At 64.7% G+C, this 54,742-nt stretch carries 62 protein-coding genes and 1 pseudogene (1 of these 63 cut by a window edge); 25 read left to right on the top strand and 38 right to left on the bottom strand.

From position 1 onward, the window contains the following. The 17 genes from hypE to PVW49_RS19590 form a co-directional block, all read right to left on the bottom strand. A protein-coding gene (gene hypE, locus PVW49_RS19670; protein WP_074837645.1) for a hydrogenase expression/formation protein HypE crosses the window boundary here: on the bottom strand, positions 1-454 show its 5' portion. 593 nt of this gene lie to the left of the window's left edge; 454 of the gene's 1,047 nt are visible here — the first part of the coding sequence; it begins with the start codon at positions 452-454; its stop codon lies beyond the left edge, outside the window. After that, positions 447-1,580, bottom strand: a complete 1,134-nt coding sequence (hypD, locus tag PVW49_RS19665) for a hydrogenase formation protein HypD (RefSeq protein WP_074837621.1) — start codon at positions 1,578-1,580, stop codon at positions 447-449. The genes hypE and hypD overlap by 8 nt, the downstream gene beginning before the upstream one ends. Then, the gene (locus tag PVW49_RS19660; RefSeq protein ID WP_074837620.1) at positions 1,577-1,855 is read right to left on the bottom strand and encodes a HypC/HybG/HupF family hydrogenase formation chaperone; all 279 of its coding nucleotides are present in this window, start codon (positions 1,853-1,855) and stop codon (positions 1,577-1,579) included. Before PVW49_RS19660 ends, hypD begins: the two co-directional genes overlap by 4 nt. Positions 1,856-1,858: 3 nt before the next feature. Next, a complete protein-coding gene (hypF, locus tag PVW49_RS19655) occupies positions 1,859-4,198 on the bottom strand; it encodes a carbamoyltransferase HypF (RefSeq protein WP_274591357.1) in 2,340 nt (779 codons plus the stop codon). Further along, a complete protein-coding gene (locus tag PVW49_RS19650) occupies positions 4,195-4,698 on the bottom strand; it encodes a hydrogenase maturation protease (protein ID WP_274563859.1) in 504 nt (167 codons plus the stop codon). The genes hypF and PVW49_RS19650 overlap by 4 nt, the downstream gene beginning before the upstream one ends. Then, positions 4,699-5,412 carry a Rieske (2Fe-2S) protein gene (locus PVW49_RS19645; RefSeq protein ID WP_274591356.1) on the bottom strand — a complete coding sequence of 238 codons (714 nt, stop codon included), beginning with the start codon at positions 5,410-5,412 and terminating at the stop codon, positions 4,699-4,701. It lies immediately after the preceding gene. 3 nt (positions 5,413-5,415) lie between these two features. Next, positions 5,416-5,790 carry a hypothetical protein gene (locus PVW49_RS19640; RefSeq protein WP_274563861.1) on the bottom strand — a complete coding sequence of 125 codons (375 nt, stop codon included), beginning with the start codon at positions 5,788-5,790 and terminating at the stop codon, positions 5,416-5,418. After that, positions 5,787-6,455: a hypothetical protein gene (locus PVW49_RS19635; protein WP_274563863.1), complete on the bottom strand. Its 669-nt coding sequence runs from the start codon at positions 6,453-6,455 to the stop codon at positions 5,787-5,789. The genes PVW49_RS19640 and PVW49_RS19635 overlap by 4 nt, the downstream gene beginning before the upstream one ends. After that, on the bottom strand, positions 6,436-8,316 hold the full coding sequence (locus tag PVW49_RS19630) for a nickel-dependent hydrogenase large subunit (RefSeq protein ID WP_274591355.1): 1,881 nt from the start codon (positions 8,314-8,316) through the stop codon (positions 6,436-6,438). Before PVW49_RS19630 ends, PVW49_RS19635 begins: the two co-directional genes overlap by 20 nt. Before the next feature lie 6 nt (positions 8,317-8,322). Then, positions 8,323-8,613, bottom strand: a complete 291-nt coding sequence (locus PVW49_RS19625; protein ID WP_074837614.1) for a hypothetical protein — start codon at positions 8,611-8,613, stop codon at positions 8,323-8,325. Further along, positions 8,610-8,912, bottom strand: a complete 303-nt coding sequence (locus PVW49_RS19620) for a hypothetical protein (protein WP_274563869.1) — start codon at positions 8,910-8,912, stop codon at positions 8,610-8,612. Before PVW49_RS19620 ends, PVW49_RS19625 begins: the two co-directional genes overlap by 4 nt. Next, positions 8,912-9,205 carry a hypothetical protein gene (locus PVW49_RS19615; RefSeq protein WP_274563871.1) on the bottom strand — a complete coding sequence of 98 codons (294 nt, stop codon included), beginning with the start codon at positions 9,203-9,205 and terminating at the stop codon, positions 8,912-8,914. The genes PVW49_RS19620 and PVW49_RS19615 overlap by 1 nt, the downstream gene beginning before the upstream one ends. After that, entirely contained in the window at positions 9,202-9,519 is a 318-nt protein-coding gene (locus PVW49_RS19610; protein ID WP_074837611.1) for a hypothetical protein, read from the bottom strand. The genes PVW49_RS19615 and PVW49_RS19610 overlap by 4 nt, the downstream gene beginning before the upstream one ends. A gap of 10 nt (positions 9,520-9,529) precedes the next feature. Continuing rightward, positions 9,530-9,817: a hypothetical protein gene (locus tag PVW49_RS19605; protein WP_074837610.1), complete on the bottom strand. Its 288-nt coding sequence runs from the start codon at positions 9,815-9,817 to the stop codon at positions 9,530-9,532. A 4-nt stretch (positions 9,818-9,821) separates the two neighbouring features. Beyond that, a complete protein-coding gene (locus PVW49_RS19600) occupies positions 9,822-11,075 on the bottom strand; it encodes a hydrogenase expression protein HypE (protein ID WP_074837609.1) in 1,254 nt (417 codons plus the stop codon). Between the two features lie 73 nt (positions 11,076-11,148). Continuing rightward, positions 11,149-11,568 carry a MerR family DNA-binding transcriptional regulator gene (locus PVW49_RS19595; protein WP_274591354.1) on the bottom strand — a complete coding sequence of 140 codons (420 nt, stop codon included), beginning with the start codon at positions 11,566-11,568 and terminating at the stop codon, positions 11,149-11,151. Between the two features lie 7 nt (positions 11,569-11,575). Next, positions 11,576-12,403, bottom strand: coding sequence for an ATP-binding protein (locus PVW49_RS19590; RefSeq protein WP_274591353.1), 828 nt, complete (start codon positions 12,401-12,403; stop codon positions 11,576-11,578). A 176-nt stretch (positions 12,404-12,579) separates the two neighbouring features. Here PVW49_RS19590 and PVW49_RS19585 point away from each other — a divergent pair, with 176 nt between their 5' ends. From PVW49_RS19585 to PVW49_RS19575, 3 genes are all read left to right on the top strand, one after another. Continuing rightward, on the top strand, positions 12,580-12,795 hold the full coding sequence (locus PVW49_RS19585; protein ID WP_274591352.1) for a substrate-binding domain-containing protein: 216 nt from the start codon (positions 12,580-12,582) through the stop codon (positions 12,793-12,795). A 99-nt stretch (positions 12,796-12,894) separates the two neighbouring features. Then, positions 12,895-14,190 carry a sulfite oxidase gene (locus PVW49_RS19580; RefSeq protein WP_274591351.1) on the top strand — a complete coding sequence of 432 codons (1,296 nt, stop codon included), beginning with the start codon at positions 12,895-12,897 and terminating at the stop codon, positions 14,188-14,190. 56 nt (positions 14,191-14,246) lie between these two features. Beyond that, positions 14,247-14,963 carry a c-type cytochrome gene (locus PVW49_RS19575; RefSeq protein WP_274563885.1) on the top strand — a complete coding sequence of 239 codons (717 nt, stop codon included), beginning with the start codon at positions 14,247-14,249 and terminating at the stop codon, positions 14,961-14,963. A 442-nt stretch (positions 14,964-15,405) separates the two neighbouring features. Here PVW49_RS19575 and PVW49_RS19570 read toward each other — a convergent pair whose 3' ends face one another. Together PVW49_RS19570 and PVW49_RS23810 are read right to left on the bottom strand one after the other, a co-directional pair. Beyond that, the gene (locus PVW49_RS19570; protein WP_274591350.1) at positions 15,406-16,146 is read right to left on the bottom strand and encodes a hypothetical protein; all 741 of its coding nucleotides are present in this window, start codon (positions 16,144-16,146) and stop codon (positions 15,406-15,408) included. After that, positions 16,143-17,090 carry an RNA polymerase sigma factor gene (locus PVW49_RS23810; protein ID WP_433962412.1) on the bottom strand — a complete coding sequence of 316 codons (948 nt, stop codon included), beginning with the start codon at positions 17,088-17,090 and terminating at the stop codon, positions 16,143-16,145. Before PVW49_RS23810 ends, PVW49_RS19570 begins: the two co-directional genes overlap by 4 nt. Positions 17,091-17,135: 45 nt before the next feature. Between PVW49_RS23810 and PVW49_RS19555 the strand changes: the two genes are divergently transcribed. Genes PVW49_RS19555 through PVW49_RS19545 form a run of 3 tightly spaced genes read left to right on the top strand, consistent with a single transcriptional unit; the run spans position 17,136 to position 19,448 of the window. Continuing rightward, positions 17,136-17,489, top strand: a complete 354-nt coding sequence (locus tag PVW49_RS19555) for a hypothetical protein (protein WP_274591349.1) — start codon at positions 17,136-17,138, stop codon at positions 17,487-17,489. Positions 17,490-17,501: 12 nt separating this feature from the next. Beyond that, entirely contained in the window at positions 17,502-17,888 is a 387-nt protein-coding gene (locus tag PVW49_RS19550) for a rhodanese-like domain-containing protein (protein ID WP_074839366.1), read from the top strand. Positions 17,889-17,945: 57 nt separating this feature from the next. Then, positions 17,946-19,448 (top strand): multicopper oxidase family protein, encoded by a 1,503-nt coding sequence (locus tag PVW49_RS19545; protein WP_274591348.1) that lies wholly within the window; start codon positions 17,946-17,948, stop codon positions 19,446-19,448. Here the strand turns inward: PVW49_RS19545 and PVW49_RS19540 are convergent. After that, the gene (locus tag PVW49_RS19540; protein ID WP_274591347.1) at positions 19,435-19,770 is read right to left on the bottom strand and encodes a MobA/MobL family protein; all 336 of its coding nucleotides are present in this window, start codon (positions 19,768-19,770) and stop codon (positions 19,435-19,437) included. The genes PVW49_RS19545 and PVW49_RS19540 overlap by 14 nt on opposite strands. Between PVW49_RS19540 and PVW49_RS19535 the strand changes: the two genes are divergently transcribed. After that, entirely contained in the window at positions 19,705-20,262 is a 558-nt protein-coding gene (locus PVW49_RS19535; protein WP_274591346.1) for a helix-turn-helix domain-containing protein, read from the top strand. The two genes, PVW49_RS19540 and PVW49_RS19535, sit on opposite strands and share 66 nt — an antisense overlap. A 73-nt stretch (positions 20,263-20,335) precedes the next feature. Next, a complete protein-coding gene (locus PVW49_RS19530) occupies positions 20,336-22,057 on the top strand; it encodes a SulP family inorganic anion transporter (protein WP_274591345.1) in 1,722 nt (573 codons plus the stop codon). Here the strand turns inward: PVW49_RS19530 and PVW49_RS23805 are convergent. From PVW49_RS23805 to PVW49_RS19500, 8 genes are read right to left on the bottom strand one after another with little or no spacing between them, the layout of a single operon-like run. After that, entirely contained in the window at positions 22,020-22,316 is a 297-nt protein-coding gene (locus tag PVW49_RS23805) for a DUF6880 family protein (RefSeq protein WP_350153837.1), read from the bottom strand. The genes PVW49_RS19530 and PVW49_RS23805 overlap by 38 nt on opposite strands. A gap of 57 nt (positions 22,317-22,373) precedes the next feature. Then, positions 22,374-22,562 carry a fibronectin type III-like domain-contianing protein gene (locus PVW49_RS23800; RefSeq protein WP_350153848.1) on the bottom strand — a complete coding sequence of 63 codons (189 nt, stop codon included), beginning with the start codon at positions 22,560-22,562 and terminating at the stop codon, positions 22,374-22,376. A gap of 46 nt (positions 22,563-22,608) precedes the next feature. After that, on the bottom strand, positions 22,609-24,018 hold the full coding sequence (hydA, locus tag PVW49_RS19525; RefSeq protein ID WP_274591344.1) for a dihydropyrimidinase: 1,410 nt from the start codon (positions 24,016-24,018) through the stop codon (positions 22,609-22,611). Further along, positions 24,015-24,731: a GntR family transcriptional regulator gene (locus tag PVW49_RS19520; protein ID WP_274591343.1), complete on the bottom strand. Its 717-nt coding sequence runs from the start codon at positions 24,729-24,731 to the stop codon at positions 24,015-24,017. The genes hydA and PVW49_RS19520 overlap by 4 nt, the downstream gene beginning before the upstream one ends. Positions 24,732-24,748: 17 nt before the next feature. Then, positions 24,749-25,501: an aspartate/glutamate racemase family protein gene (locus PVW49_RS19515; RefSeq protein ID WP_074839371.1), complete on the bottom strand. Its 753-nt coding sequence runs from the start codon at positions 25,499-25,501 to the stop codon at positions 24,749-24,751. Between the two features lie 20 nt (positions 25,502-25,521). Further along, entirely contained in the window at positions 25,522-26,802 is a 1,281-nt protein-coding gene (locus PVW49_RS19510; protein ID WP_274591342.1) for a TRAP transporter large permease, read from the bottom strand. Next, positions 26,799-27,338 carry a TRAP transporter small permease gene (locus tag PVW49_RS19505; RefSeq protein WP_048534574.1) on the bottom strand — a complete coding sequence of 180 codons (540 nt, stop codon included), beginning with the start codon at positions 27,336-27,338 and terminating at the stop codon, positions 26,799-26,801. The genes PVW49_RS19510 and PVW49_RS19505 overlap by 4 nt, the downstream gene beginning before the upstream one ends. Next, complete coding sequence (locus PVW49_RS19500) at positions 27,335-28,321, bottom strand: TRAP transporter substrate-binding protein (RefSeq protein ID WP_048534573.1); 987 nt, start codon at positions 28,319-28,321, stop codon at positions 27,335-27,337. The genes PVW49_RS19505 and PVW49_RS19500 overlap by 4 nt, the downstream gene beginning before the upstream one ends. A gap of 489 nt (positions 28,322-28,810) precedes the next feature. On the opposite strand from PVW49_RS19500, the gene PVW49_RS19495 reads away from it, so the two are divergent. The 5 genes from PVW49_RS19495 to PVW49_RS19475 all read left to right on the top strand — a co-directional run bounded on the left by PVW49_RS19495 (position 28,811) and on the right by PVW49_RS19475 (position 34,059). Next, positions 28,811-29,572, top strand: coding sequence for a maleate cis-trans isomerase family protein (locus PVW49_RS19495; protein ID WP_274591341.1), 762 nt, complete (start codon positions 28,811-28,813; stop codon positions 29,570-29,572). Positions 29,573-29,610: 38 nt separating this feature from the next. After that, positions 29,611-30,645: a TRAP transporter substrate-binding protein gene (locus PVW49_RS19490; RefSeq protein WP_048534571.1), complete on the top strand. Its 1,035-nt coding sequence runs from the start codon at positions 29,611-29,613 to the stop codon at positions 30,643-30,645. Between the two features lie 74 nt (positions 30,646-30,719). After that, on the top strand, positions 30,720-31,274 hold the full coding sequence (locus PVW49_RS19485; protein WP_074839379.1) for a TRAP transporter small permease subunit: 555 nt from the start codon (positions 30,720-30,722) through the stop codon (positions 31,272-31,274). 60 nt (positions 31,275-31,334) lie between these two features. After that, positions 31,335-32,642: a TRAP transporter large permease gene (locus tag PVW49_RS19480; protein WP_274591340.1), complete on the top strand. Its 1,308-nt coding sequence runs from the start codon at positions 31,335-31,337 to the stop codon at positions 32,640-32,642. Positions 32,643-32,646: 4 nt separating this feature from the next. Then, positions 32,647-34,059, top strand: a complete 1,413-nt coding sequence (locus PVW49_RS19475) for an amidase (protein WP_274591339.1) — start codon at positions 32,647-32,649, stop codon at positions 34,057-34,059. Here the strand turns inward: PVW49_RS19475 and PVW49_RS19470 are convergent. Further along, positions 34,033-34,800: a 2-keto-4-pentenoate hydratase gene (locus tag PVW49_RS19470; RefSeq protein ID WP_274591338.1), complete on the bottom strand. Its 768-nt coding sequence runs from the start codon at positions 34,798-34,800 to the stop codon at positions 34,033-34,035. The genes PVW49_RS19475 and PVW49_RS19470 overlap by 27 nt on opposite strands. 131 nt (positions 34,801-34,931) lie before the next feature. Here PVW49_RS19470 and PVW49_RS19465 point away from each other — a divergent pair, with 131 nt between their 5' ends. Beyond that, positions 34,932-35,666, top strand: a complete 735-nt coding sequence (locus PVW49_RS19465) for a GntR family transcriptional regulator (RefSeq protein WP_074839387.1) — start codon at positions 34,932-34,934, stop codon at positions 35,664-35,666. A gap of 91 nt (positions 35,667-35,757) precedes the next feature. On the opposite strand, the gene PVW49_RS19460 is transcribed toward PVW49_RS19465, so the two are convergent. From PVW49_RS19460 to PVW49_RS19445, 4 genes are all read right to left on the bottom strand, one after another. Further along, positions 35,758-36,903 (bottom strand): pyridoxal-phosphate-dependent aminotransferase family protein, encoded by a 1,146-nt coding sequence (locus PVW49_RS19460; protein WP_338020400.1) that lies wholly within the window; start codon positions 36,901-36,903, stop codon positions 35,758-35,760. Between the two features lie 154 nt (positions 36,904-37,057). After that, a complete protein-coding gene (locus tag PVW49_RS19455; protein WP_338020402.1) occupies positions 37,058-37,228 on the bottom strand; it encodes a lyase family protein in 171 nt (56 codons plus the stop codon). A 152-nt stretch (positions 37,229-37,380) separates the two neighbouring features. Beyond that, positions 37,381-37,530 (bottom strand): hypothetical protein, encoded by a 150-nt coding sequence (locus PVW49_RS19450; protein ID WP_274591336.1) that lies wholly within the window; start codon positions 37,528-37,530, stop codon positions 37,381-37,383. Between the two features lie 246 nt (positions 37,531-37,776). After that, positions 37,777-38,778 carry a LacI family DNA-binding transcriptional regulator gene (locus PVW49_RS19445; protein ID WP_274591335.1) on the bottom strand — a complete coding sequence of 334 codons (1,002 nt, stop codon included), beginning with the start codon at positions 38,776-38,778 and terminating at the stop codon, positions 37,777-37,779. Positions 38,779-38,957: 179 nt separating this feature from the next. Here PVW49_RS19445 and PVW49_RS19440 point away from each other — a divergent pair, with 179 nt between their 5' ends. The 5 genes and pseudogenes from PVW49_RS19440 to PVW49_RS23795 all read left to right on the top strand — a co-directional run. Next, positions 38,958-39,899, top strand: a complete 942-nt coding sequence (locus PVW49_RS19440; protein ID WP_048534808.1) for a dihydrodipicolinate synthase family protein — start codon at positions 38,958-38,960, stop codon at positions 39,897-39,899. A 60-nt stretch (positions 39,900-39,959) separates the two neighbouring features. Further along, positions 39,960-40,961, top strand: coding sequence for a TAXI family TRAP transporter solute-binding subunit (locus PVW49_RS19435; RefSeq protein ID WP_274591334.1), 1,002 nt, complete (start codon positions 39,960-39,962; stop codon positions 40,959-40,961). A gap of 66 nt (positions 40,962-41,027) precedes the next feature. Beyond that, positions 41,028-42,926, top strand: a complete 1,899-nt coding sequence (locus PVW49_RS19430; RefSeq protein WP_274591333.1) for a TRAP transporter permease — start codon at positions 41,028-41,030, stop codon at positions 42,924-42,926. Between the two features lie 3 nt (positions 42,927-42,929). Continuing rightward, positions 42,930-44,003 carry a TolB family protein gene (locus tag PVW49_RS19425; RefSeq protein ID WP_274591332.1) on the top strand — a complete coding sequence of 358 codons (1,074 nt, stop codon included), beginning with the start codon at positions 42,930-42,932 and terminating at the stop codon, positions 44,001-44,003. Positions 44,004-44,080: 77 nt separating this feature from the next. After that, positions 44,081-44,185, top strand: a pseudogene (locus PVW49_RS23795) (IS6 family transposase); the annotation flags it as partial. 62 nt (positions 44,186-44,247) lie between these two features. On the opposite strand, the gene nagA reads toward PVW49_RS23795, so the two are convergent. From nagA to PVW49_RS19405, 4 genes are read right to left on the bottom strand one after another with little or no spacing between them, the layout of a single operon-like run. Next, on the bottom strand, positions 44,248-45,387 hold the full coding sequence (nagA, locus tag PVW49_RS19420) for an N-acetylglucosamine-6-phosphate deacetylase (protein ID WP_274591331.1): 1,140 nt from the start codon (positions 45,385-45,387) through the stop codon (positions 44,248-44,250). Continuing rightward, positions 45,384-46,412: an SIS domain-containing protein gene (locus PVW49_RS19415; protein WP_274591330.1), complete on the bottom strand. Its 1,029-nt coding sequence runs from the start codon at positions 46,410-46,412 to the stop codon at positions 45,384-45,386. Before PVW49_RS19415 ends, nagA begins: the two co-directional genes overlap by 4 nt. A gap of 2 nt (positions 46,413-46,414) precedes the next feature. Beyond that, complete coding sequence (locus PVW49_RS19410; protein ID WP_074839410.1) at positions 46,415-47,173, bottom strand: GntR family transcriptional regulator; 759 nt, start codon at positions 47,171-47,173, stop codon at positions 46,415-46,417. Continuing rightward, positions 47,170-48,051 carry a BadF/BadG/BcrA/BcrD ATPase family protein gene (locus PVW49_RS19405; RefSeq protein ID WP_074839412.1) on the bottom strand — a complete coding sequence of 294 codons (882 nt, stop codon included), beginning with the start codon at positions 48,049-48,051 and terminating at the stop codon, positions 47,170-47,172. The genes PVW49_RS19410 and PVW49_RS19405 overlap by 4 nt, the downstream gene beginning before the upstream one ends. Positions 48,052-48,211: 160 nt before the next feature. On the opposite strand from PVW49_RS19405, the gene PVW49_RS19400 reads away from it, so the two are divergent. The 6 genes from PVW49_RS19400 to PVW49_RS19375 all read left to right on the top strand — a co-directional run bounded on the left by PVW49_RS19400 (position 48,212) and on the right by PVW49_RS19375 (position 54,487). Then, positions 48,212-49,084 carry an N-acetylmuramic acid 6-phosphate etherase gene (locus PVW49_RS19400; protein ID WP_274591329.1) on the top strand — a complete coding sequence of 291 codons (873 nt, stop codon included), beginning with the start codon at positions 48,212-48,214 and terminating at the stop codon, positions 49,082-49,084. A 22-nt stretch (positions 49,085-49,106) separates the two neighbouring features. Continuing rightward, positions 49,107-50,360: an ABC transporter substrate-binding protein gene (locus PVW49_RS19395; protein WP_274591328.1), complete on the top strand. Its 1,254-nt coding sequence runs from the start codon at positions 49,107-49,109 to the stop codon at positions 50,358-50,360. A gap of 82 nt (positions 50,361-50,442) precedes the next feature. After that, positions 50,443-51,369: a carbohydrate ABC transporter permease gene (locus PVW49_RS19390; protein WP_274591327.1), complete on the top strand. Its 927-nt coding sequence runs from the start codon at positions 50,443-50,445 to the stop codon at positions 51,367-51,369. Between the two features lie 13 nt (positions 51,370-51,382). Then, positions 51,383-52,222 (top strand): carbohydrate ABC transporter permease, encoded by an 840-nt coding sequence (locus PVW49_RS19385; RefSeq protein WP_274591326.1) that lies wholly within the window; start codon positions 51,383-51,385, stop codon positions 52,220-52,222. 223 nt (positions 52,223-52,445) lie between these two features. Then, positions 52,446-53,480: a Gfo/Idh/MocA family protein gene (locus PVW49_RS19380; protein ID WP_274591325.1), complete on the top strand. Its 1,035-nt coding sequence runs from the start codon at positions 52,446-52,448 to the stop codon at positions 53,478-53,480. Beyond that, positions 53,477-54,487, top strand: coding sequence for an ABC transporter ATP-binding protein (locus PVW49_RS19375; protein WP_274591324.1), 1,011 nt, complete (start codon positions 53,477-53,479; stop codon positions 54,485-54,487). The genes PVW49_RS19380 and PVW49_RS19375 overlap by 4 nt, the downstream gene beginning before the upstream one ends. Here PVW49_RS19375 and PVW49_RS19370 read toward each other — a convergent pair. After that, the gene (locus PVW49_RS19370; protein WP_371398946.1) at positions 54,411-54,707 is read right to left on the bottom strand and encodes a transposase; all 297 of its coding nucleotides are present in this window, start codon (positions 54,705-54,707) and stop codon (positions 54,411-54,413) included. The genes PVW49_RS19375 and PVW49_RS19370 overlap by 77 nt on opposite strands. Positions 54,708-54,742: the final 35 nt, after the last annotated feature.

Here is a 54,742-nt window from a genome sequence, read left to right as displayed (position 1 = left end):
TCCGATCCGCCGCGCCACGCGGGACGACCTTGGTGTCGCCGGTCACGATCCGGCACCCGGCCTCGGCGGCGGCGGTGGCCATGCTCTCGGCGATCCGGTGCAGATCGGCAAAGGCCAGCCCCTCTTCGATAATGACCGAGCAAGTCAGCGCAACCGGTTTGGCTCCGCCGACCACCAGATCGTTGACCGTGCCGCAGACCGCCAGCTTGCCGATGTCGCCGCCGGGAAAGAAGATCGGATCGATCACGAAACTGTCGGTGGTGAAGGCCAGCGTCCCGCCGCCGAAGGCGTCCAGCGCCAGCCGCGCCTGATCTTCCAGCCCGCTCACCCGTGTCTCGCCGAAGGCTTTCAGGAAAATCTCGTCGATCAGGTCGCGCATGGCGCGCCCGCCGGCACCATGGGCCAGCGTCACCGCGTCGCCGCGCAACCGTCGGGCGCCGCCACCGTCATCCATCGCGCGTGCCGACCAGATCCGTGGCGCCATATTGGTGATAGGCCGCGCAGGCGCCTTCGGAACTGACCATCAGCGCCCCGAGCGGCGTGGCCGGAGTGCATTCCTTGCCGAAGGCGCGGCACATATGCGGTTTCAACTGGCCGCGCACCACCTCGCCGCATTGGCAGATCGCCGGATCGGCGACATCCGCCGGGACCAGCCCGAATTTTCGCTCGGCGTCGAAATCGGCATATGCCGCACGGATGCGGACCCCCGAGCGGTCGATCGCGCCAAGCCCGCGCCAGTCGCAGCTTTCGCGGTCCTCGTAGACTTCGGCCATTGCGCGCAGGGCGGCCGTGTTGCCATCTTCGGGCACGACGCGGGCGTACTGGTTCTCGACCGAGGCGCGGCCTTCGGCCATTTGCTCCAGCACCATCCACAGCGATTGCAGCAGGTCGAGCGGCTCGAAACCGGCAACGACAAATGGTTTGCCATAGTCGTCGGGAATGAACCCATAGCCCCGGTTGCCGATCACCATGCTGACATGACCCGGCCCGATGAACCCGTCGATCAGGCACTGCGGGTCGGACAGAAGCGCCTTCAGCGTCGGAATGATGGTGATGTGCTGGCAGATCATCGAGAAATTTTCCACGCCTTCTTCCGCCGCCTGCAACAGGGTCAGCGCCGTGGACGGCATCGTCGTCTCGAACCCCAGCGCAAAGAACACCACCTCTCGCTCGGGATGGCGCCGGGCAAGCTCGAGCGCGTCCAGCGGCGAATAGACCATGCGCACATCGGCGCCGCGCGCCTTGGCCTCGATCAGCGACCCTTTGGAGCCCGGCACTCGCATCGCATCGCCGAAGGTGGTGAAGATGACCTGTGGTTGCTCGGCCAGCGTCACGCAATCATCAACCCGGCCCATCGGCAAGACACAGACCGGACAGCCGGGGCCGTGCACGAATTCGATGCTGTCGGGCACCAGCTTTTGCAGCCCGTAGCGGAAGATCGAATGGGTGTGGCCGCCGCAGACCTCCATGATGTGCAGCGGACGCCCTTCGGGCATCGGGATGCGACCCAGGGTTCGTTCGATGCGGTTCAGCACCTTTCGGGCCAGAACGGGGTCGCGGAATTCGTCGGCGTATTTCATGGCTGTGCACTTTCCCGCATCGCGGTCAGTTCATCCTGCACCTCGCCCAGTTCATCGAGCACCTCCAGCGTGCGCGCGGCTTCGGCCTCGTCGATGACGCTCATGGCAAAACCGACGTGAAGCAGCACCCATGCGCCAATCAGTTCATCCAGCGCATCTGTCTCGGCGATACAGGCGACATTCACCTTGCGGCGGACGCCGGAGACATCGACCACGGCAAGATACTTTTCGGCATCGGTGATTTCGATGATCCGTCCGGGAATGCCAAGGCACATGATCTATCCTCCCATGTTCTCGGTTTGGTATCTGGCCAGCGCCACGGCGATCTGCCCGAGCGCGAGGCCTCCGTCATTGGCCGGGACTTCCGCATGCTGGCGGACGGTCAGCCCGGCGCCGTCGAGCCGCTCCGCCAGCATAGCGCTCAACAGCCGGTTCTGGAACACGCCGCCGGAAAGAAAGATTGTGTCGCAGCCGGTGTCTGTCGAAAGGCGTGTGACGACTTCCGCCCATATCCGCGCCCAACCAGCATGAAACCGCGCGGCCATCGCGCCGGGAGCCTCCTCCTGCGCGAGATCGGCCGCAATCCGAGGCCAGATCGGCGCGGGGTCGACCTCGATCATGTCGGGTCTGTCCACGATTTCGAAGTGGTAGGGATCGGCGACATTCCTCGTAAGCCAGCCTTCCGCCGCCGCTTGCAAGCGCATCGCCGCTTCGCCTTCGTATGTCTGCCGCGCGACGCAGAGCCCCGCCGCCGCCGCCACAGCGTCGAACAGACGTCCCGCAGAGGAGCTTGCCGGCGTGTTCAGCCCGCTGGCCATCGCCGCAATCAGAGGTTCGGTGGGCTGGCCGCGCAGCCGTTCGCACAGTGACGCCGGCCAGCTATCGCGCGTGCCGGCCTGGCTCAGCCGCGCCAGCAGGTTCCGCCAAGGCTGTCGGGCCGCCTGGTCACCGCCGGGCAGCGGCGCCGTACGAAGCGTGGCCAGCCGCTTGGCACCGCGATAATCGCAGTGCAGCACTTCGCAACCCCAAAGCGCCCCCGCCTCGCCGATACCGATACCGTCCTGTACCACGGCAAGCACGGGGGCGGTGTCGAGCGGCACGCCATGTTCGACCATGCAGGCCGCCGCGTGGGCGTGGTGATGGCCGACCTCGACCAGCGGAAGCCCGCGTGCGCTGGCCAAGTCCCGCGCGAGGCTGCGCGACCGGTAGCCGGGATGCGGATCGGCGGCGATGACGGCAGGTGACAGGCCGTAGAGGGTTTCGAACAGCTCCAGCGTGCGCAGGAAATCCGCTTCGGTCGCCAGCCCGGAGAGATCGCCTATGTGCTGCGACAGCACCGCCACGCCGCCCTTGGCAAGTCCGAAGGTGTTCTTGATGTCGCCGCCGAAGGCGATCACCTGTGGGTGTGACGCTCCGAACCCCTCGGGCAACGGCAGCGGTCGCGGCGCCAGGCCCCGGCCCCGCCGCAGCGGCCGGGCGCGGCCGGCGGTGACCTGAACAAGGCTGTCATCCACCCGGTTTGCTATGTCGCGATCATGCATCAGGAACAGGTCGGCGAAATCCGCCAGCCGGTCGCGGGCCTCGGCATTTGTCGTCACCTGCGGATCGCCACCGGGATTGCCGGAGGTCATCACCAGCGGAACATCGACGGCCTCCATCAGCATCGCGTGCAGCGGCGAATATGGCAGCATGATTCCCAGCCGGTTCAGACCGGGCGCCAGCCCTTCGGGCAGCGGGCCGCCCGGCAGCATGTCGAGCAGGACGATCGGCGCGGCGGGCGATGCCAATGCCGCCGCTTCGGCGTCGTTGACACGGACGAAGGCCTGCGTTGCCGCGAGGTCGCGAACCATCAGCGCGAAGGGTTTGTCCGGCCGGCGCTTGCGGGTGCGCAGCAAGTGGATTGCCGACCGGTCGGTGGCGTCGCAGGCCAGATGGAAGCCGCCGATGCCCTTCAACGCAACGATCCCGCCGCGCGAAAGGCACTCGGCCGCACGGGCAATGGCCCCGGCGCCGATCTCCCGCTGCGTGGCGTCGCCCGCGTGTTCCGCCCAGAGCATGGGTCCGCATTCCGGGCAGGCCGTGGGCTGGGCGTGAAACCGGCGATCGGCGACGTCGCGATATTCGGCGCGACAGGCGGGACACATGGGGAACCGCGCCATCGTGGTGTTGGCGCGGTCATAAGGCAGCGCCCGCAGGATGGAAAACCGTGGCCCGCAATGTGTGCAATTCAAGAACACATAGCCATGACGGCGGTCGCCCGGATCGAGCAGTTCGGCGCGACAGGCATCGCACAGCGCGGCGTCGGGCGTGGCAGCGGCATGGACCGCGCCGCCGGTGCTGAGTTCGATGGAAAAGTCGCGCGGCGCCGGTGCGCCAAGCGGCGCCGCGTCGATGGCGTCGATCCGGGCAAGCGGAGGCGCGTCCCCGGTCAGCCTGTTGCGGAAGTCGGTCAAGGCGGCGCCGGTCCCGAAAGCGTCGATCTCGACGCCGGCACCGGTGTTGCGCACGGAACCGGTGATGCCGGCTTTGCCGGCGATGAGATAGACGAAGGGGCGAAACCCCACGCCCTGTACCAGGCCGCGCACCGTGATCCGTTCTGCACCGGGAGCGTCCCTCATTCGGCGGCCTCCCTCCGTTCGAGCGCGACGATCACCTCGAACGCCATGTCAACGGCAGGCATGATCGCGTCATGCATCGCCGGGCTCATCTCTGTGCCGAAGGTGTCGGCCTCGGCGATCTGCGCGGCGACGATGCGCACCAGAGGTGGCAGGGCGCCGACCTCGCGCGCCAGCGTCAGCGCACGCACCGGAGTGGCGTAGTGGATGTCAGCAAAGAAATCGCGACGCTCGCGGTCGGTGAATCCGGCGACATCCGGCAAATCCGGCGCCAGCAGGAAGAGCGTGCCCGGTGTCGCCCCCCGATCGCAGGCATCGAACAAGAGCACGGCGTCGTAGCCTCGCATCAACTCCTGTACCAGATGAATGCCGCCGATGCCGGTCTCGAAGACGGTGACGTAGCCGCGCAGACGAGGATCGGCCCCGGCGGCGCAGGCGGCAAGAACGCCAAAGCCGTCGTCGCCCTTCAATTCGTTCCCGACTCCGGCGACGAGTACCCGCATCTACATCGCCGCCAGCGAGGGCGTGAACGGCATCCCGAAGCCGATCAGCACGCGGTCATGGTCGCGGCGCACCGGCCGACAATCGAGCGGTGCGCCGCCGCCCATCCGCGCGCCACTGCGGATGTCGTAGAGGCAGCCGGGCGCAGCAGGACAGGCCCAGGCATACCCGTTCAGGGTGCCCTTCCGCATCCCGGCACCGTGTTCGCCACAGACCCCTGCGAAGGCGAACAGATCACCCCCGGCACGGGCCAGCACATATGTCCCCTCCTCCATGCGGCACACCGCGAATTCGCCATCGGCGGGCGCGGCGTCCACCGGCGCAGGCGACCAATGCGGCGGCGTGTCGGCGGGATCGGCAGAGACGCCCGCGTCGTCCTGCGGCAGGAAATCCCAGACCTTCCGGCATCCCGGCGTTTCCGGCGGCAACAAGTCGTACATCCCCATCAGCGTATGAATGGCGGGATCGGTGATCACCTGTTCCAGCACGCCTTCCTTGAACAGCCGCACCAGCCGGTGCATGGCTTCGCGGTGGATGGCATCGATCCCCGCAAGCGCCGCCCGGACGTCCTCGCGCGGCTTCTCGTCCGCCTCGTCGAGCGCGGCCAGCGCATCGCCAGTCGCCGCCACCAGCGCCTCCCATTCTTCATTGGACCGATAGCCCACAAGTTCTTGCGGGGCGTCGTCCTTCAGGTTCGGGGGGGCGCCGGACGTCATCGCTCAGCCATGCGCATGATTGTGGTGATCATGCGTCGGGTCGTCGCAAGGCTCGTCGCCGTCGCAGCAGCCGGCGTTGCATTCGCCGTGACTGGCCTGCTGTAACTCGGTGAAAGTCTCGAAGAACATGCGCCCGGCCTTGCGCCGCCCCGTGGCGGTGAAGACATAGGCGCCGCCGTCACGCCGGAGATCGCCCGCCTCCGCCAGCCGCTCGAAAGTTTTCGCGACATCGCCCTCGCCGCTCTTCAGAAATGGCAGGACGGCCAGCGGCGTGAAGCTCTCGCCAAAACCTTCGCCCTGATACCAGTAGCAGATTTGCAGCACATCCTCCTGTTCGATCAGCCGGTCGAGCGCTTGTGCATCGGTGTCTCGGGTCATTGACTCTGCCTCCGGGGCGCGGGTCCGGTGGTGGTGGCGTGATGAAAGGACGTCACCGGAACCAGATCCGCCGCCTGTTTCAATCCGGCCAAATCTCTGTCGTCGCCCCTGGCCAGACGTGTTGCCGTGGCGGCCAGCCGGGCGATCGTCAGCGCGGGATCGAAACCGAGGCCCCGCACCAGGGAAGCGGACGAGAGCTTCCGGGTTTCCGCCATGACCATCGTGCCAAAGGTCCCGGCCGGCAACTCTGCTTCCACAGTGTAGCACTTCGTCGGCCAGATGCCGAATTTTTCGCCGATCATCAGCGTGTTTTCCAAGTCCACCACGCCGGTGACCGCTTCATAAATGCGTTCCTGCATCGCGGCATCCGGCAAGCAGCCACCCGACCAGCGCCAGGCCCTGACCCGGCCCGGGCAGGCGCAGACCGAGGCCGCGCCCACCAGGACGATGCGGTCCGGCAGGTCCGCACCCATGTCCTCGAATTGCTGCACGATGTGGATCGGGCTCCAGGTCATGTTGCGCAGCGACACCTCCGGCATTCCGGCGCAGCGAACCTCCAGCTCGGCCATCAGCCGCGGTCCCAGCGGATAGGGGTCGAGCACCGGCGTGAAGCCGACGACGCCGATGATCGTTGTGGCGGCGGGCTCAGTCGATGCCGCAGGCACAGGTGGTTACCTCGCGCGTGACCACGCGGTCCGATCCTTCGACCATGACATGCGTGGTGCAGGGCATGCAGGGGTCGAAGGATCGGATCGCGCGCAATATGTCGATCCCCTGAAAGTCACTTTCTCCCTTGAAGTTGCTTTCGACGATGGCGGTGTTCAGCACCGCGCGCTCATAGGGTCCGGGCTCGCCCCAGGGCGTGCGCGGGCAGGCGTTGATGGTCGAGGGCGTGACGATCTGGTAGTTCGCAAGCAGGCCATCCTTGATTTCGCAATGATGAGAAAGGAAGCCGCGCCCCGCGCCCCAGAAGCCGACGCCAATGGAATGACCGCTCTGGGGGATCTCGAACGGCGTCGCGACCTTGGTTTCGCCGGCCTTCACCAGATCCATCGCGCGGGTCAGGTTTTCCATGGTCACCATCAAGTTGAAGGCCACGGCATAGGCGCGCGCGCGGTTGCGCTCGAAAGCGTTCCAGACTTCGGGCGGTTTCCATTCGAAAGTTCGCTCGGGACGTTCCTCGCCCTTGGGGACGCGCAGGATCAGACTGTGGCCGGTCGATTGCACGAACGCCGATTGCGGCATCTTGCCGGACACCGCCGACAGGTAGACCCGGGCATAGGCGCCGGCCTCGAAGGTGCGGCGGTCCCAGGTCGGCGTGGTGGCCCAGGAATAGCGCTCCTTCCAGTTCTGCGACCCGGGGCGCGGAATCGTCGTCTTGTTCCAGGGGTGGTTCGGCGACAGCGGGTTGCCGGCGGGATCGGTCTTGAACGGGTAGTCGTCCCACGTCTCATAGTAGGAATGTTCGACGAACTCCTCGAGCCCGACGTTGATGTCGGTCAACCGGTTGGTCACCAGCTTGCCGCCCACCAGAACACCGGGGGTCGACCAGCGCTTCTGCCCCCAGGCATTGCAGTTGGCATAGGTCGCATCGTAGTGGTTCTCATGGTCCCACTGCCCAAGATCGACCATTGTCGCGTCGAGCCGTCCGCAATCGAGATAACGCGGATCGGCCTCGAGGAAGAAATCGAACACGTCGTCCCAGATGCCGATGCATTTCTTCGAATAGTCGAAGAACTTGATCATGCGCATGTAGAATTCGTTCAGTACCGAGATGTCGACGAAGGTGGTCACGCCGCCGGGAATGATGGTTTCGGGATGCGGATACTTGCCGCCCAGCAGCACATAGGCCTCGCGTGCCACGCGCGTCATTTGTAGCGCTTCGAGATAGAGCTTGCCGGTCAGCGGGTTCAGATCGTGCAGGATATCGCCGATGGTGGCGTAGCCGTGCAGCTCGGTGTGTTTCGCGGGTGCGCCCTCGGCCCTGGTCCAGATCTCGGGGTTGGTCTGCTTGACCAGGCTTTCCGAAAAATCCGGCCCCGCCAGCACGAAGAGATGCAGCGGGTTGTCGTAGAGATATTCGCAGCTCAAGAGCAGATTGCGCACCACGATGCCCAGCGGCGGCGGCTTGATGCCAAGCGCCATTTCCACCGACAGCGCAGAGGCGGTCGAATGCACGCCGCCGCAGACGCCACAGGCGCGGGACGAAATGAAGGCCGCATCACGGGGGTCGCGGCCGCGCAGGATCACCTCGTAGCCGCGAAACAGCGTCGCCATCGAATTGGTGTCGCGCACCCGGCCCTGCTCCAGATCCACGGTCGAATGGAAGGCCAGCGCGCCGGCCACCCGCGTCACCGGATCGTAATCGACATCGACAAGCTGGCCGTTCTTGTTGGCCAGCTCCTTCAGCTTGGCGTCGCGTTCCTCTGGGGTGCGGGTCTGGTAGTCGTAGGGGTTCTTCACCCCTTGCTTCAGGAAGGCGTTGCCGTTTTCGTCGAACTCGACCGGCAGGTTCTCGAAACACATCGCAGGCTATTCCTTCTTCTCGGCGGTCATCCCGCGCGCGACGCCGACGATGGCGGCAAGGTTTCCGTTGGCGGCCAGCAGCGGTGGCGCCAGCGCCTCCAGCCGTGCAGAAATGCCGTCCACCCGTCCGTTTAGCGGCGCGGTGTCGTCGCGGACCTTGATCAATCCGTCTGCCAGATTCTGGAGGTGATCCGCACCGCGTTTCAGCGCCACGAAGATGCCGATCAGATGATAGGCCACAACCAGGACGATCACCAAGGCCAGCACGACCGAAATCCCTGTCAGCACAGCGATCATGGCGACCTCCTGTGCTCTGCCCGCGCGACCAGAAGCCCGGCCACTGCCCCGGTCTTGGCTTCGATGGCCTCGGCCACGGGATGCATTGACGCCGCAGTCTCCAGGGTATCGTCCAGTGCCGGGATCGCGCCGGTATGGGTAGCGATCCTGCCGCCCGCCGTACTCATGTCGGCGAGGTATCCCTCGATCGCCCAGGCGGCGTTCAACGCGCGCCGCAGAAGGGTCACCGCCACCGGCACGATGACCAGGGCGATGATCAGCAGCGTCACGATCCAGATCACGATTGCTGCCAATGGCATCATTTGTCCTCCTGTCCCGAGAGTGCTTTGTGCAGATCGCCCAGCGTCGCGTCGACCGCCGACAGCCCCGCCGCCACGTCGGCCAGCCCCTTGTTGACGGGCACGGCGGCGGCCGGCAGATGCGAGGTTTCGCGGTCGATGGCCCGCAACCCCAGCCGAAGTTTGGCGAGATAGCTGCTGCCGGTGCCGCCGATCTCTTCCAGCAGGCCGCTGATGCGCACCAGAGCAACGGCGACAACCGCCAGAAACAGCAGCGCGGCAAGCGCGGTCAGCGATGTGAGCAGGGTCGTCATGTGGCCCCCCTGTCCCCGGCGAGGATGCATTGCGGACAGCCCGGGCAGGTTTCGGCATGATCGCGAAGCGCCTCGGCCTCTTGCAGGATACCACCTGCCCTGCCCCGGATTGCCTGCACCGCCTCGAGCGTCCGGTAGAGCAGCGCGATATGGATGGTGTTGTTGGCCACCTGCTGGCCACGGGTCCAGACCAGCGCGGCGCCGTCGCGGATGTCGCGGGCGGTGCCGACCACCAGCGCCAGCAGGATCGCCACGACAATCGTCACTGCCAGAGCCGCGCCGATCGCGATCCACCAGAGCGTGATGTGGTCCATTGCTTCCTCCTCAGGCCGCGTCTTCATTTTCAGCGTCATGCGTGACCGCCTCGCGGATCGCGCGCGCGTTGGCCTCGATCGCGGCGGCGCCATCGAGAAGCGCGCCCGCAGTCCTGTTGATCTTCGCCACGCGCCAGACCGACCGCGTGTTGGCATCAATCTCGCCGACAATCTCCGCGGCGGTTGATGCAAGTCTGCGGATTCGCCGCGCCTGCCAAAGGATGGCCAGCAGCAGCACCGCCACCACGACGACAACCGCTGCCGCCACGCCGAAACCGAGAGCCCACCAGATGTTCATCGCGTCACCTCTCCACCTCGTGGTCATGCGGGGACTTGCGGATATAGGCATGGGAGGGGTTCTGGTAGGCGCGCTGCCGGTGCGAGCCCGCGGCCGAAAACCCCGTCCGCCGCCGCTTCAGGAATTCGTAGACGCCGCCCACCATCCGCTCGGCGGGATTGAGGCCGCCGTCCACTTTGGCCCAGCCACTGGGCACCGCGTTGTCGCGTTTCCACCGGCGGGTCCGGTTGCGGCTCTTTAGCGTGAACTGGCGCAGGTAGTCGACAAAACTGCCGGTCGTCCGGCTGAGCGTGGTCGACATCAGTGAGCCCGGAGGGCGTTTGTAAAAAGGCGCGAAGGCATCGGGAAACCCGGGCATGGTGCAGCCGATGCAGATGCCGCCGGTGTTCATGCAGCCCCCCATGTGGCCATTGGCACCGCGCGACACGATATTGCATTGCACCACCGGCCCCCAGCAGCCCAATTCAACCAGGCATTTGCGCTCGCCGTAGCTTTCGGCGAACTTTCCCTCTTCGTAATTGCCCGCCAGCACGCAACGGCGATGCACCGTCTCGCCGAACAGCCAGGCTGGCCGACCCAACTCGTCGAACTCGGGCAGCGGCCCGAAACCGGCCAGGAACATCAGCACCGCGGCGATGGTCTCGGTGGTATTGTCGCCGACAGGGGCGCATCCGGGAATGTTGATCGGCGGCAGACCCAGCGCGCTGAGATACTCTTCGCCGAGAAAATCCATCACCGACATCGCGCCCGTGACGTTGCCGATTGCCGCGGGGATGCCGCCCCAGGTCGCGCAGGTGCCCACCGCGATCACCGCCGCCGCGCCGGGGGCGAGATCGTGCAGCCATTGCGCCGTGGGAATGGGCTGCTTGCCGGCACCTTCGCGCTCGTCGGCGCCCATGGCCGACCAGTAGCCGCCGAATTCGCCGGCAATGCGCTCGTCGGGTACCGAACCTTCGAACAGCACCACATAGGGCGCGCCCAGCTTGCCGGCCTTGGCGGCGTGGTGCGCCTGCATGAAATCCTTGCCGGCGGTGACGGAAAGCACCGGGTGATGCAGCACGATCCGCGGCAATCCCGGCAGGCGCGCGTTCAAGAGTTGTTCGACCGAAGGATTCTGCGCCCCGGCGGCCGAGATCGTGCAGCCATCGCAACTCATCCCGGCGAGCCAGAAGGCATGAACTTCATCGAGCGGCCCTTCATCCAGCGTGAAGGTCGGGCGGTAGGCCTCTTGGCGTGTGGTTTCGGCGGTCTCGGTCATCCATCTGGTCTCCCGATTCAGCCCATGCTAGCAGATTGTCCCTAGGGAAAGGTCAAGGAGATTCCGTCGCCGGTTACCGATTTCTGCTGTTCTTACAATCACAAGGCGCGAGAAGCGCAGCGCAGATGCAATCGCCGTCACGCTCGCGCGGGGTGCCGATCAATGCGTCGAAACGGGCCCGCAATTCGTCATGCTCGCCCTGCAATCGCGCGATACTCAACTCGCGATCCCGGATCTGTTCGTCCAGCCGTCCGAGCAGCCGCTGGCGCAGGCTGCGCCCGTCATCGGCGGTCAGCAGGTCACCGATCTCATCCAGAGACAGGCCGAGCTTGCGCAGATTCACGATCAATTGCGCGCGGCGCGCGGCGCTCGGACCAAAGAACCGATAGCCGTTCAACGCGCGCTCGGGCGGATGTATCAGCCCGATCTTCTCGTAGTGGCGAAGCGTCTTGGGTGTCACCCCCAGAAGCTCGGCCAGTTCGCCAATCAGCATCCGTGCCTCAAGCGTTCCTCGTTGCGTCGGCCCCGGCCCCCGGCGCTGCGTGAGCGATCCGCGCGATGGCATCGATCCCGCCGGCAATGTCGCGGATCGCGGCGACACCCGGAGCCCCGGCCGCATGGTCAATCGGGGCGCTTCCCCGGCGTTCGGCCTCCATCATTGCCTCGTCGTAGGGAACGGTGCCGATGATCTCCATCCCATGCTTGTCGCAGAACGCCCGGATCGCGCTCATGTCGTCGTCGGAACGCACCTTGTTGGCAACAACCTTGACATGCGCGATGCCCAGCTCGACCGCCAGTTCGCAGGTCCGCATCGCGGCCTCGAGCGAACGGTAATAGGGTTCGGCCACCACCAGCATCATGTCGACATGCCGCGCGGTACCGCGCTTGAGATGTTCCAGCCCCGCTTCCATGTCGGTGATCGTGTGCTCGCCAATCGATGTCAGTTCGGCGATCAGCCCGCGCACCGCCCGATGCGAGGCACACATGCAGCCCGAGCCGGCGCTGCCATGAGCCGGCTTGCCCATCACGATCAGATCGAGGTTGCTGGCCGCCGGGATGGCGTATCGCGCCATGATATCCTCGCGCGGGATCGCCGGCTCCATCATGATGACGCCGTCAACCTCGGGCCCGCGGCGCATGACGTTGGCGGGAATATACCCGATGCGATCCGCCTCGTCGGGCGTCATCCCCAGCACCAGCGCCAGGTTGGGATTGGGATCGCCGTCGATGGCGAGAATCTTCCGTCCCTCTCCGGCAAAAATTCGTGCCAACGTTCCGGCGATGGTCGTCTTGCCCGACCCGCCCTTTCCGACCGTCGCGATCTTCATCCTCGCCTCCCGTCAAAAAAACCAATGCGAAAATAGTAGCTTACCCCAGGTAATCGTGCAATGACACGCATTCATTGCCCCGAGGGAAAGGTTAGTCGTGCCAACCGACAGTTTCCGGCAACCCGCTGGGCATCGAAGACTTCGGTGATCTTTTGGCCGACGGCGTGCGGGTTGTCGTGACCGGTGATGCGGACGCATGGATCACCTGGCCCAACTGGCCGATCACCAAAGACGGTCTCGACATGGTCGAACTGACCGAGGATCGGGTAATCTATCGCGACATCAACGTGGTGCTGTCGCCGGATGCCGACCCCGAAGCGAAAGCCTTCTTCGACTTCCTCGTGACGGAGGAGGCGCCGGAAATCCCGGCGACCGAGGGCTGGCAGCGATAATTTTTAGCGCGCCCGGGAATAATTCCGGAGCGCCACACGTCTCTTTGTTGAATGACGGTGTGCGACTGTGCACCGCTCTAGCAGCCAAGGGAGGAGACTATGGCGCTCGACGAGGACAAGAAACGCTCGGTTCAGGAGTTTTTCGCAGATGATCCGGAGAAAGCGGACAAGGAATTTTTCGGACGGGTCGCAAACCCCGACCGGCGCGGTTTCCTGAAGCGCACCGGCTTGGCGACGATGGCCGCGATGGTTGGCACATCGATCCCGTTCCACCGCAACATGCCGATTGGCTTTGTGCCCGCTGCAATGGCGCAGGAAAACGTGCTGTTCGGCAAAGACGGGCTGACCCTGCTCAACGACCGCCCGGTCAATGCCGAGACGCCGCCCGAGCTTCTGGACGATGCAATCACGCCGACCAGCAGGCATTTCATCCGCAACAACGGCATCCCGCCTGAAGACGTGGACCCGTCCACCTGGACGCTGACCATCGACGGGTTCGTCGACAACCCGATGGAACTGACCATCGCCGATCTGCGCGAGCAGTTCGAGGTTGTGACCATGGCGCTCACGCTGGAATGCGGTGGCAATGGGCGCGGTTTCTTCAACCCGCCCGCCAAGGGCAACCAGTGGACCTATGGCGCGGTGGCCTGTTCGGAATGGACGGGCGTTCGCCTCAAGGACGTGCTGGAAAAGGCGGGGGTGCAGTCCAACGTCGTCTACACGGCGCATTACGGGGCCGACGGACACCTGTCGGGCGATCCCGACAAGCTGCCGATTTCGCGCGGCGTGCCAATCGAAAAGGCGATGACGGACAACATCCTGATCGCCTTCGAAATGAACGGCGAGACGCTACATCCGATGAACGGCGCCCCCTTGCGCCTTGTTGTGCCCGGTTGGCCGGCCTCGACCGCGCAAAAGTGGCTGACACGGATCGAGCTGCGCGACCAGGTGCATGACGGCCCGAAGATGACCGGCACGTCTTATCGCGTGCCCGCCTATCCCGTGGCACCGGGACAGGATGTGCCGGACGAGGATTTCGTCATCATCGAACGGATGCCGGTCAAGTCGCTCGTGACCTTCCCCGCCAACGGCGCCGACACCGGTATGGGCACGCAGGTGCGCGGCCACGCCTGGTCCGGCGACCGGTCGATCGACAAGGTCGAGATCTCGACCGATTTCGGGTCAACCTGGAGGGACGCCGAACTGGACGCACCGGTCAATGACGGTGCTTGGCAGAACTGGCGGGCCGACGTGACCTTCCCCCAGGCCGGCTACTACGAGGTTTGGGCCCGCGCCACCGACAGCGCGGGCGTCATGCAGCCCTTTGCCATCGACTGGAACCCGAAAGGCTATCTGAACAACACCATGCACCGCGTGGGTGTTCGCGCAAGCTAACCAATACCGGGGCGGCCTGGAGCCGCCCCTCAACACTTCCGGACTGGAGTTACCTCATGTGCTTCGCAACTCTGCGAAATCTCTCTCTTATTGCACTCGGCTTCGGCCTTGCCTCGCCCGCCTTGGCGGATCTTGACGCGGCCCTCGCGGCAGCCGATGCGTCCAAGGGAGAACGCGTCTTCAAGAAATGCGCCGCCTGCCACACTGTCGAACAAGGCGACAAGAACAAAGTCGGCCCCAACCTTTATGGTATCGTAGGCGGGCCGGTCGCCGCGGTTGACGGCTTCAAGTATTCGAACGCCCTGACCGAATACGGTGGCGAATGGACTCCTGAACGTCTTGATGCGTTCCTCACCAAGCCCCGGGCCGAGGTCAAGGGCACCAAGATGAGCTTTGCCGGGCTCAAGAAAGAGGAAGACCGCGCGAACCTGATTGCCTATCTGAACACCTTCTCCGACAACCCGCTTGCGTTCGGCGCGACCGAGGCCGCCGCACCGGCGACAGACAGCGCCGCCGAGGAGTACGAATTCGGCATCCTGTTCGATGCACCGGGCGTAGAGGCCACGTATTACGCCTGCACCGCCTGCCATTCCGAGATGATCGTCGCCCAGCAGGGCCTGACCCGCGACGAGTGGGACGAGATGTTCGAGTGGATGGTCGAAGAACAGGGTATGTCCGAAATCGAAGAGCCCGACAGGACCGAGATTCTCGACTACCTGGCGGCCCACTACAACACCGACCGTCCAAACTTTCCTCGCCCCCTCGGGAATTAAGGTGCTGCGGTCGGGAATGGGCCGATTTGTCCCGGCCCATCACCTGGCTCGTCCGCTTCACTGAGGAGCCTTTGACGTCATGTTGGGAGGGGCGGCAATCCTTTACGCCTCCGTCCGGTCATGGCCGATCGTCGGGATACATCGCGATCATGACTTTCGGGTATCGGTGGAGGTGTCCTGCTCAGCCCACTCTTTGTGATCGCAGGCTGGACGGAGGCAAGACGGACGGCCGGCATCGCCGCCGTCTTTGTCTTGTTCATCCGCGGGCAACCTCGCCAAACTGAGCAGCGTCCCGGCACAGTTGGTGCCCTGGGCCATGCTCGCATTCACCGGATCAATCGTCGGCACCGGGCTGGAAGTGCGGTCGCTCCCTGTCAAACCGGCAGTCCTGATCTTGGCCGTTGCAGTCCTGATTTCAGGTCTGAAGTTCGTTCTGCTTTAGTCAGCCCACGCATCGTCCTGCGTTTGCCGTCGTTTCTTCCAATGAGGCCATCATCTGCTCACTGACCTGTTGTTTGGTCACAAGCCGCAGAAAATCGGCAATGGCGTCAAACTTGGCCTGATCCATGCCGTTCGCGATGATCATATGATTTATATTGTCCGCCGTTGCCCAGGTTGCGAGCTGCGCATCCTTCATGGAATCCTCGCCATCCAGGTCCAGCAACCCTCGGTAGTATGTGAGGCGGCAGCCGTTGTGACCCGCATAATGGGTCACATTTCCGTCTTCCAGCGTACGCATAGCGACCGGCGTCAGGTTCGCACCGGCAAGGTCTGGAATATCTTTGCTGCTCGCAGCCGCTGCGGGGGTCATACCCCCCACATCAATTGCGAATGGTTGCCCTGCCAATTCCGTATGCACGTCGAACACCGACGGTTCCGAGGTGAACTGCGGTCCCAAACCGACGGCCAACGCAATGGCTGCGGCAACCGCGCCACCAACGAGCCATCGAGTTGGCCAACGGTTCTGATTTGCCGCTTCTGCAACCTGCTCGGAAGGGGAGGGCCCTGTTTCCGGACGCAAGGCACCAAGGCTGGCCGAAACGCTGGCAACATCCCTCAACGCCTCTTGCAAAGCGGGTTCGAACCGGAGGCGCGACTCCATCGCTTGGCGCTCAACGTCACTCAACTCGCCATCATGATAGGCGTTGACCAGTTCCCAATCGTTCTCGTTCAACTCGTTCATCGTGCGCTTTTCTCTATTTCATCCGCAGCGTCCGATCCTTCGACCAGTGCCAAAAGTGCCTTACGCGCCCGGCTAATCCGGCTCATGACCGTCCCGTTCGCCACATCCATCACCTTCGCCGCCTCGGCGTATTTCAATCCCATTACGTCCACAAGACACAGCACTTCGCGCATATCCGGCGGCAACTTCTCGAACGCCATGCGGATCAAAATGTCCCGCGCCGCGTCTGATATGCCCGCTTCATCTGATAGACGTTTCTCAACCGCCAAATATTCCCGGCGCACACGTCTTTTTCTCAGCTCGTCGTAGTGAAGATTGCGGATCACCCGGAACATCCAGGGTCTCAATTCGTCAAGAACTGTCGGGCGGCTCTCGGTTCTCAGCGCACGTTCGATGGCATCCTGCACAAGGTCTTCTGCGTCGTCCGAAGACGCACAAATGGCAATCGCGTAGGCCCGGAACTCCGGGAGAAGCACTTCGATTTGAGTGAGCGACGCCATGACTGAACGCTTATCGCAATACGGTCCCGAGACAAAGGAAAGCATGTACCAAAAAAACTTCGCGCCGCGCCCCTTGATGTATCTGCGAACATTCGCAGATACATCTGTATGGAACTGGATGCGATGCAAAAAAATGCCGACGCGGCGGAAGCCCTGCTCAAGTGCCTGGCCAGTCGGAACAGGTTGATGATCCTCTGCACACTGGTCGAAGGCGAACAATCGGTCGGCGCCCTTGCCGCGTCGCTCGATGTTCGGGAAAGCATTGTGTCCCAACACCTGGCCATATTGCGGCGAGAGGGGCTCGTCGCGAGCCGGCGAGAGGGTCAGACCATCTATTACGCCCTGTCGAACGACGATGCGAAACGCCTTCTGGACACGCTCTATGACATCTTCTGCGATGGCGAAGAGGGGCGCGGCCGCAGCGATTCTGGCCGCTGAATTCACGCTCACCCTCCTCCAAATCCCTAGAAAATCGGAATTGAAACGAACATGATCCTGGCGCGCCAAAGCCCTTCCACCGGACCGACGTCCCCCGACATCTGGGGGCTTCATGAGGAGGACACCGGAGCCATCCAGCACCCCGCGGCCTGTCCGCGCACCCACAAGGCCGGGCCTATCGATGTGGTGCCGGATTTCGACCCGCTGACGGCGCGGACTTCGTGCATGACACGCTGCGGCACGGCCAAGCCCGAATTCATCAAAACGCGCGACGACCGTGCTGCCACACCCGCCCTGCCCGACCGCATGCCGCACGCCGCACAGGTTAACCTGCGCGGCGGTCGCCTGCACCCGGCCGAGGCCGATGGGCACAGCAATTTCAAGACCACCGCAAACAAGTTCTGAAGGAGAACAAGGATGACCAAAGGCATCAAGGATTTCGTCGCCGAAGCGAAAGCAACCGTTGAGACCATCTCGCCGGAACAGGCCGAGGCGAACGCCCGGTCGGGCGCCGGTCTGCTTCTGGATGTGCGCGAGCCCGGCGAACTGGCCAAAGACGGCAAGCTGGGGCCAGACCACATCCACATCCCGCGCGGCCTGCTCGAGGCCAAGGCCGATCCCGACAGCGGCGTGGCCGAGGCCGACCTGACCGCCGTGCAGGGGAAGTCGCCCGTCATGGTCGTCTGCGCCTCGGGCGCGCGCGCCGCCATGGCCGCCGCCCGGCTGAAGGAGATGGGATATGACGCGCAGCTGGTCGATGGCGGTCTGGCAGGCTGGAAAAAGGCGGGCTTGCCGACCGCTTAGATGCGGCTGACACGGGCTAAGAATTAACTGCGGCACGCGCCGCGAAAGGACGAACCCATGAAACGACGACACTTTCTGATGGCCGGTGCGGCGGCTGGCGCGACCTTGGCCACACCGATGCTGCTGACCCGCCGCGCGATCGCGGCGGAGCCGGGCGCCCCCCTGCCGATCCCTCCCCTGATGGAGGTGGATGGAAGGGCCGGGAACACGCTCAGCGCGCGCGCCGGAACGCGGGATTTCTATCCCGGTGTCTCCTCACCCACGCTTGGTTTCTCGCAGGACTACCTCGGCCCGACGCTGCGCTTGGTCAAAGGGCGAACCGCGAAGATCGCGGTCGAAAACCGCACCGACGCCCCCATTACCGCGCACTGGCACGGAATGCACCTGCCCGGCCACCTCGACGGCGGGCCGCAACTGGCGTTCGGTCCCGGCGAGACCTGGGCGCCCGAGCTTCCCGTCGATCACCCGGCGGCGACACTCTGGTATCATAGCCACGTCCACGGAGAGACCGCCACCCAGGTCTATCGGGGTTTGGCCGGCATGATCCTGTTGGACGATCCCGAAATCGACGTGCCCCTTCCGCGAACCTATGGCGAGGATGATTTCCCGCTGATTGTCCAGGATCGCCTGTTCCGGCGCGGGGTGATGACCTATGACCTCGGACACATGGACCAGATGGCGGGGTTCCAGGGCAGCGATATCCTTGTCAACGGGACACTCCAACCGAAGCTGACCGTCCCTGTCGGTCTGGTGCGGCTGCGGCTTTTGAATGCGTCGAACGCGCGGACCTACGAATTCGGCTTCTCGGATGGCCGCGAGTTCCATCAGGTCGCCAGCGACGGCGGGCTGCTGCCTGCGCCGCAAGCGATGACCGGCCTGCATCTGTCCTCCGGCGAGCGGGCCGAGATCGTGGCCGATTTCTCGGATCGCCGTGCGGTGCGGCTCGTCTCCGCCGATATCGCAGGCGGCATGATGGGGGGCGGGTCCATGGGCGGCATGATGGGCGGCGGGGGCATGATGGGCGCAGACACCGGCGCGACCGGCACGCTCGACATCCTGTCGATCGAGGTTTCGGAACAGCCTGCGCGCGTTTCCGGCGCGCTGCCCGCACGCCTGCCCGCCAATTTGCCCGACCTTGGTGCGCCCGTGCGGACGCGCGATTTCACCCTGAACGTCCATTCGGGTGGCATGATGGGCAGCATGCTCAACAACCTCGTTGGCCGCGACGGGCAGACGATGGGCATTAACGGGTCATCCTATGACATGAGCCGTGTCGATTTCAACGTCCCCTTGGGTGAAACCGAACGCTGGCGCATCAACGCCGACATGATGGCCCATCCCTTCCATGTGCATGGAGCCTCGTTCCTGGTCACGGGCATGGGCGGCCGGGCCGTTGATCCGCAGGCGACCGGTCTCAAGGACGTGGTGCATGTCGACGGTCTGACCGAGATTCTCGTCCGCTTCGACAAGCCGGCCACGGCTGAGGCCCCGTTCATGTACCATTGCCACATCCTCGAACACGAGGACCGCGGGATGATGGGCCAGTTCACCGTGGGATAAGTTGCCGCAAAACCCACAAGACAATCTGAGTTGCACGGGCAGGAAAAGCCGAAACGATCCTTGGCCCTGAGCCTGCCATAGGCTGGACGGCGTTTCTCGGCGTGCTTGCGGCAATGATCTTGTGGGAAATCGCGGCGAGGCCGGCGAGATATTCCGCGCGTGATCCGATGGACGAACATCCTCTTGCTGGTCGTGATCGTACGGTGATCTTGGCCGTGAAGCCTTGCGCCTCCAGCTTGCGGGTGGAGGTGAGCACATGGGCGTGGTGGTTGCGCTGATCGCCCTCGCGGTGCGGCGCGTGGACCGCGACATCGCCGACCACCCCGCAGCGGCTGTCCGACCGCTAGGCGAAGTCGGTTCTCCCGGACCCGCGCGCCAATGGAAGGAAGGCAAGGATCTGATGGCTTTCCCGAAGGCCTTGCGACTTGGCATTGCCGCCGCGCCGCCCGCGGTCGCAAATACATCAGAATACATATTCCAATTTGCTATATTGATAGTTGGAATATCAATAGTGATGTTTCATAAGGTCGGCACTGCAATCGGGATAAGCCACATGATCACCGGCCCTCAGATGCGCGCGGCGCGTGCCCTTCTCGGCATCGATCAGAAGACCCTGGCCGAGCTATCCGGCCTCTCCGTTCCGACGATCCAGCGCATGGAGGCCAGCGCCGGCAACGTGCGTGGTGTGGTCGACAGCCTGACAAAGATTGTGACAGCGCTGGAGCTCGCCGGTGTCGAACTGATCGGTGAAGGCATCCCCAGTACGGCAGGCGGGCGCGGCGTCCGCCTGAAACCACCACCCCCGAAAGTCTGACCCAAGACTCGCGACGGCGACCGCCGACGACATGCCGACGATCCCGCCGCAACCCTCAAAGGTGCGGCCGAAGATGAAAGACCAGACCACCAGACAGAGTGCGGCACCCAGCTTCGCCGACCTCTTCACTCCGAAACTCGTCACGGTCCTGCGAGAAGGCTACGGACTGTCCCAAATACGCGCGGACGCCATTGCAGGTCTAACGGTTGCCATCGTCGCCTTGCCCCTCTCGATGGCGATCGCCATCGCCTCGGGCGCAACCCCGGCGCAGGGGCTCTACACGGCCATCGTCGGCGGCTTCCTCGTCTCGCTTCTGGGCGGATCGCGGTTCCAGATCGGCGGGCCCGCGGGCGCCTTCATCGTGCTGGTCGCTGCGACGGTGGCGCAACACGGGATAGAGGGGCTGATCCTTGCAACCTTCCTCTCGGGCCTGATGCTGGCGGCCGTCGGCTTCCTGCGCCTCGGCACCTTCATCAAGTTCATTCCCTTCCCGGTGACGGTCGGCTTCACCGCCGGGATCGCGGTCATCATCTTTGCCAGCCAGATCAAGGAACTTTTTGGCCTGACGCTCGACCATGAGCCGGGCGAGTTGCTGGAGAAGCTCCCCGCCCTGTGGGAGGCGCGTGCGAGCCTGACGCCGGACGCGCTTCTCGTCTCGGTGGCGACGGTCGCGATCATCCTCGGCCTGCGCAAATGGCGGCCGCATTGGCCGGGCATGCTGGTTGCAGTCGGCGCCGCGGCCCTGGCACCGGCACTCCTGAACCTGCCGGTGCAGACAATCGGTACGAAGTTCGGCGGCATTCCCTCGACCCTGCCGGCGCCCAGCCTGCCGGACCTGTCGCTCGACAAGGTCATGGCGGTTCTGCCCGCCGCAATCTCCTTCACGCTTCTGGGCGCCATCGAGTCGCTTCTCTCCGCGGTGGTCGCCGACGGCATGACCGGGCGTCGGCACCGCTCGAACTGCGAGCTTGTCGCACAGGGCGCGGCCAATCTCGGATCGGCGCTCTTCGGCGGTTTCTGCGTCACTGGCACCATCGCGCGGACCGCAACCAATGTGCGCTCGGGCGCGCATGGTCCGGTCTCGGGCATGCTGCACGCGCTGTTCATCCTGCTCTTCATGGCTGTGGCCGCGCCGCTTGCCGCCTATATTCCGCTTGCCGCTCTTGCGGGTGTCCTCGCCGTCGTCGCCTGGAACATGATCGAGAAGCCGGCCATCGCCATTCTCGTCCGGTCCGGTTGGGGAGAGGCGACAGTCCTCGCCGCCACATTCTTCCTGACGATCTTCCGCGACCTGACCGAAGCCATCGTCGTCGGCTTCGCGCTCGGCTCGGTCCTCTTTATCCAACGGATGAGCAAGACCACCGCCATCTCCACCCATACCCCCCTTGTCAGACGGGACGAGGCGGACGGCGCGCACCCGCGCGGCAGCTATGACGAAGAGGCCGCGGCGAACCCCGAGGTCGTGGTCTACCGCATCACCGGTGCGCTCTTCTTTGGCGCAACCGCTTCCATCGGCTCGGTGCTCGACCGGATCCAGGACAGCCACAAGACGCTGATTGTCGATTTTGCGACGGTGCCTTTCCTTGACTCGACCGGCGCCAACATGATCGAGGGTCTCGCCCAGAAGGCGCACAAACAGGGCGTCGACCTTTGGCTGACGGGCGCCGGCCGCGATATCCAGCGGGTCTTCGTGACCCATGGTCTCAAACGTCCCCTCGTGCATTACGCAGCCAGCATCGAGGATGCGCTGTCAGCCGTCACCGACGCCTCCAGAGATGAACGGGAAGTTGCGTGATTTCGGGCGTCGCACTGAACCGGCCGCGCGCATAGTCCGAGCTGCGGGACGCACACAGCATGAGCGACCAGAGCAGCTCAATGGCCGTATCCGGGGCCTCCGGCGCAATCCGGGTTTCGATCACACCGATCAGGTCGGTCCATTCACGCATTAGCTGGCCCTGCGCCCGCCAGGAAATGAAGCTTTGCGCCCGCCGGAGCGAGGCATACCGCCTGCGCAGATCGGCCGCCCCCGCCGCGTCCGGGCGCGCACCGCCCATCGGCTCGATTGCGGAGGACGCCAGAACCGCGGGTAAGGTTGTCGCCACGCCAATGAGTCAGACCGGTAGGATCAACTCGCTATTGCGTTTGACCTGTCCCACCGTCCAACTGGCGCCATAAGAGAACCCGAGCCTGAGGTCGTAGCGCTCCGGGCAGACGATCCAGGCTTGATGTTCGGTGTCGAACCAGGCGAAATCGCGCGCCGTCAGCTTGAAGCCAGAGGTGGCGTTGCCGCCCGCCTCGATTTTCAGATTGGCGATGATCGATGGTTAACCGATACCCCGAAACACTTCAGATCAGTGTATCCGGTGCGCCACATTCCAGAAACTGACCACGGCCACTTTCGGCATATAGCCGTTCGCCACGCACAACGGTTTTGCCCCGCGACAGGACGATCTCGGGCCAGCCCGTGATCGTGCGACCCTCGTAAGGCGTGTAGTCCACATTGTGATGCAAAAGCTCATTGCGGATTGTCACCTCGCGTTCGGCATCCCAGATCGCAATGTCGGCATCGGCGCCGACGGCAATCGTTCCCTTGCGCGGATAAAGCCCGTAAAGCCGCGCCGGATTGGTGGCGGTGAGGGCCACGAATTGATTGAGCGAAATCCGCCCCTTGCCCACCCCTTCCGAAAACAGCAGCGGCAGGCGGGTTTCGACACCGGGGATCCCGTTGGGGACATGGGTGAAACTGGCCCCGTCACCGCAAAGTTTCTTGCCGGTGGCGCTGTCGAACTTGAACGGCGCGTGATCCGAGGAGAACACCTGAAACGTGCCATTCGCCAGCCCGCGCCAGACGCTTTGCTGGCTGGCGCTATCGCGCGGCGGCGGCGAACAGATGTGCTTGGCGCCCTCGAAACCGTCGAGATCGAGATCGTCGGCGGTGAGCAGGATGTATTGCGGGCAGGTCTCGGCAAAGACCCTCAGCCCCTTGGCGCGGGCGGCGGCGATCTGGTCCATCGCCTCGCTGCCCGAGACATGCACCACCAGCATCGGTACATCGACGATCTCGGCCAGCGAGATGGCCCGGTGCGTCGCCTCGCGCTCGGCTATCGCGGGGCGCGCATCGGCATGAAAGCGTGGCGCGGTCTGGCCGGCCTGCTCCAGCGCCTCGGTCAGCCAGGCGATGGCGTCGGAATTTTCGGCATGGATCATGGTCAGCGCGCCTTCGCGCTTGGCCAGCGCCAGCACCTCGATGATCTGTCGGTCGTTCAGCTTGAGATCGTCATAGGTGGTGTAGATCTTGAACGAGGTGTAGCCCTCGCGGATCAAGGCCGGCAGTTCCTGCCCCAGCACCTGCGGCGTCGGGTCGGTGACAATCAGGTGGAAGGCATAGTCGATCACCGATTTGCCGTCGGCGCGCCGGTGGTAATCATCCACCGCCGCGCGCAGGGTCTGGCCCTTTTGCTGGCAGGCGAAGGGGATGACGGTGGTGGTTCCGCCAAAGGCGGCCGAGCGCGGCCCGCTGTCGAAATCGTCGGCCATGACGGAGCCGTCAGAGGACGGTTGATCGAAATGGCAATGCGCATCGACACCGCCGGGCAAGACGAGCTTGCCGGTTGCGTCGATCTCTTCAGACGCCGCGCCCAGTTCATGGCCCAGCGCCACGATGCGTCCGCCCCGAATGCCGATATCGGCGTCAAAGACGTCGGCGGCAGTGGCGATGCGTCCGCCGCGAATGACGAGGTCGAGTTCTGTGGTCATGGCCTGTCTGTCCTTGCGTCTGGCGCGGAACGGCGCGCGAGAAAATCTATGGTCTGGTCGCCCGATGCCAGAAGGTGCCCGCGCCAGATACGTCGGGCCCGGTCGGCATCGCGCGCGTCGAAAGCGGCCATCAGGTCGAGGTGCTCCTGCATTGCGGCGTTGCGCCGGGCGTCGCGGCCTAGGGCGATGAACCTCACCCGCTCGGCCTGTTGCGCCAGCCGGCTTCGCTGATCGCTCAGGATCGGGTTGCGGGCGAAATCGACGATGCGGTCGTGAATGCGCCGATTGACATCGAAATACCGGGTGCGATCCTTGCAACCGGCGAGGTGCTGCATGTTTGCATGAAGGTCGTGCAACTCGGCCAGTTCTTCGGCAGTCATGCGTTTGCAGGCCAGCTCCGCCGCCAATGCCTCGATTCCGGCGATGACTTCGAAAAGGGCGCGGGTCTGATCGACCGTCACCCGGCTGGCCGCGGCGCCGCGATTGGGGGTGAGATCGACCAGCCCCTCGGTGGCAAGCAGCTTCAGCGCTTCGCGCATCGGAGTGAGCGAAACGCCGATCTCTTCGGCCAGGGCGGTGACGGCCAGCCTTTCGCCCGGAGCGAGCGCGCCGGTAATGATCCGGTCGCGCAATGCCTCGGCCACCCGTTCGTGCAGGTGGGCGCGGCTGAGGCCGCCTTCGCCCCGCGGCACCTTGCGTTGGGCAAGGGTCATCATGTGCACTCCTCCTTTCAGGCGCAATCCTTATGCGCGATGCGCAGCGCCAGGGCCTTCGGCAGTCCGACCGAAGCCTTTGCGGCAGGCCGGGCGAAGCTGCCCTTTTGCGGGCCGACCGGCCGCAGCGCCGCCAGTGTGGCCGCGTGGCGCAGGGCGGCCTGGGCGCAATCGACCACCGGCACGGGGATGCGGTCGCGCACCATTGGCGCAAGGCCCGAAAGCGGCGCGCCGGCCAGCACGATCACATCGGCACCGTCCTGTTCGATCGCCTGCATGGCCAGGTCGACCAGCAGATCGGCCTTTTCGCATTGCACGTCCGAAATCGACCGGAAGGCACCGTTCAGCATGCGGATGCTGGCGCAGCGTCCGCCAAGCCCGTGCCAGTCGACGCATTCGCGATACCAAGGCCCCAGCGCCTGGGCGAAGGTGACGATCGAGAACCGCCCGCCCAGCATGCAGGCGGTCAGCATACCCGCCTCGGCCAGCCCAACCACGGGGATATCGAACAGCTCGCGCGCGGCGCCGATGCCGGGATCGCCGAAGGCGGCGACAATGGCGGCATCGTAGTCGGCATGGCGCTCGGACAGGATTTCCAGCACCGACATGCCACCCACGATTGCCTCGGTCCGTGTCGAGATATAGGGCACGCCCACCGCCGCGGTCACGCTGTCGAGCGTGGTATCCGGCGGCAGGACCGAGCGCGCAGCCTCGGACAGAAGCTCGGTCAGCGCCTCGGTGGTGTTGGGGTTGATCAGCAGTATTTTCATAATTTTCACTCGTCTTTCGATCAATAGCCAAGCGCGCGCGGCAGCCAGGTCACTATTCCGGGGAAGATCAGGCACAGGATCAGCACGGCGTATTGCACCGCCACATAGGGCCAGACATTGCGGATCAGCGCCGCCATCTTGACCCGCGTGATGCCGCTCATGACAAAGAGCACCACGCCCACCGGCGGTGTCATCATCCCGATCACCAGGTTGAATACGAAGAGGAAGCCGAAGAGCAGCGGGTCGATGCCGAAGGTCCCGGCCACCGGCGCAAAGAGCGGCACCAGCATGATGTAGGCGGCGTTCGATTCGATGAACATGCCGACGACGATCAGCAGGCTCATCACCAGCACCAGGAACACGGTCGGATTGTCGCTGACGCCTTGCAGGAACTCGGCCATCGCCGCAGGCACCATGTCGATGGTGAAAAGGAAGGTCACGCCGGCGGCAAAGGCAATCAGCGCGCCCACCATCGCGGCGCCGATGGCGGCCTGGAACAGCGCCGGCGCGAGGTCGGAGATCTTCAGCTCGCGCGTGACACAAAAGCCCACGATCACCGCATAGGCCACGGCGATGCCGGCACCCTCGGTGGGCGTGAAGACGCCGCCGACAATGCCACCGACGACCACGACGGGCATCGCCAGAACCGGCAGCGCGCGCCAGGCTTCGATCGCCGCCGTGCGAAACGAAAACGCGTCGCCGGTGAGCTTGAATCCGCGCTTCACGGAAAGCACGGAGGCCACCGTCATGAAGCCCAGCGTCAGAAGGATGCCCGGCACGACACCGGCCATGAACAGCCCGCCGACCGAAACGGCGGAGCCTGCCATCAGCGCATAGACGATCATCGCGTTCGACGGCGGAATGATCGCGCCGAGGTTGGCGGCCGAGGCCACGACGGCACTGGAATAGCCGTCGTCATAGGTCTTGCGCATCGCCGGAACGAGGGTGGAGCCAAGCGCAGAAGCCGAGGCCACCGCCGCGCCCGAGACCGCCGCAAGCATCATGCCGGCGACGATGGCGACATGCGCCAGCCCGCCGTGCACCCGGCCCACCAGAGCGTTGGCGAAATGGATCATGCGCTTCATGATCCCGGCACGCACCATCAACTCGCCGGCCAGCATGAAAAGCGGAATGGCCATAAGCGGGAAGCTGTCGACCGCGTGCATCATCCGCTGCGGCAGGACGCTGAGTTCGATCCCGCCCGCAAGAAGCCCGCCCAGCGAGGCCAGCCCGAGGGCAAAGGCCAGCGGCATGCCCAGAAGGGCGAGGGTGAAAAAGACAAGGATGACAACGATGGTCATGACGGATTCTCCGAAGGCCAGGTGTCGCGCCCGCCCCAGGCCAGCAGGCCGAGGTGCAGCACCGAATGTACCGCCGCAAGCAGCACGGCGATGTAATAGACCGCCGCCGTGACCGGCAGGGTCGGCATCATTTCTGGCCAGGTATAGGCCGTGACTTCCCAGGCGAACCGGAAGATCACCACCATCAGCACCGCCGCCAGCGCCGCCGCGACGCGAAACAGCGCCTCTTGCAGCCGTTCGGGCAATTTGACCACCAGCGCGTCGATGCCGACATGCACGCCGCGCCGGATACCGTGCGGAATGGCAAGGAACATCGCCCAGACAAAGGCCAGACGCGCCACCTCTTCCGACCAGTCGATGGCGCTGGCAAAGGCGTATCGGAACACAACCTGCGTTACCACCAGCCCGGCCATGACGGCCATGGCGCCGATCACCGCCCAGCCCGTTACCCGGTCCAGACGCGCGAGGATCCCGCGCGCCCGGGCCAGCGCCGGGCCTCCCTTGAGAGGTCCGGCAATCTGCGCCTCGGCGATCATTTCGCGGCGGCCTCGGCCAGCACGAGATCGATCAGCTCATCACCGATCCGCTCTTTCAGCGCGCCGATCACCGGCTGGCTGCGCGCGCGCAGGGCGGCTCGGGTCTCATCGCTGAGCGGGGTGAATGTCATGCCCGCCTTGACCAGCGCCTCGCGCGACGCGGTATCCTCGGCGGCGGCGGTGTCACGTTGCCAGGCGATCGCTTCCGCGGCGGCATCGCGCACCGCTTGCTGCTGATCCTCGGGCAGGCGCTCGAACTTGCGCTTGTTTGCGACCAGAGCGATGTAATCGAAGAAATGCCCGCTGTCCGAAAGATGGCCCTGCACCTCGTTGAAATTGCGCGAAGCGATGATCGAGAACGGGTTTTCCTGGCCGTCGAGTACGCCTTGTTGCAACGCCGAGTAGACCTCGGAAATTCCCATCGACACCGGGTTGGCGCCAATGGCGCGGAAGGTGGCGAGATGGGTCTCGTTCGGTTGCAGGCGAATTTTCAGGCCCTCGAAATCCTCGACCGAGGCAATCGGGCGGACGTCGTTGGTGACGTTGCGCGAGCCCAGTTCCATCCAGCCCAGTGCCACAAAGCCGCGTTCGGCCAGCTTGTCTTCCAGCATTTGGCCGGCCTTGCCGTCGATCACCCGAAAGGCAGTTTCGCGGTCGGGATAGGCGAAAGGCAACGACACGGCTTCAAGCTCGGGCACAGTGCGCGACAGGTAGGCCGAACCGATCCAGGTGCCGAAAACCACGCCAGACCGTACCTGGTCGACGTTTTCCTTGGCGCCGCCAAGCTGCATCGCTGGAAAGGTCTGGATCGCAAGCGCGCCGCCGGTCTTCTCGGCCACCGCGTCGGCAAAGCGTTCCATGGCAAGCGAGCTGGAATGTTCGACCGGGAAATTGCCCGCCAGCCTCAGGGTTTCGGCCAGCGCTGGCCCGGTGGCCGCGAGGGACAAGGCAGCGGCGCCAAACAATGCGAAAAGTGGTTTCATCAGGTCTCTCCCATCTGATTTTTTCGGCAGCCGACCGTCGCTCCCCGCGGTGTGACACTGCCATGACTGCAACGCGGCCTAGGGTGAATTCCCGCCCTCCCGAAATCAAGACGATTTTTTATAAAAAATTATAAATCAACTAACATTTTGTTTTTAACGTGTATTTTGAGCCCAAGATATCAATCATCCCCGCACTCTGTATGGAATTGTGGGTGGCGGCATGACGCATCCGTGCGCTCTTTCCCAACGTCAGATGCTGTGCGGCCGCACGGAAACCGCGGCCCCGAATCAACCCAGCTGCGGTGATCATGTCGGGACATGGCGGCACCGCCCCACGAATCATTCTCAAACTGCCCGAGAATTCATCAACCTGCCTACGTGAACGATTATTTCATTTGATTACCATAGATTACATCATTTTAAATTTTTTATTTGATCTTTGACTGCACCGGACCCACGATCAATCCATCCACACAAGGAGGGATCCGAATGAGTTCGACCTGCCGTATCGGCCTGCTCACGCCTTCATCCAACACCATCATGGAACCCCGGGTGAGCCAGATCCTGGCCGACACGCCGGGGACCACCGCACATTTCGCGCGGTTCCGGGTGGTGAAGATCGCCATGAGCGACGAGGCACTGGGGCAATTCAGCTTCGTGCCACAACTCGAAGCCGCCGAGCATCTGGCCGACGCGAAATGCGATGTCATCGCCTGGGGCGGCACATCGGGCGGCTGGCTCGGCGCCGACAACGACGCGGCGCTGGTCCGCGCGATCACCGAGCGCACCGGCGTGCCTGCGACCACCTCGACCCTGGCCACGCTCGACGCGTTCCGTGCCCTCGGGGTCAGCCGCTACGCCCTGGCCACGCCCTACCTCGACGAGGTGCAGGAGGCGATCGTCCGCAACTTTGCCGCGCTGGGCTTTACCTGCGCCGCCGAACGCCACCTTGGCGATCCCGGCAACTTCAGCTTCGCGACATATCCGGAAGAGCGGATCGCCGGCCTGATCCAGGAGGTCGCGACAGCCAAACCCGAAGCCATTGCCGTTTACTGCACCAACTTCGACGGCCCCCGCGTCGCCCCCGGCATCGAGCGCGACACCGGCATCGCGGTGCTCGACAGCATCGCCGTCACCCTCTGGCACGCCCTGCGCCTGGCCGGCCGCGATACCGCGGCGCTGGCGGATTGGGGCCGCATCTTCCGCTGCGCCCTCCCGGAACGCAGCGCAACCGCGCCGGTCACGGCGTAACCCAAGGGCCGCAAGGCCGACCAACAAGGAGAGCAAGAATGAAAACCATAATGACCCTCGCCGCCTCGGCGCTGATCGCCGCCACGGCGACGGCTCAGGCGGAGACCTACCAGCTCAAGGCGCTGGGCCAGCCGGTCGCCACCGGCCTGATCCAGAAGAACGTGGAACAGCCGTTCTTCGAGAACTTCGCCGAAAAGACCGGCATCGACGCCACGGTGGACTACAAGCCGCTCGACGTGACCGGCATCAAGGACACCGAACAACTGCGCATTCTCAAGGCCGGGCTGTTCGACATCGTGTCGCTGCGCATGAGCCAGGTGTCGCGCGACGAACCCACCATCCTGGGCCTCGACCTTGTGGGCCTGAACCCCGACTACGACACCGGCCGCAAGACCGTGGCGGCCTTCCAGGACAAGGTTGACGCGCAGCTGCAAGCCAAGTTCAACACCAAACTGCTGGGCGTCTGGCCCTTTGGCCCGCAGGTGCTGTTCTGTGAGCCCGAGATCGCGCAATTGTCTGATCTGAAGGGCAAGAAGGTGCGGGTTTATGACCAGAACCTGGCAAATTTCGTCTCTTCGGTCGGCGGAACGCCGGTGCCTATCGGCTTCCCCGATGTGCATCAATCGCTGGCCCGTGGCGTCGTGGATTGCGCCATCACCGGGCCGTCCTCGGCCAATTCCGCCGGCTGGCCGGAAGTCACCAACTACATGCTGCCGGTCGCCTTCCAGCTGGCGCTTAACGGCTATGGCATCAATCTCGACACCTGGAACAAGCTGTCGGAAGAAGATCAGGCCAAGCTGGAAGCCGGATTCGACACGCTGGTCGAGGATATCTGGACCTATTCCGAGGAACTCTTTGACGACGCGGTGCGCTGCAACATCGGTGAAGAGCCCTGCGAGACAGTCAAGAAATACGACCTGAAGCTGGTCGAGATCAGCGCTGCCGACAAGGACATCATCGGCAATGCGGTGACCGAGATCTCTTTCCCGACCTGGGCCGAGGTCTGTGACAAGCAGAATGCGTCCTGCTCGGCGGATTGGAAGGCGGCGATCGACGCTGCGCTGACCCAATGACGGATCAGACCACAGACGGGGCCATCGCGGCCCCGTCTTCCCCGCCTGTCGGAACGCTCGCCGGAGGGAACGTCATGGAACACTTCGCCGCCTTTGCCGCCCGCCTGTTCGGCGTCGCGCTGGTTGCGCTGTCGATTTTCGTCTCGATCGAGACCGTGGCGCGCAAGCTGTTCAACTTCTCCTTCGAAGGCGCCGACGAGTTGGGCGGCTACGTGCTAGCGATCGGCTCCAGCCTCGCCTTCGTGGTGGCGCTGGTCGACCGGGCGCATATTCGCATCGACGTGCTTCACGCGCGTTTTCCCAAGCGGTTGCAGGCGGTGATGGACTGGCTGTCGATTGTCTCGATTGCCGGGCTGGGGCTGTTCATCCTCTACGTGGGCCGGATCGTGATCGTCGATACGCTGGCCTATGGCTCGACCGCCCCCACGCCTTGGGCGACGCCGCTGATCTGGCCGCAGGCCGCCTGGTACGCCGCGCTCTGCCTGTTCGCATTGGCGTCAATCTACATGGCGGTGCGGGCAACGGTGCATGTCATCAACGGCCGGCTCGATCAGGTGACCGCGGAATTCCATCCGAAAGGCGCCATCGAGGAACTTCAGGAAGAAATGGAGGATCTGGGGCGCCGCTAGGCCGCCCCGATCCGGCAACAATCCGGGGCCGTGCGCGCCCCGTAGAAGGGAGTGAGAGACATGGGTGTGGGTGTTGTTTTCACGGGCTTTTTCGGGATGATGGGGCTGTTGCTCATGTCCTTCCCGATTGCCGTCATCATGGTGGTTCTGGGCGTCATCGGCGGGGTGCTTCTTTATGGCTGGCCGCTGCTGAATTCGATGGGGCCGGTGATCTGGGGAGTGCAGAACGAGAATATCCTGACCGCCGTGCCGCTGTTTATCCTGCTGGGTGAGTTGCTCTTGCGCAGCGGCATTGCCGACCGCATGTACGGCGCGTTGGCGATCTGGCTCAACCGGCTGCCGGGCGGGCTGCTGCATACCAATATCGGCTGTTGTTCGCTGTTTGCCGCCACCTCGGGCTCGTCGGTGGCGACAGCGGCGACAGTGGGCACGGTCGCGCTGCCCAACCTTAAGCGGCGCGGCTATGGTTCGCGCCAGGCGCTGGGGTCGTTGGCGGCGGGGGGCACGCTGGGCATCCTGATCCCACCCTCGGTCAACCTGCTGATCTACGGCTCTCTGGCCAATGAATCCATCGGGCAGCTCTTTATTGCCGGGATCATTCCGGGCATCGCGCTGACGCTTCTCTTCATGGTCTATATCGCGAGCGAGAGCTATTTCATTCCGGCGTCCGATGGCGAGGAAGAGGCCAGGGTGCCGCTGGCCATGAAACTGGCCGCGCTCAAGCATCTGGTGCCGCCGGCGATCATCTTCGCGGTGGTCATGGGCTCGATTTATTTCGGGATCGCCACGCCCACGGAATCCGCCGCGCTTGGCGTAGTGGTGGCGCTGGCCTTTGCCGCCCGCGAGGGCAAGCTGAGCCTTGAGTTCTTCGACAACTGCTTCCGCCAGACCGCCAAGACGACGGGCATGATCCTCCTGATCATCACCGCCGCCTTCATGCTGAATGTGACGCTGGCACTTGGCGGGATCGCGCAGACGATGACCGCTTGGGTCGCTTCTTTCGGTCTGGCGCCCTGGGCGTTGCTGATGGCGCTGATCGTCTTCTACCTGTTCCTCGGAATGTTCATGGACGTGCTGTCGATGCAGGTGCTGACCATCCCGGTGGCGCTGCCCATCGTGACGGCCGTCGGCATCGATCCGATCTGGTTCGGCATCTTCATCGTGCTGATGTGCGAGTTGGGCATGATCACCCCGCCGGTCGGTATGAACCTTTACGTCGTGCAGGGCGTGCGCACCGATGGCGGGCCGTTCCGTGACGTGGTGCTGGGGGCGATCCCCTATGCGTTGATCATGGTGCTGTTCACCATCCTGCTGATCTTCGTGCCGCAGATCGTGACCTGGCTGCCAGAAACGATGAGTGGGCGCTAGGGCGATGGCGGAGTTCTGGAGATGGACGGCGGCCGAGCTTTCGGCCGCCTATGGAGCGGGGCGCGCCGATCCGGTGGCGGTGATGGCGGAACTTCAGGCGCGGATTGCGGCGCTCAATCCGCAGATCAACGCCTATGTCGCGCTGTCCGACGACCTGGCCGCGCAGGCCGAGGCGTCGCGCAGGCGCTGGCAGGCGGGCCAGCCTCTGTCGGCCCTCGACGGTGTGCCGGTGGCGGTGAAGGACAACTTGCATGTGGCAGGTCTGAAGACCTGCTGGGGCGGGTGGACGTTCGACGCGGTGGCCGAGGCCGACGAATTGCCCGTGGCGCGGCTGCGCGCGGCGGGGGCGGTTATCGTCGGCAAGACCAACACGCCGGAGTTTGCCGTCGAAGGCTATACCGGCAATGCCCGCTTCGGCGTGACCCGCAACCCTTGGGATACGGCGCTGACCCCCGGCGGCTCGTCCGGCGGATCGGTGGCCGCTGTGGCGGCGGGGCTGGCGACACTGGCGATTGGCACCGATGGCGGCGGCTCGACCCGCCGACCCGCCGGGCATACCGGGCTTTACGGGCTGAAACCGTCGCTGGGCTGCATTCCGCGAGGCGGCGGGCTGCCACAAATCCTGATGGATTTCGAGGTTCTTGGCAGCTTTGCCCGCGACATCCGCGATCTCGAAATTCTGCATGGCGTTCTGGCCGGTTCGGATCGCGCCGACCCGGTGTCACGCTGTCAGGCAAAGTCCCGGCAGGACGACAGGCTGCGCATCCTTTCGGCGCCATTGCTCGAGGAACATCCCTGCGACCCCGAGATCCTTGCTGCCACCCGCGCGCTGGCCGGGCGGCTTGCGGATATGGGCCACGCGGTGATCGAAGGCCCCCTGCCCCTCGATCTCGACGAGGTGGCGGGCTTCTGGGGAAGGTTCGGGCAGGTGGGGCTGGCGCAACTGCGCGCGGCGGTGCCGGCGATGCCGGAAAAGGCGGCGCCGCAATACCTCGCCATGGCCGACGAGGGCAACGCGGTGCCCGCGCGCGATCTTTTTGCCGCCACGCAGGCGGTGCAGCGGCTCAGGGCCGAGACGTCGCGGCTCTTCGGCGATTGGGATGTCATCCTGATGCCCTGCGCGGCGGCCCAGCCCTGGCCCGCCGGAGAAAGCCATCCGTCGGTGATCGACGGACAAGCGGTGGGGCCGCGTGGCCATGCGATCTATACCGGCTGGGTCAATGCCGCAGGTCATCCCGGCCTTGCTGTGCCCGCCGGGTTTGACGGCAGGGGCCTGCCAATCGGGTGCCAGCTGATCGGGGATCTGGGGAGCGAGGCAGGGCTGATCGCCCTGGCCGCCGATCTGGCGGCGGAATGCGAGGGCTGGCGCTGGCCGGCCCTCGCCGAAACCTCAGCGCTGGATTTCGAGGTCGAGTGACACCGAACCGAGACCGTCGATCCGCCCCCGGACGGTGGTCTCGGCCTGCACGTAAGGCAGGCCATTCAGCGAGCCGGTGATCACCACCTGGCCGGGGCAAAGCCCGCCGCAGTGATCACCGATCATCGCCTCCAGCACCAGGAAGTTTTCAAAGGCATCGCCGCCCGGCACCTGCGCAGCGCCCTCCAGCAGAACGGTGTCCCCGGCTGTCAGAGCTGCCGTCACCTGCGCCACCGACATCCCCAGCCAATCCTTGACCGGCGAGCCGACGACCAGCCCGCCGTTGATCTGATTGTCGGCCAGTTTCAGCATCGGCGCGGCGCCCCCCGGCAGCCGGGTGCGCACGATCTCGATCACCGGCACCAGCGAGAGGCAATCGGCCATCGCCTGCCGCCGGTTCGCCGCCCCCTGCCCCGGCAGCGGCGCGTCGATGCGAAATCCGATCTCAAGCTCGATGCCGATCTGTTCGTAAGCCGGCACCGTCAGCACGGCAGGAGATGGCAGAATGTCCTTGGCGAAGATCGGCGCCATGATCCGATCAGCGCCGGGCTTGTTGGCAACCTTGAAGCCGCCGACCGGGCCCGTGGCACGAACAACTTCGCGTTGGATACCAAGAGCTTCTTTCATGCTGGGATCGGTCGTCGGCAGCTTCTCGGGGGATACGATCCCCCCTGCCTCGCGTGCCTCGATCAAGGCGGCCGCCAGCGCACTTGCCGTCACGTCTCCGGTTTCGATTTTCATTTGTTCTCTACTTTCATGTTGATATAGTTTACTTAATTTTAAATCCTGCACTTGCCCGCAGCAAGCGGTCGCGCGCGACAAGGCCGGGGTATTGCAGGCCCACGAAGAGGCCTGGCGATGGGAGGACGACGATGAAGACACGCAGATCGGATCATCCGCGCCGTCGCGTGGACGCGCGCGGCAAAGTGGTAATCAGCCGGGCGCCGCTGCATGAGCAAGTGGCCGAGGAAATCCGCCGCATGATTGTCACCGGCAGGCTGGCACCGGGCGAAAAGATCAAGGTTTCCGAACTGGCGGAAGAGCTCGACGTGTCGCTGACCCCCATGCGCGAGGCGCTGAAGATCCTGGGCAAGGAAAGCCTCGTGGACCTGATCGCCAACCGTGGCGCCCGCGTGTCCGAGATTACGGTTGATGGCACGCGCAGCCTGTTCGAAGTGATCTCGCGGCTCGAAGCGCTGGCGGCGGAACTGGCCGCCCGTCGAATTACCGGTGCCGAGCTGCAAGAACTTGAAGACCTGCACCGCCAGATGATCGAGAGTCATCAGGCCAACGACCTCCAAGCCTATTTCGACCTCAACCTTGAAATCCACAACCTCGTCGTGGATGCGGCCAAAAACTCGGACCTGACCCGGACCCGCACCAGCCTGGCCTTTCATGTCGAACGCGCACGGTTCGTTTCGGTGGCCACACGCGGGCATCGCGACCTGTCGGTGCGGGATCACGACAACCTGATGCAGGCGCTGCGAGACGGCGATCCTGACAGGGCGCGCGATGTCTGGCAGGCCCACCTCGAACGCGCCGGCAACGAGGCCTGCCGCCTTGTGGCCCTTTGGGAGGCGGAAACCGATCAGGCGGCCGCGCAGTAATCGCTCGCGGCAGGGCGCCTCCGCTACAGGCGGGCAGCGCGAAAAAAGGCCGGGCACAAAGCCCGGCCGAAGTTCAGGGAGGTTATTTCGGTCAGGCCGCACGTTCGGCCTTTGCTGCGTCCGGCGTCTGGGACAGGAAATCAAGGGCCGCCTGTACCCCGCCGCGTTCATGAGGCACGCCGGCGCGCGCCAGCCCCATTTCGATGCCCGAGAGCGTGCCCAACAGCATCAGGTCGTTGAAATCGCCCAGGTGGCCGATGCGGAACACCCTGTCCTGAAGCCGACCCAAGCCATTGCCCAATGACATGTTGAATTCGGTATGGATGGTCCGACGCAGGACATCGGCAGACTGCCCTTCGGGCATGAGCACGGCGGTCAGAACAGGCGAATAATGGTCGGGCACGCGGCACAGCACCTCTAGCCCCCAGGCCGTCACCGCGCGACGGGTGGCTTCAGCGTGGCGCTTGTGTCGGGCAAAGACGGCCTCCAGCCCTTCTTCGTGCAGCATGTCTACCGCCTCGACCAGCCCGTAAAGCATGTTCGTCGCCGGTGTGTAGGGGAAATAGCCGGTCGCGTTTGCGGCGATCATTTCGCTCCAGTCCCAGAACGACCGCGGCAGATCGGCTGCTACCGACGCGGCCCTTGCCTTCTCGCTCACCGCGTTGAACGACAGGCCCGGCGGCAACATCAATCCCTTCTGCGACCCGCCGACCGTCACGTCGACGCCCCAGGCATCGTGGCGATAATCGACCGAACCCAGCGACGAAATCGTATCGACCATCAAAAGCGCGGGATGGCCGGTGCCGTCCATCGCCTCCCGGATCGCGGCAATGTCCGAGGTGCAGCCGGTCGAGGTTTCGTTGTGCACCACGCAGACGGCCTTGATCTCATGGCTGCTGTCGGCGCGCAGGCGGGCTTCGATTGCCGCGACATCCGCCGCCTGCCGCCAATCGGTGTCGATCAGCTCTGGCTGCAACCCCAAGCGCGTGGCGAGGCGTTGCCACAGCCAGGCGAAATGGCCGGTTTCACACATCAGCACCCTGTCTCCTGCGGACATGGTGTTGACCAACGCCGCCTCCCAGGCACCGGTGCCGGAGGCCGGATAGATGATCACATTCGCGTCGGTGCCGAAAATCGTCTTGATCCCTTCAAGCGCGCGACGTCCGAGATCGCCGAATTCCGGGCTGCGGTGGTCGATCACGGGTTGGTCGATGGCGCGCAGAATACGGTCAGGCACGGTGCTTGGACCGGGTATTTGCAGAAAGTGACGTCCGGGTTTGCGCATTGTCGTGAACCTCCTGGTATCAAGCTTTTCGAGAGCGAGGATAGCAGCTTTTTATTTTAAATCAATTTTTCTTTAAACTGTTGTTTATATACAGTAATACGAATTTTCATGGCGTATTTCTATCATTGACCACCTCCGGAATCACCGGGTTCACCTTGCCGGCCATGGTCGGCGACCCTGCCTGCACCGGCGGCAGCCTGATTTCATGGAACCCGCAGCGCGGATCAGAGGACAAAAGCGTCAGGTCATTGCAGATTTTCGAGAGCTTCACCTCTATCCGCTTCAGGACATACTAGAAGGCAACATAGGCTCCCGTATCGGAGGAGGCCTCGATCAGGTCACTGGCCAGTTTCACCGACAGACCCGTAGCCTGCACCAATTCTGACACCGCCGCTTCGGCGTAGCCGTCTGGAGTGTTGACCCGCGTTCTCAGGCCGGCACCCGCACCTCCGGCATTGGCTGGATCAGCATCCGGGCATATGCGCTCTCGGAATGATCAAAAACCGGATCGGTCTCGCCCTCTTCCACCAGTTCGCCGCAGTGGACCAGCGCCACCCGGTCGCAGAAGTAGCGCACCAAGGCGAGATCGTGGCGGATGAAGAAATAGGTCAGCCCGAGCCGGTCCTACACCACGCAGAGTAGGTTCAGAACCTGCGCCCGCACCGAGACGTCGAGCGACCAACACAGCGTTGGCCATCGCGATATCTTGTACCGCGATGCCGGTGAGATCAGCGATCGTGATCTGGCACTCGGCGGTTCGCGCTGCCGTGCCCTGTCCGCTTTGCTGGATGCATCGCCGATTGCGCAACTTGAGATTCGTTTCCTTCACCCCAAGGGTGCCGTAGATTTGCGCGGGATCAGGCTGGGCGTGATCATTCTGACCTCCGGCGTCTCGGCGGCCTCGAAGAGCAGGTGCAGAGCGACCTCCGCCACGCGGTCGAACGGCACCCGCACGGTGGTCAGCGGCACCGGAAGCCGGCTGACGATCGGAATGTCGTTGTAGCCGACCAGGGAAATATCCTCAGGGACACTGCGCCCGGACTGCATGATCGCCGACATGCTGCCGATCGCGGTATTGTCGTTGATCGCGAAGATCGCGGTTGGCGGCCTCGTCAGTTCCATCAGATGCCGGGCCGCCGCTTCGCCGGAGTCGATGCTGAAGGTCGAGGGCACGATCAGCTCCGGCGCGACGGCGATCTGGCCCTCTTCCAGAGCGTGCAGGTATCCGGCCAGCCGCCCACGGGAACTGGTGGCATAGTCCGGCCCGGCGACGATGCCGATCCGGCGGTGGCCGAGGTCGATCAGGTGCCGCGTCGCCAAGTAGCCGCCCAGCTTGTCATCGCCGACCGAGGCGGCGCTGGCGCCGTTGTGGCGCAGCGCATAGACGAAGGGCACGCCGCGCTCGCGCAGTGCCTCGCCGAAATGGTCGCCTTCGCGGGCCGTGGTCAGGATAAGCCCGTCGACACCGCGCCGGATCAGCGCCTCGGCGGCCTTGCGGCTGGCGTCGGGACTGTCGTCGGTGGTGGCCACGATGGCAAAGCGGCCCTGCTGGGCCGCGGCGGCGCTGACCGCTTCGTAGAACATCGCCATCACCGTGTCGGTTAGGCGCGGCACGATGACACCGATCGTCCCCGTCGAGCCGCGCCGCAGATTCGCGGCCGAGAGATCGCGGACATAGCCAAGCTTGCGGGCGACCTCGCGCACGTGTCGCGCCTTGGGCGAATCGGAGTTCGGCAGGCGCTCGTCCAGCATCCGCGACACCGTCGACTTGGACACGCCGGCCTCTCGGGCGACGTCGTGCAGGGTCACGCGCGCCTTTGTTTTCATTGATGAACTGCCCTCGGCCATGGGTCCTCCTCAGACGCGATCTGCGCCGTAGGCAAAAACTACCACTTGACACGACCTCATGGCAATGCTGTTTTGGGAACGTTCCCGCAATCGTTCCCAAAACGGGCTGAAACGGCGGGTCAGACAGTTTTGAAAACGCATCTGGAGGAGTTTCCGAAATGCAATCCATGGACCTGCGCGGCCTGAACCCCGCCCCCGTCACCGCCTTCAATCGCGACGGCTCGCTCGACATCGAGGCGAACGTCCGCATTGCCAAATGGCTGGCCAGTTTTGACGAGGTGAAGTCGCTGGTGATCCTCGGCCACGCCGGCGAAGGCACCTTCCTGACCACCGAAGAGCGGCTGGAGCTGATTGCGGCCTACAGGGACGCGGTCGACATTCCGATCATCGCCGGCATCACTGGCGAGGGCACCAAGGTGGCCGCGGAAGAGGCCAAGCGCTCCTACGACGCCGGCGCCACCGGCGCGCTCGTCTATCCGAACCACGGCTGGCTGCGCTTCGGTTTCCAGAAGGGCGCGCCGCAAGACCGCTACAAGGCGATCTACCAAGAGGGCGGCCTGCAAACCATCCTGTTCCAGTACCCGGCCGCGACCAAGGCGAACTATGACCTCGAGACCCAGCTCGACATCGCCGCGCAGGAAGGCTGCGTCGCCACCAAGAACGGCGTGCGCGACATGAAGCGCTGGTACGTCGAAATTCCGGCGCTGAAAGAGGCCCAGCCGGATCTGCAAATCCTGTCCTGCCACGACGAATGGCTGCTGCCGACCATGTTTGACGTTGACGGCCTGCTGGTCGGCTATGGCAACATCGCGCCGGAACTGCTGATCGATCTGATCGCCGCCGGCAAGGCGCAGGATTACACCGCCGCGCGCGAGGTGTTCGAGCGGCTTCTGCCGGTCACGCAAGCGGTCTATCACCGTGGCTCGCATATGGAAGGCACCGTCGCGCTCAAGATCGGCCTGCGCCATCGCGGCCTTCTGGACCATGCGACGATCCGTGAACCGCTCAAGGACCTCGGCGAAGCGGCCGAGCGCGAGATCGAGGCCGCCTTCGAGGCCGCCGGCATCGGCCGGGTCGAACTGGCCGTAGCCGCCGAGTAACCCGCAGACGGTTGCCCCCGGTCCCGCACCGGGGGCACATTGAACCCAAGGGAGGAAACCATGTTCAACTTCAAATTCTCCGGCCTGCGGCTTGCCGCAACGGCCACGCTCGCCGGCGCCATCGCCGCGACCTCAGTGGCCGCGACCGAAATTCGTATCGGCGCCATGCGCGAAGGCTCCGCCTGGTATGTCTTTGCCGCGACGCTGGAGCAGATCATCGAGCCGATCCTCGGCAAGAACTCGGTCGAGGTCATTGCCCGCGGCGGCGGCGTCGCCAACCCGATGGTCGTCCAGGGAGGCAAGGCCGAGATCGCGCTGTCCAACGTCGCCTCTGCGGTCTGGGCCGCCGAAGGCGCCGATGTTTACCAGGGCATGTCGGCCCCCGACATCCGCGCGCTGGTCGGCGGCCTGAACTCCGTCTACGTCGGCGTCATGGCGCGCAAGGCCTTCACCGACGAGATGGGCACCACCGATCTGACCGAGATCCTCGCCTCCGGCAAGCCGGTGCGGGTGCTGATGAAGCCGGTCGGCTCATCGGCGGTGCCGGTGGCGCAGATGATCTTCGAAGGGCTGGGCACCTCGGTCGATCAGATCAAGGCAAACGGTGGCGACGTGATCCAGGTCGGCACCGGCCAGATCCCCGACCAGATGCGCAACGGAAATGCCGACATTTACATCGACACGATGATCAAGGGCCATCCGACGATCACAGAAGTCGCCCTGACCACCGACGTGGTCTTCCTCGACGTGCCGGAGGCCGCCATGGACCTGCTGGCGCAGAACGGCCTGATCCCCGGCACCTACGGCCCCGAGTGGTACAAGGGCCAGACCGCGGCCACCGCCGGCGCCAACCTCGGCACTGTGCTCATAGCCAGCGCCAATCTCGACGAAGAGACCGCCTACAAGATCACCAAGGCGATCATTGAGAACGCCGAGCAGCTCAAGGGCTCGCATGGCGCCTGGTCGCGCTTCGATCCGGCGCGGGCGATGCTGCCCGAGAACACCGGCATCAAGCTGCACCCCGGTGCGATCCGCTACTACCAGGAAGCCGGCCTGATGTGACCGGTTTGGTGCGGCCGCCCGCTGCGGCCGCACCCTTGTCCCGCGATGCGCTGAAGAGAGAAGACCATGCCCGCCATGCTGTCCCGCAACCCCGTCCCGGCCATCGCCTTTGCGATCGGCCTTGCCCTGATCGCTTTCCAGAGCTGGCTCTTGTTCGAGGCCCAGCAACCGCTGCTGGAACGTCCTGTGCACCTCTGTGCCGCCTTGGTCCTGCTGTTTCTCTATAAGCCGCTGCGCTCCGAGGCCCTGCCCCGCTGGCTCTGCGGCGCGATCGACGCGCTGCTGATCCTCGGCGCCGTCGCGGTGCTCGGCTATTACCTGATCGGCTTCGAGCGGCTGACCACCCGGATGGAGAACGTCTCGCCGATCTTCGCCACCGACATCCTCTTCGGCGCTCTGCTGGTCTTTCTGCTGCTCGAAGGCTCGCGTCGTGCCGTGGGCTGGGTGCTGGTCTGGGTGCTGCTGGCCTTCATCGCCTATGCCTTCTGGGGCAACCTGCTGCCCGGCTGGCTGAACTTTCGCGGCTTCGACGCGGAGGCCGCGACCGAGATCACCACGATGACCACCGCCGGCGTGCTGGGCATCACCACCTCGACCTCGGTCAGCTTCATCTTCTACTTCGTCCTCTTCGGCGCCTTCTATGCGGCCGTCGGCGGCGGGCAGCTTTTCATCGACCTCGCGATCCGCGCCGCCGGTCGCGCCACCGGCGGCACCGCCAAGGCGGCCATCATCGGCTCCTCGCTGATGGGCTCGATCTCCGGCTCCGCCGTGGCCAACGTGGTCTCCACCGGCGTCTTCACCATCCCGCTGATGAAGAAGACCGGCGTGCCGGCGCACCGCGCCTCGGGGATCGAGGCCATCGCCTCGACCGGCGGTCAGCTGATGCCGCCGATCATGGGGGTCGCGGCCTTCATCATGGCCGAGCTTCTGGGCGTGCCCTATGCGCAGATCGCGCTGGCCGGGCTGATCCCGGCGGTGGCCTTCTACCTCGCGCTGATCATGGTGGTCGATCTCTCGGCCCGCCGTGACGGCGTGCGGGCGATGACCGCCGACGAGATCGCGCAGATCGCCCCGATCGCCCCGCGGCTGCACCTGATCCTGCCGCCGCTCATCCTGATCGGCACGCTGGTCAGCGGCTATTCCGCCGCCTATTCCGCGGTCATCGCTTCGCTCTCCTGCCTTGTTGTGCCTTTCCTGCGCCGCGCCACCTGGATCGGCGGCAAGGAAATCGTCGACGCCCTGCGCGATGCCCCGAAACAAGTGGCTGAGGTCGCCGTGCCGATTGCCGCCATCGGCATCGTCATCGCGGTGGCCGTGCAGTCGAACCTGGCGCTGAAGTTCGCCGGCTCGCTGCTGTCGCTCTCGGAAGGGTCGATCTACCTTTCGCTGATGCTGGCCATGGTGGGCTGCATCGTCATGGGCATGGGCCTGCCGACGGTGGCCGCCTATATCATCGGCGCGGTGCTCTTCGTTCCGGCGATCCAGGATCTGGGCATCCCGCCGCTGGCCGCGCATTTCTTCATCTTCTACTACTGCGTGCTGTCGATGGTGACCCCGCCGGTGGCGCTGGCCTCCTTTGCAGCCGCCGCCGTGGGCCAGGCCTCTACGGTAAAGACTTCGCTCGCGGCCTTCGGCCTTTCGCTGGTGGCCTTCTTCGTGCCCTTCGCCTTCGTCTTCGATCCGGGCGTCCTCGCCCAGGGCTCGGCGGCGCAGATCGGCTTCAGCGCCCTGTCGCTCCTGGTCTCCACCGCGCTCTGGGCCGTGGCCTTCGGCGGCTGGGCCGGGCGGCCCCTGGGCTGGGCCTCGCGCCTGCCGATCGGGGCGGCTGGTCTGGTGGCGGTGATCGCGCCCTCGGGCTCGACCCCCTGGATGATCGCGCTGGCGCTTGGCTGGAGCCTGACCCTTGGCGTCGCCGCCCTGTCGCGGCGCGCCAAGACCGACGGCATCCCCAACCCGGCGGAGTAATCCATGACTATCCTGCACCGTCCCGAGAGCCGCATCATAGACGCCTCCGACAGCGTGACGATCCGGCAGGTGACCGATCACCCCTCGATCCACCATCACCCGTTCTTCTTCGTCGATGCCTGGGATCAGGCGATGTCCTTCCTGCTGCTGATCTCGCACCGGACCGGCACACCGCAGATCTACATCGAGCGCGCGCCGGGCGACGACCTGATCCAACTGACCGAGGAACCCGCCCTGGCCGAATGGTCGGTGATCCCCTCTAAGGACGGGCGCTGGATCTATTTCGTCGCGGGACAGGAGGGCAAGCGCGTCAGCCCCCGCGACGGCACGGTCGAGGTGCTGGTGCGCTTCGACAGCAAGGAGATGCGCGAGGCCGGCATGGTCGGCGCGGCCATGGGCACCACTGCCCTCTCGGCCTGCGGGTGCTACTGGGCGGTACCGGTCAAGTCGGGCCGGATCAGCCAGTTCTGGCTGATCGACACGGAACGGCAGACCGCCGGCGTCTTCCTCGAGGCCCCGACCATCGGCCATCCGCAGTTCTGCCCGGACGACGACGATCTGATCCTCTACGCCGGGCCGGTGACCGACCGGGTCTGGGTGACCGACCGGGCCGGCAACGCCCGCCGCATTCATGAACGCGCCCACGACATGCAATGGATCACCCACGAGGTCTGGCGCCCCGGCCACCGCTCCGTGTTGTTCGTCGATTGGCCCAACGGCCTGGGAGAGATCGACCTGACCACCGGCGAGGTCCGCCCGATCACCGAGTTTCCCGTCTGGCATGGCGCCCCGGACGCAACCGGCACGCGCCTGATCTGCGACACCAACTTCCCGGACCGCGGGCTGCACCTGCTGGATCTGACCGGGCAGGCGCCGGCACGGTTCCAAACCGAACCCAAGGCCTCCTCCCAAGGGGCGCATTGGGCCGATCCGTTTCCCTACAACGACGGACCGGTCAAGGTGTACGCGCCCCAGCACACCCACCCCCATCCCCGCTTTTCGCCAGACGGTGCCCAGACCATCTTCACTTCGGACCGGAGCGGCCACGCGCAGGTGTATGTTGCGACACTTGGCTGAATCTGCTGAACGGGACTGTTGACTATCAGGAGCGCTTGGCCAGGTTCAGGTTTTTTGAGGTTGCTCATGCCGCGGAAAACCTGATCGAAAGCGACCACGCGGTGATGCGCCTGCTTGGCTACCGCCAGCGCTTCCGATCCCCGCGATCAGCAAAGGCGCCCTTGAGTGGCATTGGAAAAATTGAAGTATCCGAGGCGGTAGTGGAAATTCCGCGGTCGATTTCGGCGTAAGCGGGGTGGTCAAATCATGTCAGCTTGCCGACGAACCGGATTTCGCCGGAGGCGCCTTGAGACAGGTGGATCGCGTGCAGCGGGCCACCTGCAACGAGACTTCCGAACCCCATCGGGTTCTTCAGAACACCACACGCGGCCGAGGTCGCCATCCCGAGCGCTGAAGCGCTCGAAATCCCAGCCTCCTTTATCATCACCGACAGCGCCGTAGGCATGTCAAGGTCGGCGCCGGCCAGCGTACCGTCCGAGAGGGTCAGCCGACCATTGCTTCGTCGGATGTGCCGTCCGTTAAGGGTGAATCCATTGATGTCGGAGCCGGCGGTCGACATGGCGTCGGTAACCAGGAAGATCTGTCCCGGGCCTGTTTTCGCCGCGCAAGCCATGCGAATTGCAGCGGCGTGGACATGAATATTGTCGGCGATCAACCCGGCATGCACCGCGCCGGCATCGAGCGTGGCGCCGACCAGTCCCGGCTCTCGGTTTCCCAATTGGCTCATTGCGTTGAAGAGGTGTGTCACGCAGCGCGCGCCCGCGGCGAAACTCTGCTGCGCTGTGGCGTACGTGCAATCCGTGTGACCCAGCGACACGATCACCCCGGCCTTGACCAGTCGGGCAATCTGGGCGGGCGTCACACTCTCTGGCGCGAGGGTCACGAGCATGTTGGGCAGGCGCGACCCCGCTTCGATCAAAAAGGCCTCATCCTGATCTGTCATCGGGCGGATCAACGTCGGATCATGCGCCCCTTTGCGCGCCAGCGACAGGTGCGGCCCTTCGAGATGCACGCCCAGAATGCCCGGCACGCCGGTGGAAATCGCCTCGGCGACTGCATCTACGGCGGCGCGGCTTCGCTCGGGTGTGTCGGTGATCAGAGTCGGCAGCAATGCCAGCGTCCCGGTCGAGGCATGCGCTTCGGCGATCCGGCGCACCCCCGCGACCGTGGTTTCGTCATTGAACATGACACCGCCGCCGCCGTTGACTTGCAGATCGACAAAGCCGGGCGCGATTACGCCACCCTCCAGCCGGTCCTCGCGATATCCCTCGGGCACGGCCTTCGCAATTCCCTGGCAAATACCGTCTTCGGCCAGCAGCACGCCATTTTCGTGCAGCGTCGTGCCGTCGAAGATCGCCGCCCCGGTGTAAGCTTTGCCCGTCATACCGTTTCCGTGACCTTGCGCAAGTGACGGGGCGCGTCCGGGTTGATCCCCCGCGCCACAGCCGTTTTCTCGACCATCGCATAGAACGAAGCGATCAGCGCAATCGGATCGGTCAGCGGATGCCCCGTGCGCTCCACCGGCAGCCGCGTCGCCGCTTGTGCCCTGTCCGAGGTCACGAAGACCGTCGCCCCCTTGGCTGCGATCTGGTCGGCCACCTCGACCAAGGCGCCTTCTGCCGCATCCGCCGCCGCCATCGCGATCACCGGGAAGCCCTGATCCACGATCGACACCGGCCCGTGCAGCACTTCGGCCGAGGAGTAGCTTTCGCCATGCACCTGGCAGGTTTCCTTGAACTTCAGCGCCGCCTCGTTCGAGATCGCAAACGCCGGACCGCGCCCCAGGCAATAGAGCGACTCCTTGCCCGTCACCGCTTCGCAGAGCGGCCCCCAGTCGGCCTCGACCGCGAGCTCCAACGCCGCCGGCAAGGCTTTTATCGCCGCCAGAAGCTCCGCGTCTTGCGCCAGCTCCGCCAGCAGCCAGACCCCGGCCACCGCCGAGGTCACGAAGGTCTTGGTCGCCGCCACGCTCAGCTCTTCGCCCGCGTGCAGTTCCAGCGTATGCGCGCTGACCTTCGCCAGATCGCTGTCGGGATTATTGGTCAGCGCGACACTCAGCGCGCCCTGTTTCCCGGCCATGTCCACCATCCGCACGATGTCCGGGCTCTTGCCCGACTGCGAGATCGCCAGGCAGGCCGCCCGCTCCAGCCTCAGGGTCCGCCCGTAGACCGAGGCCACCGACGGCCCCACCGAGGCCACCGGCAAGCCGGTCAGCAGTTCCGAGACATACTTGGCATAGGTCGCCGCGTGGTCCGACGACCCGCGCGCCACCGACACCAGAAACAGCGGATCGAGGTCGCGGATCGCTTTGGCGGCGGCACCGACGGCCTTGTCACCACGGCTCAAAAGATTGTCGACAGCACCGGGGATCTCCCGGATTTCGCGAAACATATGTGTGGCAGCAGTCATGGTCAGTCCTTTGCAAGCCGCAGTTCGGCGACGAAGTTGTAGGCATCGCCGCGATAGAGCGATTGGGTGAATTCGGCGGTCCGACCGCCCTCGAGATAGGATGTCCGTTCGATCCGCAGCCCCGCCTGCCCGGGTTCGACCTCCAGGAGTTCCGCGTCGCGGCCCTTGAGGTTCACGGCGGAAATCTTCTGGATCGCCCGCACCGGCCGCGTCCCGTGACGCTCCAGCACTTCGTAAAGCGAGGTCTCGACCTCCAGCGGGTTGGGCAGGATGTCCACGGGCATCGAGGCCCGCTCGATCGCCATCGGCTTGCCGTCCGCCAGCCTCAGCCGCACGATCCGCGACACCGAGTCCTCGGGCGACAGCCCCAGCGCCAGCGTTTCGTCCGGCGACGGCATGAACAGCCCCCGCTCCAGCCAGCGCACCGAGGATGTCTTGCCCCGCCGCGCCATGTCCTCGGAGAAAGAGGTCAGCCGCGACAGTTTCTGTTCCACGCGCGCAGGCGAGGTCGACACGAAAGACCCCGACCCCTGCTTCTGCACGATCATTCCTTCGCCGACGAGGTCCTCGAAGGCCTTGCGCACGGTCACGCGCGAAAAATCGGTGATGCTGGCGATCTCGCGCTCCGGAGGCAGCGGGCTGCCGGGGGCGAGGATGCCCTGGGCCACCGCCTCGGCCAGCCGGTTGCGTAGCTGCACGTAGCGCGGCCCGGCGTTGCGCCGGAACCAGCTTTCGGGGGTCAAAAATTCCTGGATGTTCATCTGCCTGTCCCCCGTTCGAACGCCGCTTTCGCCAGCGCCAAGGCGCCATCGAGCGCGCTACCCTCCGGCGCGATGATCCGCGTGCGGACCTCCTCTGGCAGATGCTCCGCGTAATGGGGCCCCAGCCCGCCAGTCAGGCAGAGCACGTCGTCGCGGCCAAATTCCATCGCCGCAAGCGCGTCCATCAGGTAGGCCGCCCCGCGCAGCATCAGCAGCCGCCCCGCGGCCTGTCCCGCCTGTCCCGCCGCAACGATGCGGGGCGCAAATGCCGCGTAATCCGCCGGTCGCGCCTTCGACGCAAACCGCACGATTCCCCCCGGTCCGCCGAATGCCTCCAGCATCGCCGTGCTTAGTGCGCAGCCATCGGCCAACCCGTCATGCACCAACAGCGCATGTTCCAGCAACTCGCGCCCCAGCCAAGCACCCGAAGCCTGATCGCCGAGGTTCAGCCCCCAGCCGCCGATCCGCAGTATGGAGTCGCCACGCTGAGCCGCCAGGGTCGAGCCGGTCCCGATCGCCGCCAGCACCCCGTCGCGCGCGCCCAAGGCCCCGGCGACCGAGATCGCCCGGTCGTCAGTCACCGTTACGTTGCGCATCATCAGCTCTTCGGCCACAGCACGCGCGATATCGCCATCCAGCACCCCAGCCAGACCCACATGCGCGACGCTGTGTTTCAGCGCCCCCGCGGGCAAGCCAACCGCCGCCGCGTCCAGCGCGACACGCACATTTACTATGGTCTGTGCGAGGTCGGTCGTGGCATTCGCCGGCCCCGCCGCGCCCTGCCCCAGCAGACGGCCGGTGAGGTCGGCAATTGCCGCACGGCAGCCGGTTCCGCCGCCGTCCACGCCAACAAGGTATCTGGGAGTCGCATCAGTCATGCAATACCAGTATCATACCTTTTGTGGCATTAAAAGACCAAAATCAGGCAATTAGCGCTGAAACGCTCGCTTCTGCGCGCTTCTTGAGGCAGGGTGAGCGAAATGGTAGACAAAAGGTATTGTTTCGGTATTATGTCTCGAAACGGAGGAGAGAATCACCTTGGCCACCATACCAACCCATATCGACGCGCTGCCGTCCGACGCCGCCCTCGGCGCGATGCTCGACTCGCATATCGCGGCGGCGGAAGCGGTGCGCAGCGCCCTCCCTGCGCTCGAAAAAGCGGCGCGGCAGGTGGCTGAAACCCTCTCCCGGGGTGGCACCCTCACCTACGCGGCGGCGGGAAGTTCCGGCCTCATGGCGCTCTCGGACGCCTCGGAGCTTGCCGGCACCTTTGGCACTGCGCCGTCGCAGACCCGCATCGCCATGGCCGGCGGCGTGCCCGTTGACGCCGACATGCCCGGCGACACCGAGGACGCCACCAACCAGACCGAGGCCATCGCTGCCGCCATGGGCCCGCAGGACACGGCCATCATCCTGAGCGCCAGCGGCACCACGCCCTATGCGCTGGCCGTGGCAAAGGCTGTCCGCGACCGAGGCCTGCCCGTCATCGCCATTGCCAACGTGGCACAGGCGCCGCTGCTCGACCTCGCCGACATCGCCATCCCCCTGCCGACCGCGCCGGAAGTCATTGAGGGCTCCACCCGCCTTGGCGCCGGCACCGCTCAGAAGGTCGCGCTCAACATGATATCGACGCTGGCGGGCATCCTTATGGGTCATGTCCACGACGGGCTGATGGTCAACCTGCGGCCCGACAACATCAAGCTGCGCGCCCGCGCCGCCACCATCGTCACCCGCATCACCGGTGTCAGCCAGGCGCAGGCCGAAGCGGCCCTCGAAGCCACCGATTACGACACCAAACCCGCCGTGCTTGTCGCGACCGGGATCAGCGTGGCCGACGCGCGCCGCCTGCTCGCCCGACACGACAACCGCCTGCGGCCCTGCCTCGAACGCGGCGCCGCTTCAACCAACTGAACGACAACAGAGAGGAAGACCCATGCTGATACGCACTTTGCCCGCCACGCTGCTGGCCTCAACGGTCCTGACCACCAGCGCTTTCGCGCAGGAAGCCGAGCTGATCATCGAAAGCTGGCGCAATGACGACCTTGCCATCTGGCAGGACCAGATCATCCCCGCCTTCCAGGCCCAGCACCCCGACATCAAGGTCAAGTTCACCCCCTCGGCCCCCGCCGAATACAACGCCGTGCTGAATTCCAAGCTCGACGCGGGCAGCGCCGGCGACATCATCACCTGCCGGCCGTTTGATGCTTCGCTGGCGCTCTATGACAACGGTCATCTGACCGATCTGTCCGACCTCGAAGGCATGTCCAACTTCTCCGACGTGGCAAAATCCGGCTGGAGCTCCGACGACGGCTCCGCCGCCTACTGCGTGCCGATGGCCTCCGTGATCCATGGCTTCATCTACAACAAGGACGCCTTCGAAGAACTGGGCCTCGAAGAGCCCGAGACGGTCGACGAATTCTTCGCCGTGCTCGACGCGATCAAGGAAGACGGCGGCTATATCCCGATGGCGATGGGCACCAATGACCAGTGGGAAGCCGCCACCATGGGCTACAACAACATCGGCCCGAACTACTGGAAGGGCGAGGAAGGCCGCAATGCGCTGATCGCCGGCGAACAGAAGCTGACCGACGAGCAATGGATCGCCCCCTTCCGCCAGCTGGCCCGCTGGGGCGAATACCTGGGCGACGGCTTCGAGGCGCAGACTTATCCCGACAGCCAGAACATCTTCACGCTCGGCCGCGCCGCGATCTATCCGGCAGGCTCGTGGGAGGTGTCGGGCTTCAACAACCTCGTCGACTTCGAAATGGGGGCCTTCCCGCCGCCGGTCCCGGCCGAGGGTGACACCTGCTACATTTCGGATCACACCGACATCGGCATCGGCATGAACGCCGCCACCGACAACCCCGAGGCCGCGAAGACGTTCCTCAACTGGGTCGCCTCGCCCGAGTTCGCGACGATCTTTGCCAACGCGCTGCCGGGCTTCTTCCCGCTGTCGTCCGGCGAGGTCACGGTAGAAGACCCGCTGGCACAGGAATTCCTGTCCTGGCGCGAGGAATGCGAAAGCACGATCCGGTCGACCTACCAGATCCTGTCGCGCGGCACGCCCAACCTCGAGAACGACACCTGGAACGCCTCGGCTGCCGTGATCAAGGGCACCGAGACGCCCGAGGACGCGGCCCAGCGGCTTCAGGACGGTCTCGCCAAGTGGTACGCGCCGCAACAATAGGCGCGCACCGGCCCCGGGCAGATATCCCGGGGCCACCCCCCTTTACCGACAATCAAACGAAGCTCCAGAGAGGAGAAACCCGATGGCGACGCCCTCAGGACAGTCGAAGATCAGATGGCACGTGGTGGTTTTCCTGGCCCCTGCCGTGCTGGTCTATACCGCGGTGATGATCTACCCGCTGTTCAACACAATGCGGCTGTCGTTCTTCAACCGCATCGACCAGGAGCGGGTCTTCGTCGGGCTCGACAACTTCCGCACCCTGTTCGGAGACGCCATCTGGTCCGACCAGTTCTGGAACGCGCTCGGCAACAATTTCTGGTTCTTCCTCATTCACATGCTGGTGCAGAACCCCATCGGCATCGCGCTGGCCGCGATCCTGTCGTCGCGGCGCCTGCGCTTCGCCGCGCTCTACCGCACCGCGATCTTCGTCCCCACCATCCTGTCGTTCGTCATCGTCGGCTTCGCCTGGAAACTGATCCTCTCCCCGATCTGGGGCATCGCCCCTGACATGCTCGACGCCATCGGGTTGAAGTTCCTCTACGCCCCCTGGCTCGGCAAGGAGGAATACGCCCTGACCACCCTGAGCCTCGTCTCGGTCTGGCAGTTCGTCGGCATCCCGATGATGCTGATCTACGCCGCCCTGCTGTCGATCCCCGAAGAGATCCTCGAAGCGGGGGAATGCGACGGCATCACCGGCATGGCGGCCTTCTGGAAGATCAAGCTGCCGCTGATCCTGCCCTCGATCGGCATCATCTCGATCCTCACCTTCGTGGCCAACTTCAACGCCTTCGACCTGATCTATGCCGCCCAGGGCGCGCTGGCCGGGCCGGATTTCTCGACCGACATCCTCGGCACCTTCATGTATCGCACCTTCTTCGGCTTCCAGCTGCAACTGGGCGATCCGCACATGGGGTCCGCGATTGCCTCGGCCATGTTCCTCATCATCCTTGTCGGCGTGTGCCTGTACCTCTTCGGTATCCAGCGCCGCCTGCGCACCTATCAGTTCTGAAGGAGGCGCCGCCATGCAAGCCGCACGCCAGACACTCTCGACCCGGCTCGGGTCTCACGGGGTCCTGATCCTCTACACCCTGATCGCGCTCTTTCCGGTCTTCGTGATCGTCACCAACAGCTTCAAGACCCGCCGCGCGATCTTTCGCGATCCGCTGGCCCTGCCCGACGAGGAGAGCTTCAGCCTGATCGGATACGAGACGGTCATGAAGCAGGGCGATTTCTTCCTCTACTTCCAGAACTCCATGATCGTCACCGTGGCCTCGCTGTTCTTCATCCTGCTGTTCGGCGCCATGGCGGCCTTTGCCCTGGCCGAATACCGCTTCAAGGGCAACACGCTGATGGGATTGTACCTTGCCTTGGGCATCATGATCCCGATCCGCATCGGCACCGTGGCGATCCTCGAGATGATGGTCTCGACCGGCCTCGTGAACACCCTCTGGGCGCTGATCCTGGTCTATACCGCGCAAGGCCTGCCGCTCGCCGTCTTCATCCTGTCCGAGTTCATGCGGGGCGTCTCGGACGACCTGAAGAACGCGGGCCGCATCGACGGGCTGAGCGAATACAAGATCTTCTTCCGCCTCGTCCTGCCATTGGTCCGCCCGGCCATGGCCACGGTCGCGGTGTTCAACATGATCCCGATCTGGAACGACCTCTGGTTCCCGCTGATCCTTGCCCCCGCCGAGGAAACCAAGACTCTCACACTGGGTTCGCAGGTGTTCATCGGCCAGTTCGTAACCGACTGGAACGCCGTCCTCTCGGCCCTGTCGCTGGCAATCCTGCCGGTCATGGTGCTCTACGTCATCTTCTCGCGCCAGCTGATCCGCGGCATCACCTCGGGAGCGGTGAAATGACCATAAGCAACAGAGGGCCGCGCCCGGTCGCCATCGGAGCGCCATTGGTCCGAGCGACAATGGCGACGGGTGGGCGCACACTCCGCAGGTCGGACGCACAGCACCCGCACCGCGCACAACCTTGGCTCGGCGCACAACAGCAGAAATGCGCCCTCCCGGGGGGAGGGTCGGGCGCGGCCCGGCGTTCCGCCGAGCAACCTCACTGCAACGGAGGAGCAACCCAATGACCCGCGTCCTTATCGCCGGCCTGGGCAACATGGGCCTCTCCCATGCCCTCGCCCACCACCGCCACCCCGACGCGCAAATCGTCGGCCTCGTCAACCGCTCCGGCACCGTGGATCACCCCGACCTCACCGACTATCCGGCGTTCAACGACTTCCACACCGCCCTCACCGAAACAAAACCCGACCTCGTGGTCATCGCCACCTACACCGACACCCATGCCCCCTATGCCATCGCCGCGATGGAATCCGGCGCCCATGTCTTTGTCGAGAAACCCCTCGCCATGACCGCCGAGGAGGCGCAAAGCGTCACCGACACCGCCACCCGCCTCAACCGCAAGCTGGTCGTCGGCTACATCCTGCGCCACCACCCCTCATGGAAGCGCCTGATCGCCGAAGCCCGCACCCTCGGGGGCCCCTACGTCTTCCGCCTCAACCTCAACCAGCAGTCCACCGGCGAAACATGGGAGACCCACAAGGCCCTCATGCAGACCACCTCTCCCATCGTCGATTGCGGCGTGCACTACGTCGATGTCATGTGCCAGATAACCGACGCCAAGCCCACCCGCCTGCACGGCATGGGCCTGCGCCTCAGCGATGAGATCCCAGAGGGCATGTACAACTACGGCCAGTTCCAGGTGATCTTCGACGACGGCTCGGTCGGCTGGTACGAGGCCGGCTGGGGCCCGATGATGTCGGAAACCGCGTTTTTCGTGAAGGACGTGGTCAGCCCCAATGGCGCGGTCTCGATCACCGACGCGGACAAGGGCAAATCCGACGACGTCGACGGCCACACCCGCGTCGGCGGGCTGCTGGTACACCGCCCCGAAGGCGACCGCCTGATCGACCTGCCCGACGAGCCCGGCCACCAGCAGCTCTGCGATGCCGAACAGGCCTTCATGCTCGACGCCATCGCGCAGAACACCGACCTCACCCGCCACATGAGCGACGCCGTCACCTCGCTCGCCATCTGCCTTGCCGCCGACGAAAGCATCCGGACCGGCAAACCCGTCACCTTGGGAGGAAACCAGACATGACCGCCTTGAAACTGGAAAACGTGAACAAATCCTTCGGTTCGGTCCACGTGCTGAAAGACATCAACCTGACCGTCGAGGACGGCGAGTTCGTCGTCTTCGTCGGTCCCTCCGGCTGCGGCAAGTCCACCCTCTTGCGGGTGATCGCCGGGCTGGAGGACGCCTCCTCCGGCACCGTCGCCATCGGCGGCGATGTGGTCAATACCGTGCCCCCTGCCAAGCGCGGCATCGCCATGGTGTTCCAGTCCTACGCGCTCTACCCGCACCTCAACGTCAAGGACAACATGGGGCTGGGGCTGAAACAGGAGGGCCAGGCCAAACCCGTGGTGGAAGAGCGCGTCACCAAGGCGTCGAAAATGCTCGACCTCGACAAGTACCTCACCCGCCGCCCCGCCGAGCTCTCCGGGGGCCAGCGCCAGCGCGTCGCCATTGGCCGCGCCATCGTGCGCGAACCGAAACTGTTCCTCTTCGACGAACCGCTGTCGAACCTCGACGCAGCCCTGCGGATGAACACCCGCGTCGAGATCGCCGCCCTCCACCGGACGCTCTCGGCCTCGATGATCTACGTCACCCACGACCAGATCGAAGCCATGACGCTCGCCGACAAGATCGTGGTGCTCCGCGATGGCCGGATCGAGCAGGTGGGCTCGCCGTTGGAACTCTACAACAACCCCGGCAACCGCTTCGTCGCAGGTTTCCTCGGCTCCCCCTCGATGAATTTCCTCGAACGCTCCGTTCCCGGCCTCCGCCCCGGCCACACCCTAGGCATCCGCCCCGAACACCTGCGTGTCGTGGACCACGGCCGCATCAACGGCGAGGTGACCTACGTGGAACGTCTTGGCGGCGACACCAACCTGCTGGTCAAGACCGACGAGGGCGAACGCCTGACCCTGCGCCTCTTCGGGCAGGACCTGACGCCGGTCGGCGCACGCGTCAGCCTCGATTTCGATGACGCGCGCGCCTTTCATTTTGACGAACGCGATAGTCGCGTCGCTCTGGAAGCAGCCTGAACCAACCGCACGCAGGAATGCATCTTGGCCTGTCCAGAACGACCTTGCCGCTGTCGGTGGTAACCGTCTTCTCGCTGCTACCATTGCGCCGGTTCGGAGCCTGAGATGCCCCTTCCGCCGGCGGCTCTGCGCGCTCCTCGGTTAGATGGTCATCCAGCTCGGCGGCCAGGGCGCGCTCTGCCAGCGCCTTGGTCAGCTCGGCGAGAATGTCAATCGGCATGCAAAATTGGCTCTGACGCACATCGTGTGATGTTT

Origin of the sequence: Marinovum sp. PR37 (assembly GCF_028807375.1) — a bacterium.
GTDB classification, from domain to species: domain Bacteria; phylum Pseudomonadota; class Alphaproteobacteria; order Rhodobacterales; family Rhodobacteraceae; genus Marinovum; species Marinovum algicola.
Note: the sequence above shows the minus strand (reverse complement) of the source record. Positions and strands in the feature narration are given on the sequence as shown.

Coding starts and splice junctions, on each gene's coding strand:
- PVW49_RS19465 (WP_074839387.1), top strand. CDS start 34,932: ATGAAGACACGCAGATCGGATCATCCGCGCCGTCGCGTGGACGCGCGC.
- PVW49_RS19650 (WP_274563859.1), bottom strand. CDS start 4,698: ATGCGGGTACTCGTCGCCGGAGTCGGGAACGAATTGAAGGGCGACGAC.
- PVW49_RS19505 (WP_048534574.1), bottom strand. CDS start 27,338: ATGATCGCCGAGGCGCAGATTGCCGGACCTCTCAAGGGAGGCCCGGCG.
- PVW49_RS19620 (WP_274563869.1), bottom strand. CDS start 8,912: ATGCCATTGGCAGCAATCGTGATCTGGATCGTGACGCTGCTGATCATC.
- PVW49_RS19645 (WP_274591356.1), bottom strand. CDS start 5,412: ATGACGTCCGGCGCCCCCCCGAACCTGAAGGACGACGCCCCGCAAGAA.
- PVW49_RS19575 (WP_274563885.1), top strand. CDS start 14,247: ATGTGCTTCGCAACTCTGCGAAATCTCTCTCTTATTGCACTCGGCTTC.
- PVW49_RS19375 (WP_274591324.1), top strand. CDS start 53,477: ATGACCGCCTTGAAACTGGAAAACGTGAACAAATCCTTCGGTTCGGTC.
- PVW49_RS19495 (WP_274591341.1), top strand. CDS start 28,811: ATGAGTTCGACCTGCCGTATCGGCCTGCTCACGCCTTCATCCAACACC.
- PVW49_RS19640 (WP_274563861.1), bottom strand. CDS start 5,790: ATGACCCGAGACACCGATGCACAAGCGCTCGACCGGCTGATCGAACAG.
- PVW49_RS19370 (WP_371398946.1), bottom strand. CDS start 54,707: ATGCCGATTGACATTCTCGCCGAGCTGACCAAGGCGCTGGCAGAGCGC.
- hypD (WP_074837621.1), bottom strand. CDS start 1,580: ATGAAATACGCCGACGAATTCCGCGACCCCGTTCTGGCCCGAAAGGTG.
- PVW49_RS19600 (WP_074837609.1), bottom strand. CDS start 11,075: ATGACCGAGACCGCCGAAACCACACGCCAAGAGGCCTACCGCCCGACC.
- PVW49_RS19475 (WP_274591339.1), top strand. CDS start 32,647: ATGGCGGAGTTCTGGAGATGGACGGCGGCCGAGCTTTCGGCCGCCTAT.
- PVW49_RS19415 (WP_274591330.1), bottom strand. CDS start 46,412: ATGACTGCTGCCACACATATGTTTCGCGAAATCCGGGAGATCCCCGGT.
- PVW49_RS19425 (WP_274591332.1), top strand. CDS start 42,930: ATGACTATCCTGCACCGTCCCGAGAGCCGCATCATAGACGCCTCCGAC.
- PVW49_RS19515 (WP_074839371.1), bottom strand. CDS start 25,501: ATGAAAATACTGCTGATCAACCCCAACACCACCGAGGCGCTGACCGAG.
- PVW49_RS19590 (WP_274591353.1), bottom strand. CDS start 12,403: ATGAAGATCGCGACGGTCGGAAAGGGCGGGTCGGGCAAGACGACCATC.
- PVW49_RS19500 (WP_048534573.1), bottom strand. CDS start 28,321: ATGAAACCACTTTTCGCATTGTTTGGCGCCGCTGCCTTGTCCCTCGCG.
- PVW49_RS19490 (WP_048534571.1), top strand. CDS start 29,611: ATGAAAACCATAATGACCCTCGCCGCCTCGGCGCTGATCGCCGCCACG.
- PVW49_RS19660 (WP_074837620.1), bottom strand. CDS start 1,855: ATGTGCCTTGGCATTCCCGGACGGATCATCGAAATCACCGATGCCGAA.
- PVW49_RS19530 (WP_274591345.1), top strand. CDS start 20,336: ATGAAAGACCAGACCACCAGACAGAGTGCGGCACCCAGCTTCGCCGAC.
- PVW49_RS19610 (WP_074837611.1), bottom strand. CDS start 9,519: ATGGACCACATCACGCTCTGGTGGATCGCGATCGGCGCGGCTCTGGCA.
- PVW49_RS19570 (WP_274591350.1), bottom strand. CDS start 16,146: ATGAACGAGTTGAACGAGAACGATTGGGAACTGGTCAACGCCTATCAT.
- PVW49_RS19520 (WP_274591343.1), bottom strand. CDS start 24,731: ATGACCCTTGCCCAACGCAAGGTGCCGCGGGGCGAAGGCGGCCTCAGC.
- PVW49_RS19630 (WP_274591355.1), bottom strand. CDS start 8,316: ATGTGTTTCGAGAACCTGCCGGTCGAGTTCGACGAAAACGGCAACGCC.
- PVW49_RS19485 (WP_074839379.1), top strand. CDS start 30,720: ATGGAACACTTCGCCGCCTTTGCCGCCCGCCTGTTCGGCGTCGCGCTG.
- PVW49_RS19595 (WP_274591354.1), bottom strand. CDS start 11,568: ATGCTGATTGGCGAACTGGCCGAGCTTCTGGGGGTGACACCCAAGACG.
- PVW49_RS19545 (WP_274591348.1), top strand. CDS start 17,946: ATGAAACGACGACACTTTCTGATGGCCGGTGCGGCGGCTGGCGCGACC.
- PVW49_RS19430 (WP_274591333.1), top strand. CDS start 41,028: ATGCCCGCCATGCTGTCCCGCAACCCCGTCCCGGCCATCGCCTTTGCG.
- nagA (WP_274591331.1), bottom strand. CDS start 45,387: ATGACGGGCAAAGCTTACACCGGGGCGGCGATCTTCGACGGCACGACG.
- PVW49_RS23805 (WP_350153837.1), bottom strand. CDS start 22,316: ATGGGCGGTGCGCGCCCGGACGCGGCGGGGGCGGCCGATCTGCGCAGG.
- PVW49_RS19615 (WP_274563871.1), bottom strand. CDS start 9,205: ATGACGACCCTGCTCACATCGCTGACCGCGCTTGCCGCGCTGCTGTTT.
- PVW49_RS19555 (WP_274591349.1), top strand. CDS start 17,136: ATGATCCTGGCGCGCCAAAGCCCTTCCACCGGACCGACGTCCCCCGAC.
- PVW49_RS19440 (WP_048534808.1), top strand. CDS start 38,958: ATGCAATCCATGGACCTGCGCGGCCTGAACCCCGCCCCCGTCACCGCC.
- PVW49_RS19445 (WP_274591335.1), bottom strand. CDS start 38,778: ATGAAAACAAAGGCGCGCGTGACCCTGCACGACGTCGCCCGAGAGGCC.
- PVW49_RS19405 (WP_074839412.1), bottom strand. CDS start 48,051: ATGACTGATGCGACTCCCAGATACCTTGTTGGCGTGGACGGCGGCGGA.
- PVW49_RS19480 (WP_274591340.1), top strand. CDS start 31,335: ATGGGTGTGGGTGTTGTTTTCACGGGCTTTTTCGGGATGATGGGGCTG.
- PVW49_RS19390 (WP_274591327.1), top strand. CDS start 50,443: ATGGCGACGCCCTCAGGACAGTCGAAGATCAGATGGCACGTGGTGGTT.
- PVW49_RS19435 (WP_274591334.1), top strand. CDS start 39,960: ATGTTCAACTTCAAATTCTCCGGCCTGCGGCTTGCCGCAACGGCCACG.
- PVW49_RS19535 (WP_274591346.1), top strand. CDS start 19,705: ATGGGCGTGGTGGTTGCGCTGATCGCCCTCGCGGTGCGGCGCGTGGAC.
- hypF (WP_274591357.1), bottom strand. CDS start 4,198: ATGAGGGACGCTCCCGGTGCAGAACGGATCACGGTGCGCGGCCTGGTA.
- PVW49_RS19395 (WP_274591328.1), top strand. CDS start 49,107: ATGCTGATACGCACTTTGCCCGCCACGCTGCTGGCCTCAACGGTCCTG.
- PVW49_RS19550 (WP_074839366.1), top strand. CDS start 17,502: ATGACCAAAGGCATCAAGGATTTCGTCGCCGAAGCGAAAGCAACCGTT.
- PVW49_RS19470 (WP_274591338.1), bottom strand. CDS start 34,800: ATGAAAATCGAAACCGGAGACGTGACGGCAAGTGCGCTGGCGGCCGCC.
- PVW49_RS19385 (WP_274591326.1), top strand. CDS start 51,383: ATGCAAGCCGCACGCCAGACACTCTCGACCCGGCTCGGGTCTCACGGG.
- PVW49_RS19605 (WP_074837610.1), bottom strand. CDS start 9,817: ATGAACATCTGGTGGGCTCTCGGTTTCGGCGTGGCGGCAGCGGTTGTC.
- PVW49_RS19625 (WP_074837614.1), bottom strand. CDS start 8,613: ATGATCGCTGTGCTGACAGGGATTTCGGTCGTGCTGGCCTTGGTGATC.
- PVW49_RS19510 (WP_274591342.1), bottom strand. CDS start 26,802: ATGACCATCGTTGTCATCCTTGTCTTTTTCACCCTCGCCCTTCTGGGC.
- PVW49_RS19580 (WP_274591351.1), top strand. CDS start 12,895: ATGGCGCTCGACGAGGACAAGAAACGCTCGGTTCAGGAGTTTTTCGCA.
- PVW49_RS19380 (WP_274591325.1), top strand. CDS start 52,446: ATGACCCGCGTCCTTATCGCCGGCCTGGGCAACATGGGCCTCTCCCAT.
- hydA (WP_274591344.1), bottom strand. CDS start 24,018: ATGACCACAGAACTCGACCTCGTCATTCGCGGCGGACGCATCGCCACT.
- PVW49_RS19410 (WP_074839410.1), bottom strand. CDS start 47,173: ATGAACATCCAGGAATTTTTGACCCCCGAAAGCTGGTTCCGGCGCAAC.